The organism is Streptomyces sp. NPDC030862, assembly GCF_055571835.1.
In genome coordinates this window covers 1-43,672 of record NZ_JBVIEN010000016.1, presented here as the reverse complement: position 1 = coordinate 43,672, position 43,672 = coordinate 1, and the positions used below count along the sequence as shown (strand labels likewise).

Sequence of the window (43,672 nt, the reverse complement as noted above, 5' to 3'; positions counted from 1 at the left end):
CTCCCCCCCCCCCCCCCCCCCCCCCCCCCCCCCCCCCCCCCCCCCCCCCACCCCCCCCCCCCCCCCCCCCCCCACCACACCCCCCCCCCCCTCCTCCCCCCCCCCCCCCCCCCCCCCCCCCGCGGCTCTTGCTTGCTTCCGTGCCGGCGCGGTGCCGGCCCGTTCACGCGATCAGGCGGACTTCCGGCTGTCGCGCGGGTGCACGGCGATGTTCATGGCGCCGGAGCGCAGGACCGCCAGCCTCTCGGCCAGCACTTCCTCCAGCTCCTCGCGAGTGCGCCGCTCCATGAGCATGTCCCAGTGCGTACGCGCCGGCTTGCCCTTCTTCTCCTCGGGGCCGTCCCCGTCCACCAGAAGTGCCTGGCTTCCGCAGACCTTGCACTCCCACTCCGGCGGAATCTCCGCCTCGACCGAGAACGGCATCTCAAAACGATGCCCCTTCTCGCATGCGTACTCCACCGCCTGGCGCGGGGCCAGATCGATGCCGCGGTCGGTCTCGTAGCTGGTCACCACGAGGCGCGTGCCGCGAAGAGCTCGCTCACTCATGAATCGTGCCTCCCGGGCTTGTCGCCCACAGGACAGGTGTCGCTGTCGTCGTCATCCGGTCAACGTCCGGTCGGCGGTAAAGATTCCCGTTGCGGGTCATGCGTCGCCCAACGTGCCGCCCCTTTTTGTACCCACCAGTGCCCGGTTTGTCACATCTGGCAGAAGATGTCACCCAGCGTCTTCACTTCTTCGGCGCGCAGTAACGCTCCGCCTGGCAGGCCAAAGGCGTACACTACCGGACTTCTGTTCTGTGGCTAAATCCGATCCGGTACGGGGTTTCCCACGGCCGCCACCGCACGCCGCACGGGTACCCGCGCGAGCAGGGCGAAACCCAGCCCGAAGAAGACCACGAGCGAGATGATCGCGTCCCGATAACTGCCGGTGACCTGGTACGCGAGGCCGAAGACGAGTGGCCCCAGCCAGCTCAGCCCCCGGTCGCTCATCTCGTACGCCGAGAAGTACTCGGCCTCCTTGCCGCGCGGTACCAGGTGCGAGAAGAGCGAGCGCGACAGCGCCTGGCTGCCGCCCAGCACCAGACCGATCGCCGCCGCAAGGGCGTAGAACCAGACAGGGGCGCCGGCCGGCAGGAAGTACGCGGCCGCCAGGATCAGCGTCCACACGGCGAGCGACCCGAGGATCGTCCGCTTGGCCCCGTACACGCGTGCCAGGCGGCCCATGCCGAGGGCGCCGGCCACCGCCAGGACCTGCACCAGCAGCACCGCCGTGATCAGCGTCGTCTGGTCCAGGCCCAGCTCCTCGGAGCCGTAGATGGAGGCCTGCGATATCACCGTCTGCACGCCGTCGTTGTAGACCAGGTACGCCAGCAGGAAGGACAGCGTGAGCGGATGGCGCCGCATGTCGCGCAGCGTCCCCATCAGCTGCCGCCACCCCGACCCGACGGAGCCCTCCCCGCCGGCCGCCGCCACCTGCCGGTCGCGCAGCCGGCGCAGCGGTATCAGCGTGAAGGCACCCCACCACAGACCGGCCGACGCCAGGCAGATGCGTACCGCCTCGGACTCCGACACCCCGAAGGAGTCGTGGCCCGTGTACAGCACGAGATCGATCACGAGGACGAGCGCGCCCGACGTATAGCCGAACGCCCACCCGCGCGAGGAGACCGCGTCCCGCTCCTCCGGCTCCGCGATCTGCGGCAGATAGGCGTTGTACAGCACCATCGAGACGGCGAGCGAGGCGTTCGCCACGATCAGCAGGAACGCGCCCAGCAGATAGCGCTCCCCGTCCAGGAAGAACAGCCCCGTCGTCGCCGTCGCCCCCAGGTACGCGGCCGCCGCCAGCAGAGGCTTCTTGCGGCCCGTCCGGTCGGCCACCGCCCCGGCCAGCGGCATCACCAGCACCGCCAGGACGACCGAGACGGAGACCGCGTACGCGAAGACCGAACCCGCGCGGACCGGGATTCCGAGCGGATGGACGAAACCCTCCGCGTCCGCGGCCGCCTTGGCGACCGACGTCAGATACGGGCCGACGAACACCGTCAGCACGCTCGTCGAATAGACGGAGCACGCGAAGTCGTAGAAGTACCAGCCCCGTTGCTCACGTATCCGGTCTGCCCGGCCGGCGGTTCCGACGGTCACGGCCGCCCCCCTCGTTCGTCCCCGTGGTGAGACGGCCCGGGCCTCAGACCCACACTCCCCGGTCGGTCAGCACCGTGCGCAGCGTCTCCAGATGATCGGTCATGATGCCATCCACCCCCAGATCGAGCAGGGCGGCCATCCGTTCCGGATCGTTCACCGTCCAGACGTGCACCTGGAGACCCCGTTCGTGCGTGGCCCGGATGAACCGCCGGTCCACCACCCGCACCCCGCCCTGGCTCTCCGGCACCTGCGCCGCCACCGCGCCCCCGCGCAGCGCCGCCGGGATCCCGTACGAACGCAGCCGCAGCCCCAGCACCCCCCGCACCCCGTACGAGGTCGCCAGGCGCGGCCCCGCGAGGCGTACGGCCCTGGCCACCCGGCCCTCGTCGAAGGAGCCGACGCACACCCGGTCCCAGGCGTCCGCCCTGCGGATCAGCTCCAGCAGGGGCGACAGGGCGGCCTCCGCCTTGACGTCCACGTTCCAGCGGGCGTCCGGGAACTCCTCCAGCAGCTCCTCGAAGAGCGGCAGCGGTTCCTTGCCCGCCACTCGGGCCTGGCGGACCACGCTCCAGGGCAGTCGCGCGATCCGGCCCCGGGCGTCCGTCACGCGGTCCAGCGTCGCGTCGTGGAAGGCGACGAGCCGGCCGTCGGCGGTGGTGTGCACATCGGTCTCGAAGTAGCGGTAACCGGCCACGGCGGCACGCCGGAAGGCGGCCACCGTGTTCTCCAGCCCGTCCGCGGCCCCGCCGCGATGGGCGAACGGTATGGGCGACGGGTGGTTGAGGTAAGGATGGCGAGTCACCGCCGCAGTATGGCCCGCCGCGGTGTCCGCCGGGCGACCACCGTGCTGACACCCGTGTCCGGGACGGCGAAGACCCGCAGGAACAGCTGGGCGAGCGGCCCGATCGCCAGGGCGTACGCCACCGTGCCCACCCCCACCGAGCCACCCAGCAGGAACCCGGCGAGCACCACCCCGGCCTCGATGGCCGTACGCACCAGCCGGATCGACCGGCCCGTACGGCGGTGCAGCCCCGTCATCAGCCCGTCGCGCGGGCCGGGCCCGAGGCGGGCCGCGATGTAGAGCCCGGTCGCCACACCGTTGAGGGCGATGCCGGCCACCATCATCGGGACTTGCGCCGGCAGGCCGTGGGCGGTCGGCAGCACCGCCAGCGAGGCGTCGATGGCGACGCCGAAGACCAGGACGTTCGAGACGGTGCCGAGCCCCGGCTTCTGCCGGAGTGGGACCCACAGCAGGAGCACGACGACGCCGACGAGCATCGAGACCACGCCGATCGACAGCCCGGAGCGTTCCGCCAGGCCCTCGTGCAGCACGTTCCAGGGCTCCAGGCCCAGCCCGGCACGCACGAGCAGGGCGGAGCTCACGCCGTACAGGACCAGACCGGCGTACAGCTGGACCAGGCGCCGCGGCAGACGCCGCCCGCGCAGGTCTCTGGTTGAGGTGATGGACAAGGTGTGCCCCCGGAGTGGTGGTGGTGGACTGCCTCGTGTCACTCTGGGTGCGGGAATTGGACTCCAACCATGGCCAATTCCAGGAAGGTGGACTGAATTCCATGACCGAGTGGACCTCCGCGGTGGGTGCGGCCCAGCTCGCCCGGCAGCTGACCGCCCAGCAGCCCCGCCCCGCCGGCCCCGGCACCCGCAAGCCGCCCGCCTACCGCGCCCTCGCCGACGGCATCCGGCTGCTGGTCCTGGAAGGCCGTGTCCCGGTCGCCGCCCGCCTGCCCGCCGAGCGCGAACTTGCCCTCTCCCTCTCGGTGAGCCGCACCACCGTCGCCGCCGCGTACGAGGCGCTGCGCGCGGAGGGCTTCCTGGAGTCCCGGCGCGGTGCCGGCAGCTGGACCGCCGTGCCGGCCGGCAACCCGCTGCCCGCACGCGGCCTGGAACCGCTGCCGCCGGAGTCCCTCGGCTCCATGATCGACCTGGGCTGCGCGTCGCTCCCGGCGCCCGAGCCCTGGCTGACCCGCGCCGTGCAGGGGGCGCTGGTGGAGCTGCCGCCGTACGCCCACACGCACGGCGACTACCCGGCCGGGCTGCCCGCGCTGCGGCAGATGCTCGCCGACCGGTACACCGCGCGCGGCATCCCGACCATGCCCGAGCAGATCATGGTGACGACGGGCGCGATGGGCGCCATCGACGCGATCTGCCACCTCTTCGCCGGCCGCGGCGAGCGCATCGCCGTCGAGTCACCGTCGTACGCCAACATCCTCCAGCTGATGCGCGAGGCCGGCGTCCGGCTGGTGCCGGTCGCGATGGCGGAGGGCCTGACCGGCTGGGACATGCCCCGCTGGCGCCAGGTCTTCCGCGACGCCGGGCCCCGTCTCGCGTACGTCGTCGCCGACTTCCACAACCCCACCGGCGCCCTCGCCGACGAGGAGCAGCGCCGCCAGCTGGTGGACGCCGCCCGCTCCGCCGGGACGGTGCTCGTGGTCGACGAGACCATGACGGAGCTGTACCTGGAGGAGGGGCTGGAGATGCCCCGCCCGGTCTGTTCCTTCGACCCGGGCGGCAGCACGGTGATCACCGTGGGCTCGGCCAGCAAGGCCTTCTGGGCCGGCATGCGCATCGGCTGGGTCCGCGCGGCACCCGACGTGATCCGCTCCCTGGTCGCCGCCCGCGCCTACGCCGACCTCGGTACCCCGGTGCTGGAGCAGCTGGCCGTCACCTGGCTGATGAGCACCGGCGGCTGGGAGGAGGCGGTCGCCCTGCGCCGCGCCCAGGCGCGCGAGAACCGCGACGCGCTGGTCGCGGCGGTCCGCAGGGAGCTGCCCAGCTGGGAGTTCGACGTGCCTCTCGGCGGCCTCACCCTCTGGGTCCGCACCGGCGGCCTCTCCGGCTCCCGCCTCGCCGAGGTCGGCGAACGCGTCGGCGTCCGCGTCCCCTCGGGCCCCCGTTTCGGCGTGGACGGCGCCTTCGAGGGGTACGTACGGCTGCCCTTCACGGTCGGCGGTCCGGTCGCCGACGAGGCGGCGGCCCGCCTGGCGGCGGCCGCCCGGCTCGTCGAGTCCGGCGCCCCGGGCAGCCCCTCCGCCGAAGCGCCGCGCACCTTCGTGGCCTGACGGTCGGCGGGCCCGGCCGGGGGGCCTGACGGTCCGCGGGGCCTACCCGGTCGGGGCTCCGGCACGAGTCCGGCCCCGGTCGGGCCGCCTCAGCCCGTCGTGGTCTCCCGGGGCCTGCCCGCGAGGTGCTGCAGCCGCACCGTGTCAGCGGTGTGCTGCGGCTCCGGAAGCAGCTCCAGCACCGCCTGCCGGTGCGCCTCGCTCGTCGCGTCGTCGTACGGGTCCGGTGTCGCCGGCACCTGGAGGCGCAGGACCGGTCCGGTACCCAGCCGTGCGTACCCGCGCCCCGGCGGCACGCTCGGCGGCGGCGTGGTGTGGGGCGCGGCGCCGAGGACGGCCTCCACCTGCTCACGGGAGGCGGGGCCGAGCACGACCCGGGCGCGCGTGTGGGTGCGTACGGCCTCGCTGAGCGCGTCCACGCCGTCGAACTGCTCCGCCACGACGACGGTGACCTGCGCCGCCCTGCCGTGCCGCAGCGGCACCCCGAGCAGCTCCTGCGGGTCGGGGCGCCCGTCGGCCGCCGCCAGGTGCCCGAGGGCGGCGGGCCGGTCCACCAGGATCCACAGCGGCCGCTTGGTGTCCTCGGGGGCCGGGCGGCCCGCCTGGCGGGCCCGGTTCGCCGCGATCAGCCGCCGCTCCGTCTCGTGCGCCGCCCACTCCAGGCTGGTCAGCGCCCCGGAGAGTCCGCACTCGACGCCCAGCACCCCGGCGCGGCCGTGCAGGCAGGCGTACTCCCCGGTGCCGCTGCCGTCGACGATGACCACGTCGCCGTGGTCCAGTGCCTGAAGCGCGAGGCAGCGCAGCAGCGACGTGGTGCCGCTGCCGGGGGCGCCGACGGCGAGCAGGTGCGGCTCCGTCGAGCGGGGGCCCGTCCGCCACACCACGGGCGGCGCGTCGCGCCGCTCGTCGCCCGCGCGGACGGGCATCGTCCGCTGCACCGCGTCGTCGTCGGTGAACCCCAGCACCGTCTCGCCGGGCGCCGTCACGAAGGGCTGCGCCGCGATGGTGGTCGGCAGCGCGGGCAGCACCCTCATGAGGAGCTGGTTCTCCTCCTCGTACCACTGGAAGAAGTACTCGCGGCCGCGCCCGGACTTGGCGTGCAGCAGGTGCTCGATCCGGGCCCTCGCGGCGGCGTCCCCGTCGGGGAAGTACGCCGGGTACGCGATCCGCAGCCGCGTCGGCCGCCCGTCCGCGTCGAAGTCGAAGTCACTGAGGGCCTTGCTCCACTCCCCGCCGTGGGCGAAGAGCGGAGCGGGGTCCTCGGGGACGGAGAAGTGGGGCACCAGGGCCTCGTAGAGCGCCTTCAGCCGCTCCTTCTCCGTCTCGTCGGGCCCGGTCTTCACGACCGGGCGCTCGCGTCCGTGCCACGCCGCCGCGCCCATCACCGACACGAGCGCGAGCAGCGGCCCGTACGGCGCGAGGGCGACGACCAGGACGCAGGCCGCGGCGAGGAACAGCGCGGGACCGCGCCGGTCCTTGGGGGTCGCCGCCCACTTGGCGCGGCCCGCCGCGGCCAGCCTCCGCAGACCACGGGTGATCGTGATCAGCGGATGGAGGACGTCCGTGGCGCTGTCGGCGGCCGTTCGCGCGATCTCCCGGCTCCGTGCGATCCGGTGGCTGCCGCTGCTCAGCACGCGGCTGTTCAGCACGCGGCTGCTCAGGACGCGGCTGCTCGGAATGCGGGGGAGTGGTCGCCGGGCCACGTCGTACTCCTGAGGGCCTGAAGGGATGGGAGGGGTCGTGGGCGTCGGCGTCAGAACTTGATCCCGCCCAGCAGGCTGGCGAGGCTCGCGCCGCCCGCCGTGATGCTCGGGGCGATGGCGGTACCCGCCAGGTAGAAGCCGAAGAGGGCGCAGACGAGGGCGTGGGAGGCCTTGAGCCCGTCCTTCTTGAAGAAGAGGAAGACGATGATGCCGAGCAGGACCACGCCGGAGATGGACAGGATCATGAGTTTCTCCTGGGTGAGGGGACAGTCACCTTGAGTACTTCCAAGCTCACCGCAAGTATCAATGCGACAAAAGATGCAAATGGGTGAAATGTCGGAGTTTTCGCTGGATCGGCGTACGCCGGCCCTTGTCGCCCCCGCGCATGACCGCCTTGAGGTGATCTTTCCCACTGCCTGGCGGAGTCGCCCCACGGCCCGGGCAGTACCCTGTCGGTTCACTTGCACGGCGACCCGCCGTGCGTACTGGTTCCACCCACGTCCGCGCAGGTCAGCACGGCCGGCGCGGATACGGGTCAACGACGTGAAAGGCGGTCCGTCCGATGAGTGAGACTCCGGACCCCGAGGTGATCGAGCTGGCGTCCAGGATCTTCGACATGGCGCGGCAGGGGGACGCCAAGACACTCGCCGAGTACGTCGACCACGGCGTGTCCCCGAACCTCACCAATGACAAGGGCGACTCCCTGGTGATGCTCGCCGCCTACCACGGCCACGCCGAGGCCGTGGAGGCCCTCCTCAGCCGCGGCGCCGACCCCAACCGCGTCAACGACCGCGGTCAGACGCCCATCGCCGGCGCCGTCTTCAAGGGCGAGGACGACGTGGTGCGCGCCCTCCTCGCGGCGGGCGCGGATCCGGAAGCCGGGACTCCGTCCGCCGTGGACACCGCCCGCATGTTTGGGAAGGCACACCTGCTGGAGCTGTTCGAGTCCCGGTGAACGGGGACTGAACCCCAGGCGAGAAGGGTGCCGTAAATGTGGTCGCGGTGGCGAAATGGCTGGGTCATCATGACGTCGAGCCCACAGGGGGCCACCGACGAGAGGCAGAGGAAGATGGTCGACACCAAGCGGAAGACGACGAGCGGCTCCACATGTTGCTGCGCGGCCTAGGCACCCCACCGTTCACCGGGGACCCCCGGTTGCGTCGACAGCTTGATGTGAGGCATTTTCCATGTTCGATCCGGTCATAGCGCCGAGCGGTACGCTGCTCGGCCTGTTGCAGAGGGGCCGCGGCGACGGCACGCTGCACGCGCTCGCCGCGCCACGCGCGGAGGCCCTCGCCGCCCTCAACCACTGCGTCCTGAACGACCCCCGCCAGGACTGGCAGGTCGAGAACCGCTCCCTCTACTACGCGCGCCTCTACCTGGACCTGCACGGTGGGCTCGACGCCGTCGAAGCCCATCTCTTCAGCCACGAGGACCACCTCGACACGGACGAGTCCCGCACCGGGCTCGCCCTCGCCGTACTCGGCCACCTCGCCTCATACGGCCGTGAGGACGCCCTCGTGCTGCTGCGCGGGTACGCCGCGACCGGCGCCAACTGGACCTGGGCCCTCGACGAGCTCGCGCTGCGCGACGACGACTCCGCGCTGCGCGCCCTCGCCGAGCCCGTGCTCGCCCGCTTCCCGGCCACCCCGGAGGGCGACGCCGAGCTCGCCGCCGCCGTACGCGACGCCTTCGAGCCCCGCCCGTGGCGGCTGTGGGCCGAGGACCGGCGGGACGCCGTCGGCGCCCGGGTGCGGGCCGCCCAGGAACGCGGCTCCTTCGACCGCTGGCAGCGCCAGATGCGCCCCACGGGGCCACGCCCCGGCTGGAGCGTCCAGGCGGTCTTCGACTGGGCCCAGGAGGGCCTGGAGCGCGGCTCCGCGCTCCACGTGCCCGCCGCCCGCTGCCTGACGGCCGTGGCGGGGCCCGAGGACCGGACCCTGATCCTCGAGGCCGCCCGCAGCGGCTCGGACGGCGCCCGCTGCGCCGCCCTGCACTACCTGGCCGAGGCGCGGGACCCCGCCGTCCTGGACCTGATCGAGGCCGCCGCGGGCGACGGCTCCCGTACCGTCGCCGACGCCGCCGTCGCCGCCTTCGAGCGGATGTGCGGAGAGGCGGCCGTCGACCGGGCACGCGGCTGGGTGCACCGGCCCGACGCGCTCGGCAGCTCGGCGGCCGGCGTGCTCGCCTCCCGGGGCGGCCCCCAGGACGCCGCCCTGGTGCTCGGCGCCCTGCGCGAGGCCGTACGGACCCACGGCCCGGACGCGCTCGCGCTCTACCCGCTCGTCGACGGGGCCGGCCGGCTCGGCATCGCCTGCGCCGCACCCGTCCTGCGCCACATCTACCGGGAGACCGCGGCCTCCCAGCTGCGCGGCCGCACGGCTCGCGCCCTCGCCGCGACCGATCCCTCCTTCGCCACCGGCTTCGCCGTCGAGTGCCTGTGGGACTGCGAGGAGACCACCAGGGAGATCGCCGCCCTGCACGCCGAGACCGGGGACGTACGCGTCGCCGAACGGCTGCGCCACCTCGCCGCCGACCCGGCGGAGGAGGACGAGGTGCAACTGGCCGTACGCAGCAGGATCGGTCCGGACACACCGACCGGCTGAGGCCGCCGCGCCGACCGGCCGTGCCGCCCCACCGCGCCGACCGGCCGTGCTGCCCCGCCGTGCCGACCGGCCGTGCCGCCCCGCCGTGCCGACCGGCCGTGCTGCCCCCCCGCGCCGACCCCGGCGGCTGATCCCGCCACGGGGAAACGCCCGCGTGGCGCCGTCCTCACCGAGAATGGGGAGATGAGCGGGCGCTGGGAGTTCTGGATCGACCGGGGCGGCACCTTCACCGACATCGTGGCCCGGCGCCCCGACGGGCGCCTGGTCACGCGCAAGCTGCTCTCGCACGACCCCGAGCGCCACCGGGACGCCGCCGTCGCCGGGATCCGGCTGCTGCTCGGGCTCCGCCCGGGCGAACCCGTACCGGCGGACCGCGTCCACTCCGTCAAGATGGGCACCACGGTCGCCACCAACGCCCTCCTGGAGCGGCGCGGGGAACCCACCGTCCTCCTCATCACCGAGGGCTTCCGCGACGCCCTGCGCATCGCCTACCAGAACCGGCCGCGGATCTTCGACCGGCACATCGTGCTTCCCGAGGCCGTGTACGACCGTGTCATCGAGGTCCCCGAGCGGGTCGACTCCCACGGCGCCGTCGTACGCCCCCTGGACCTCGCGCCCGTGCGCGAGGAGCTGGAGCGGGCCCGCGCGGACGGGCTGCGCAGCGCCGCGGTGGTGCTGATGCACGGCTACCGCCACCCCGGCCACGAGGTGCGGACGGCCGAGGCGGCGCGCGAGGCGGGCTTCGCGCAGGTCAGCTGCTCGCACGAGGTCAGCCCGCTGATCAAGCTGGTGCCACGCGGCGACACGACCGTCGTCGACGCCTACCTCTCGCCGATCCTGCGCCGGTACGTCGACGAGGTCGCCGCCGAGCTCGCCGGCGTACGGCTGATGTTCATGCAGTCCAACGGCGGGCTGCGGGAGGCCGCGCACTTCCGCGGCAAGGACGCCGTACTGTCCGGACCGGCGGGCGGCGTCGTCGGGATGGCCCGCACGTCCGAACAGGCCGGTTTCGGAGAGGTCATCGGCTTCGACATGGGCGGCACCTCCACCGACGTGTCGCACTACGCGGGCGCCTTCGAGCGGGAGCTCGGCACCCAGGTGGCCGGGGTGCGGATGCGGGCGCCGATGATGAGCATCCACACCGTCGCCGCGGGCGGCGGCTCGGTCCTCCACTTCGACGGCCGGCGCTACCGGGTCGGCCCCGACTCGGCCGGCGCCGTCCCCGGTCCCGCCTGCTACCGGCGCGGCGGCCCGCTCACCGTGACGGACGCCAACGTCATGCTGGGGCGGGTGCAGCCGGACCACTTCCCGGCGGTCTTCGGGCCGGACGGGGACCAGCCGCTCGACGCCCACGTGGTGCGGACACGCTTCACCGAACTGGCCGAGGACGTACGCCACCACACCGGAGTCGCGCGGACGCCCGAGGAGGTCGCGGCCGGCTTCCTGGAGATCGCCGTCCTCAACATGGCCAACGCCGTGAAGAAGATCTCCGTCCAGCGCGGCCACGACATCACCCGCTACGCCCTGACCAGCTTCGGCGGGGCGGGCGGACAGCACGCCTGCGCGGTCGCCGACGCCCTCGGCGTCGACACCGTCCTCGTCCCTCCGCTGGCCGGGGTCCTCTCGGCGTACGGCATCGGCCTCGCCGACGCCACCGCCATGCGCGAGCGCTCCGTCGAAGCCGGACTGGGCGAGGCCGCCCACGCGCGCGTGCACGAGCTCTGCGCCGAGCTCGCCGGACACACCCGGGAGGAACTACGCGCCGACGGGCTGCCCGACAGCGCGATCGGCACGCACGCGCGCGTGCTGGTGCGGTACGCGGGCACCGATGCGAGCCTGCCCGTACCGCTCGGCTCCGTCGACGCCGTACGGGAGGCGTTCACGGCGGCGCACCGCGCGCGGTACGGGTTCGCCATGGACAAGCCGCTGGTGGTGGAGGCCGTCTCGGTGGAGGCGGTCGGACGGGCCGGTCCGCACGGCCCCGTGGCCGCCGAAAGGGCCGTCCGTACGGGCCCCGGCCCGCTGGCGCCGTGCGCGACGGTGCGGACGTTCGTGAACGGCGAGCCCCGGGACACCCCGCTGTACCGGCGCGAGGACCTGCGGCCCTCCGACACCGTGGCCGGCCCCGCCGTCATCGCCGAGGCCGACGCCACGACCGTCGTCGACGACGGCTGGCAGGGCTCCGCGACCGGCACCGGCCACCTGCTGCTGACCCGCGCCCGCCCCCGGCCGAGCCGTACGGCCGTCGGCACGGACGTCGACCCCGTCCTGCTGGAGGTCTTCAACAACCTCTTCATGGCGATCGCCGAGCAGATGGGCGTACGCCTGGAGAACACCGCCCACTCCGTCAACATCAAGGAGCGGCTCGACTTCTCCTGTGCCCTCTTCGACGCCGGCGGCAACCTCATCGCCAACGCCCCGCACATCCCCGTCCACCTCGGTTCGATGGGCGAGTCCATCAAGGAGGTGCTGCGGCGCAATCGGGGCACCCTGCGACCCGGCGACGTGTACGCCATCAACGACCCGTACCACGGCGGTACGCACCTGCCCGACGTGACCGTCGTGACGCCCGTCTTCGGGCCGGACGGGACTCTGCGCTTCCTGGTGGCCTCCCGGGGCCACCACGCCGAGATCGGCGGCATCACGCCCGGCTCCATGCCCGCCTTCAGCCGCACGGTCCACGAGGAGGGCGTCCTCTTCGACAACTGGCTGCTCGTGCGGGACGGACGCCTCCGGGAGGACGAGACCCGGCGGCTGCTCACCGAGGCGCCGTACCCCTCCCGGGACCCCGACACCAACCTCGCCGACCTGCGCGCCCAGATCGCAGCCAACGAGAAGGGCATCGAGGAACTGGAGCGCATGGTCGACCAGTTCGGCCTCGACGTCGTCCACGCCTACATGCGGCACGTACGCGACAACGCCGCTGAGTCCGTACGGCGCATCGTCGCCCTGCTGCGCGACGGCTCCTGCCGCTACGAGACGGACGGCGGGGCCGTCATCCAGGTCGCGGTCCGCGTCGACCGCGAACGGCGCCGCGCGGTCCTGGAGTTCACCGGCACGTCCCCGCAGCAGCCCGGCAACACCAACGCGCCCACCTCTGTGGTCATGGCGGCGGTGCTGTACGTCTTCCGGACGCTGGTCGAGGACGACATCCCGCTCAACAGCGGCTGCCTGGAACCCCTGGAGGTGCGCGTCCCCGACGGCTGCATGCTGGCGCCCGCCTACCCGGCGGCGACGGTGGCCGGCAATGTCGAGACCTCGCAGGCGGTGACGGGGGCGCTGTACGCGGCGCTCGGCGTCCAGGCGGAGGGCTCCGGCACCATGAACAACGTCACCTTCGGCAACGACCGCGTGCAGTACTACGAGACGGTGGCGAGCGGCTCGGGCGCGGGCGACGGCTTCGACGGGGCCGACGCCGTCCAGACCCACATGACCAACTCCCGGCTCACCGACCCCGAGGTCCTGGAGTGGCGCCACCCCGTCCGGGTCGACGGCTTCGCCGTACGGGCGGGCAGCGGCGGGCGCGGCCGGTGGCGCGGCGGCGACGGCGTCGTGCGCCGCATCCGGTTCCTGGAGCCCATGACGGTGGCGCTGCTGACCGGACACCGCAGGGTGCCGCCGTACGGCATGGCGGGCGGCGAGCCGGGCGCCCTCGGCGAGAACGCCCTGGAGCGCGCCGACGGCACCGTGGAGCGGCTCGGCGGGGTCGACGTGGTGGACGTCCGTCCCGGTGACGTCCTGGTCGTCTCGACACCCGGGGGCGGCGGCTACGGGACACCCCCGGACTGAACCACGAACCGCACCGGCGTCCCCGGCACCGCCTGCGCCGCGGCCGCCAGGTCCCGCTCCCGGACCACCGCGACCACCGGATAGCCGCCGGTCGTGGGGTGGTCGGCGAGGAACACCACGGGCCGCCCGTCCGGCGGTACCTGGACCGCGCCCAAGACCATGCCCTCGCTGGGCAGTTCACCGGCGACGGCCCGCTCCAGGGGCGGCCCCTCGGTGCGCAGCCCGATCCGGTTGCTCGCGGGGGACACGCGGTACGTCCGCGTGGCGAGGGTGCGGAGCGCCGCGTCCGTGAACCAGTCGTGGCGCGGGCCCAGGCGCACCCGTAGGACCAGCTCCCGGGGCGGGCCCGGCCAGGGCGCGGTGTCGTACAGGGCTGCGGCCCCGGACGGCGCCCGGCCCAGTGGCAGCACGGCCCCGTCCCGCAGCGGTGCGGGGCCCAGCCCCGAGAGCAGGTCCGTGGAGCGGCTGCCCAGCACCGGCTCGGCGGCCACACCGCCGGCGAACGCCACGTAGGAGCGCAGACCGCGCACCGCCGCGCCCACCTCCAGCACGGCACCCGCGGGCACGCGTACCGCCGCACCCCAGGCCACCGGCCGCCCGTCCACGGTCACCGGGCACGGAGCGCCACCCACCGCGACGGTCACCGCGCACCGCGGCCGCACCGCACAGCCGTTGACGGTCGTCTCCAGCACCGCCGCGCCCACCGGATTGCCGACCAGCCGGTTGACGAGCCCGCTCGCATACGGATCGAGGGCTCCCGAGCGCGGCACGCCCAGGTGGGCGTGGCCGAACCGTCCCTCGTCCTGCACGGTGGTCAGCGCCCCGGCCCGTACGACCGCGAAGGCACGGTCGGTCATCTGCCCTCCAGGCGGTCGCGGGTGCCGGGCTCGGAGACGAACCGCACCCGGGTGCCCGGCGCCAGCAGCGCCGCCGGCTCGCGCGCCGGGTCCCACAGCACCAGGTCCGTCGTCCCGATCAGCTGCCACCCGCCCGGCGAGGAGCGCGGGTAGACGCCGGTGTACGCGCCCGCCAGCGCCACCGAGCCGGGCGGGACGGAGGTACGGGGGGTGGAGCGGCGCGGCACCTCGTACCGCGCGGGGAGGCCGGTCAGATAGCCGAAGCCCGGTGCGAAGCCGCAGAACGCCACCCGGTACTCCACCCCGGAATGGATCCTCGCCACCTCCTCCGCCTCCACGCCCCACAGCGCCGCCACCACAGCCAGGTCCGGACCGTCGTACCGGACGGGGATCTCCAGAACCGGGTCCACGCGCGCGTGCAGTGGCTCCATCTCCCACCGGGTGACCTGCTCCGCGAGGCGTCCGGGGTCTTCCACCCCGTCGAGCAGCACGGTCCGCGCCGCGGGCACGATCTCCCGTACGGCGGGGAGCGAGCCGGACGCACGGCGGCGCAGCACCTCGGCGTGGAAGGCCTGCGCCTCCTCACCGCTGCCGAGCTCGACCAGCAGGGCCCGTTCACCCACGGCCAGCGCCCTGATCGTCGACCTCATACCCGGCACCATGCCCGGCGTCCTCATACGAACGCCTCCACCCGCACACCCGAGTCCTCCAGACGGGAACGGACCTCTCGGGCCAGCTCCACCGCGCCCGGCGTGTCCCCGTGCAGGCACAGGGAACGGGCGCGGACGGCGACCGGCCGGCCGCACCGGGAGGTGACCTCTCCGAGCGTGGCCATGGATACGGACCGCTCCACCACGGCCGCCGGATCGGTGATCACGGCCCCCTCCTCGCGCCGCGGCACGAGCGTCCCCGCGGCGGTGTACGCCCGGTCCGCGAACGCCTCCGCGACGACGGGCAACCCCGCATTGCCCGCCGTCTCGTGCAGCCGCGAGCCCGGCAGACCGAGCACGGGCAACCGCTCGCCGGTCAGCAGCACCCCGTCGACCACCGCCCGGGCCTGTTCCTCGTCGTGGACCACACGGTTGTAGAGCGCGCCGTGCGGTTTGACGTACGACACGCGAGTCCCGGCCGCTCTGGCGAACACCTCCAGGGCGCCGATCTGGTAGGCCACTTCGGCGGCCAGCTCGTCGGCGGGCACGTCCATGGAGCGCCGCCCGAAGCCGGCCAGGTCACGGTAGGAGACCTGGGCACCGATCCGGACCCCCCGCTCGGCCGCCAGCGCGCAGACGCGCCGCATGGTGACCGGGTCGCCGGCGTGGAAGCCGCAGGCGACGTTGGCGCTGGTGACGACGGACAGGAGCTGTTCGTCGTCCGTGAGGCGCCAGCGGCCGAAACCCTCGCCCAGGTCGGCGTTGAGGTCGATCGAGGACCAGGTCATGGTGATGTCTCCTTGGAGTGCGTCAGGCGAGCTCGCGGCCCCGGGTCTCCGGCAGCCCGAGCAGGGCCAGCACGGCGATGCCGTACCCGACCGCGCCGAAGACCAGCGCCCCGCCCACGCCCCAGCTGTCGGCGAGGAAGCCGACCAGCGTCGGGAAGAAGGCGCCGACCGCGCGGCCGGTGTTGTACGTGAACCCCTGCCCGGTGCCGCGCACCGCCGTCGGATACAGCTCCGCCAGGAACGAGCCGAACCCGCTGAAGATGGCCGACATGCAGAAGCCGAGCGGGAAGCCGAGCACGAGCAGCAGTCCGTCGGCGCCGGACGGGATGTTGGTGTAGGCGAGGATGCACAGCGCGGACAGGAAGGCGAAGATCACGATGTTGCGCTTCCGGCCGAGCCGGTCCGTGAGGTAACCCCCCGTCAGGTAGCCGATGAAGGCTCCGGATATGAGGAAGGTCAGATAGCCGCCGGTGCCGATGACCGTCAGACCCCGGTCGTCCTTGAGGTACGTCGGGACCCAGGTGGCGAGGGTGTAGTAGCCGCCCTGGACACCGGTGGACAGCAGCATCGCGAACAGCGTCGTCCGCAGCAGCCCCGGGCGGAAGATCGCGGTGAAGGAACCGCGCTCGCGGCTCGCCGCACGCACCTGGGCGACGTGGGGCGCGTCCTCGACGTTCCTGCGGACCCAGATGACCAGGAGGGCCGGCAGCGCGCCCGTCCAGAACATCACGCGCCACGCGGTGTCCGCGTCGAGGAAGTGGAAGACCAGCGTGTAGACGATGACCGCGAGCGCCCAGCCGGCCGCCCACGCGCTCTGGATGCCGCCCAGCGTGCGGCCGCGGTGCTTCGCGGAGGCGTATTCGGCGACCAGGATGGCGCCCACCGCCCACTCGCCGCCGAAGCCGACGCCCTGGAGGGCGCGGAAGACGAGCAGCGTCTCGTAGTTCGGCGCGAAGCCGCACAGGACGGTGAAGAGCGCGTACGTGACGACCGTGATCATCAGCGCCTTCACCCGGCCGATCCGGTCGGCGAGGATCCCGGCGAGCACGCCGCCGACCGCCGAGACGACGAGGGTGACGGTGGTGAGCAGTCCGGTCTGACCGCTGGTGAGGCTGAAGTAGGCGGATATGGCCACCATGCTCAGCGGCAGCGTGAAGAAGTCGTAGGAGTCCAGGGCGTATCCGCCGAACGCGCCGCCGAAGGCGCGTCGGCCGCGCGGCCCGAGGGCGCGCAGCCAGGCGAACGCACCCTCGTCCTCGGGCTGTTCGCCCTGGGTGGTCTGAGGAGTCTGGGTCGTACTCATCGGCACCTCGCGTAAGAGGGGAGGAGCGGAGCCGTGCGGTCCCCACAAGGTAGGGGATTGTTGAACGATCCGACAAGGGGGTTGTCCCCCGTTCCGGCCTGAGGTTTTCCTTCTACGATGAGCGGGCCGAGGCGGCGACGGGTGCGGGACGGCGAGAAGAGGTGCGTGGTGAGTGCGACGGGCTCCGAGGCGGCCGGCGGACTGGCGGACGACCGTGCGCTGCTGGGGCGTACGAGCACGGCCGAGCGGGTCGCCGACATCCTGCGCACCCGCATCGCCGAGGGCTTCTTCAAACCCGGCGCCCGGCTCTCCGAGGACAGCATCGCCGGGGCGCTCGGGGTGTCGCGCAACACCCTGCGCGAGGCCTTCCGGCTCCTCACCCATGAACGCCTGCTCGTCCACGAGCTCAACCGCGGCGTCTTCGTGCGGGTCCTCACGGTCGACGACGTCGTGGACATCTACCGCACGCGGCGGCTCGTCGAATGCGCCGTCGTCCACGGCCTGGGCAAGCCGCCGTTCGAGCTCCACGGCCTGATCATGGCGGTCACCGGCGGGGAGCGGGACGCCCGCGAAGGCGACTGGAAGGGCGTCTCCACGGCCAACATCCACTTCCACCGCGAGCTCGTCGCCCTCGCGGGCAGCGCGCGCACCGACGAGCTGATGCGCTCGGTCCTCGCCGAACTCCGCCTCGCCTTCCACAGGGTGGACGACCCCCGCGCCCTGCACGAGCCTTATCTCATGCGAAACCGGGAGATTCTGGACGCCTTGCGTGCCGGTGAGCGGGTGAAGGCGGAACGGCTCCTCGCGGACTACCTCGACGACTCCCGCGACCGGCTGGTCGACGTCTACGCACACCTGGTCGAGCCGGACGCCGAACCCGGCGCCTGACGAGCACCGGCTCCGGCCGGGTTCCGGCGAGGTGCCCCGGGGGCGGCCGGGACGGGGGCGTCTGCGCCGTTTCGACCGTTGTCAGTCCGAGGACCTAATCTGTGCAGCGTGACTTCGCCTGTCTCGACGGATCTCGCTCCGCCCCAGCTCAGCGCGGGGCCGCGGCCTGCTCAGGGCCCGGCCGCCGACGAAGGGCTGGCGCGGCGGCTGCGTGCGCTCGCGTGCACCGCGCCGCTGCACGACCTGGACGCCCGCAAGGCGAACCTGGCGGGGGAGTACTCGGTCTACGGGATGGCGGAGATCGCGCTCGCCGCGATCGACCTCGTCACGCTCAACATGGACTTCGACACCGGCGCCGACCACGAGCAGATCGTCGCCCGGCTGTTGCCGAGGGTGGCCGCCCAGGCCCCGCAGCGGCCCGCCGCCGAGCACGAACGGGTCGCCCGCTGGGTCCTCGAGAACCTGATCAACGTCGGCAGCGTCGACCGCGGCTTCCGCGCCGTGTACGGCACCTTCGGGCCCGACGGCGTCTATGTGCGCCGGGACTACGACTTCAAGCTCATCGAGGAAGTCCCCGGCTACGGCGGCACCGTCTACCTCCGCACCACCGACGAAGCGGTCAACGTCCTCGTCGGAGCACTCGACACCGATGTCACCAGCGCCCAGATCGCCGCCGAGGTGAAGCTGGAGGTGCTCATCAGCCGCGGCCGCCTCGCCGACGCCCAGCTCGCCGCCGAGCAGGCGCGCTACCGCACCGTGCAGTACGCCGAGACCCTCCGCAAGACCCTGGAGGCCACCCGGCGCAACGTCCGCGCCGTCGACTGGCTCCAGACCGTGCCGGACATGATCGAGGAGGCGCTCGCCCACGTCGCCGATCGGTACCGCCACGAGAACGCCATCCTCACCAACATCCGCAAAGCGCGAGACGAAGCCGAGGACCAGGAGCACAAACGGCGCGCCGCCGAGCTGGTCGACATCGTCAAGGACTGCATCCGCCGCCACACCCAGCTCCAGTCCCGGCTGCTGGAGGCCGGGCCGCTGTTCCGCGCCGAACAGGACCGGCAGGCCTTCGCCACCCCCACCGCCCGCGCGGGCCTCGACCTGTACGGCCAGCTCGTCGCCCCGCTGCTGCCGCTCCCCGTCGAACAGTCCCTCCGCGTCACCGACGCCTACTTCGCGCACGGCACCGGCCTGCGCACCCCCGCCTCCGTACGCCTCGGCGACCTGGTCGACCTGCTGCTCACACCGCCGCTGGAGCGCGAGCACCTCGGCGCCGAGATGCCCGAGCCGGACCTGATCGCCACCCCGGACGACAGCCGGTTCAGCGAGGAGCAGCTCGCCGCCGCCATGGAGCTGCTCGACCTGGAGCACGACGCCCCGCGCCGGCTCTCCGGCCTCCTCGCCGACGCGCGCCGCCGCGACCCCGAACTGCCGTACCTCGTCGCGCTTCTGGCGATCCACGCGGCCAGTCCCCCGGTTGGTACGGCCTACCGGCAGGGCGAGGAGCGGCTCCTCTTCGCCGTCGACGACGGCACCGAACTGGACGATCCCGAGTTCGGCGGCGCCGACCTGATCGTCGGTACGGCCCTGCTGGACGCGGCGGGCATGGCCGCGGACCGCACGGACGCGACATGACGCGCCACCCCGCGCCGCAGCGGCGGCGGCCTCACGCCCGCACCGACCGCCCGGCCCTGCTCCGGACCGCTCCCGCGGCAGCGTCCTGTACCGACCGCCCGGCTCTGCTCGGGCCCGACCGCGCGGCAGCGCCCCGGGCCCCGCGTCCGGCAGCGCCCCGGGCCCCGCGTCCGGCTGCGCCCCGGACAGTGCCCGCCTCCACTGCCGTCGCCCGCGCCGAGCGCCGACCGAGTTCCGAGGGCCGTCTCCGTACCGCGCCCCGCCCCCGCACCCCGTACCGACCCGTCCCTAGCAAGGAGCCCCAGCCGTGAGCGACCACCACGCAGAGCACGCCGACGCGTGGAGCGAGCCCGACGCCCCGCAGGCGTCCGAGCCCGCCGCCTCCGGCACCGTCACGCCCGCCGACGCGGCCGACGCCGCCCGGCTGGTCTCCTTCGGACTCCAGCCCAAGCTGCTCCCCGCCCGCGACGCCGAGTACGCCGACCTGCTGCGCCGCTACCGCGAGGAGCCCGCCTTCGCCCGCCTCGCCGACGCCGTCGCCACCGGCCTCGGGCTCATCGTCCTGGAGGTCTCCCCGCGCGCCGGCATGGCCGTCACCGCCGGCGAGGACTCCGTCTTCGCCGTCCGCATGGGCGACTACGCCCGCCGCGCCTCCACCGACTCCGCCGACCGGTTCCTCCACGGCCTCGCCCACCTCGCCGTCGCCGCCCTGGCCTTCCCCCGCCCCGAGGACCTCGCCGACGACACCTACATCGGCCGCATCACGGTCAACGGCGTGGACGCCTTCGTCCGCCAGGCGTGCCGCCGCCTGGAGGAGCGCGCCGAGCAGCAGGGCGAGAACACCGACCCGGCCACCGACGCCCCCGGACTGGAGGCCGCCTGGCGCATCTACGCCCGGCGCAGCGCCACCGGCGCCACCAAGGACGCCCGCCGCCTCGCCGGCTCCACCACCGGCATCATCGGCAAGGCGGTCGCCTTCCTCACCGAATCCGGCTTCCTCCAGCGCACCGGCGACGAGGGCGGCGGCTCCTACCGCACCACCGCGCGCTACCAGCTCCAGGTCCGGGACATGGCGGGCAGCGCCGCCATGGCCGAGCTGCTGGAGCTGGGCGTCGTGCCGGTGAGCGACGGCTCCGCCACCCTCCTGCCGCCGCCCGACGGAGACGACCTCGACCTCGTCGCCGACGCCGGCCTGCCCTTCCACGCGTAACCCAGACCAGAAGCGAAAGTCCGCCGCCATGTACGAGCTGTCCCGGGTCCGCCTCTACTCCATCGGGCCCGCCGGTGCGCGCTACGCCGACACCGTGCTGGACCTGCGCGGAGTCGGCGCGCCCGTGCCCCACCCCGCCCCCACCCAGGCGGAGTTCTTCGAGGAGGAGCCGGTCGGCCCGCCGCGCCGCCCCGCCCCCGCGGGCGTGCTCTTCCTCGAGAACGGCGGCGGCAAGTCCGTCCTCCTCAAGCTGATCTTCTCCGTGATGCTGCCGGGCCACCGCAACACCCTCGGCGGCGCCAGCTCCGGCGTGCTGCGCAAGTTCCTGCTCGCCGACGACTGCGGCCACGTCGCCCTGGAGTGGCAGCACACCCTCACCGGTGAGCTCGTGGTCGTCGGCAAGGTCAGCGAGTGGCGCGGACGGCAGGTGTCCAACGACCCGCGCAAGTTCGCCGAGGCCTGGTACTCCTTCCGCCCCGGGCCCGGCCTCAGCCTCGACTCGCTCCCGGTCGCCGAGTCCACCGCCGTCCGCGCGCCCGCCGAAGGCGTCTCCGGCGCCCAGGGCCGCCGCCGCACCATGAAGGGCTTCCGCGACGCCCTCACCGAGGCCGGCAAGGCGTACCCGCACCTGGAGGTCTACTGGGAGGAGATCCACGACCGCTGGAACGAACACCTCGGCGACCTGGGTCTCGACCCCGAACTCTTCCGCTACCAGCGGGAGATGAACGCCGACGAGGGCGAGGCCGCCGGCCTCTTCGCGGTGAAGAAGGACTCCGACTTCACCGACCTGCTGCTGCGCGCGGTCACCGACACCCGCGACACCGACGGCCTCGCCGACCTCGTCAGCGGCTTCGGCAACAAGCTCGGCCGCCGCGCCGAACTCACCGCCGAACGCGACTTCACCGCCGGTTCCGTGGACCTCCTGGGCCGGATCGTCGAAGCCGCCGACACCCGCGCCCGCGCGCGCGACGTCCACGCCGGAGCCGAGCGCCGCACCCGTACGCTCGCCCGCCGACTCTCCGCCCGCGCCGCCGAGGAGCGCGGCCGCGCCGCCACCCTCGCCGAGCAGGTCACCGCGGCCGCCGACACCGTCACCGAGGCCGAGCAGGTCCGCGCCCGCGCCTCCCTCATCGCCGCCGAACTGGCCTACCGCCACGCCTCCCTGGCGCTCACCGCCGCCGAGAAGGGCGCCGCCGCGCAACGCCGCGAGCTGATCGACGCCCGCACCCTGCACTCCGCCTGGCAGGCCACCGAAGTGGTCCTGCGCCACCGCGCCGCCGCCGACCGCTCCACGCGTGTGTCCGCCGCCATCCGCGAGGCCGAGCGGGACGCCGCACCCGCGCTCGCCGCCCGCGCGAAGGCCGCCGCCGACCTCGTACGGGCACTGCACGCCGCCGCCGCGGACGGGGAGCGGCAGGCCGATGAGGAGGAGGAGCGCTCTGCCGCCCTCCAGGAGGCGGCCGAGACCGCCCACCGCGACGCCACCGCCGCCGCCACCGAGGCCCAGCGCGCCCGCAGCGAGGTCGGTCACCTGCGCCAGCGCCTCGCCGAGGTCGAGCAGGAGACCGCCGAGGCCGTACGCGCGGGATGGCTCGACGACACCGCCCCCGACGCCGACCCGGCGCGCGCCGCGCTCGCCGCCAGCGACGCCGAGAAGACCACCGTCGCCGCCTGGGACGAGGCCCGCGAAACCGCCCGCGCCGCAGCCGAACGCGCCCGCGAGGCCGCCGCCGCCGAGTCCCGCGCCGAACTGGCCGCCGCCCGCGCCGCCGACGCCGCCCAGGCCGCCGAGAACGCCTACCAGGCCGAGCGCCGCGCCGCCGACTCCCTCGCCGCCGAGGAACGCCTCGCCGAACTGCTGAGCCTGCCCGGGGCGACCCCGCCCGGCACCTCGGTCGTCCCGGCACCCCGCCGCGGCGACGGCGACCCGTCCGACCAGGACGCGGCATCCGACGGCACCGACGGCGCCGACGGCGCCGCGACCGGAACCCGCCCCGCCGCCCAGGGCCCCCTCACCGCCGAGGAGCTCGACCGGTACGCCGACGAGCTGCGCGACCTCCTCGACCAGGGCATCGCCACCGCCGAGCGCAAGCTCTTCGAGCTGCGCACCGCCGCCGCCGACGACTCCCGCATCCTCGGCGCCCTCGGCGACGGCGGCCTGCTGCCACCCGGCCCGGACGTCCTCGCCACCGTCGAGTTCCTCGGCGAACAGGGCATCCCCGCGCTCCCCGGCTGGCGCTACCTCGCCCAGGCCGTGGACCCGGCCGACCACGCCGCCGTCCTCGCCGCCCGGCCCGAGTTGGTCGACGGTGTCGTGATCACCGACCCCGTCTCGTACGCCCGGGCCCGCGAAGCCCTCGCCGGTGCCGCCCTGCTGCCCCGCTCCGCCGTCGCCGTGGGCACCGCGGCCGCGCTCCTCGCGCCCGTGCCGGCGCCCACGGACACGGACACGGACGTGTTCCTCGTGCCGCCGAACCCGGCCATGCACGACGAGCACGCCGCCGACGAGGAGCGCCAGGCCCTGCGCGCCCGTGCCGCCGCCCGCGATGAGGAGATCCGCGCCCTCGCCGCCCGCCTCACCCGCGACCGCTCGCTCGCCGCCCGCATCGGCTCCTGGCGCGCCGACTGCCCGCCCGGCATGCTCACCGAGCTCGCGGAAGCCGCCGCCACCGCGCGCGTGGCCGCCGAAGCGGCCGAGGCCGCGCTCGTCGAAGCCCGTACCGTACGGGCCGAGGCGGAGGAGGCGGCCGCCGACGCCGCCCGCGTACGCGACGAGCGGCAGGACGCCGCGCAGCGCGCCCGCCGCGTCGCCGACGCCCTCGCGGGCCTGGCCTTCCGGCTGCGCGAACGGGCCGGCTGGCAGGCCCGCCTGCGCGAACTGGCCGACGAGGCCGCCGAGTACGAAGCCCGCGCCCAGACCTGCCTGGAGCGGGCGCGCGCCGCAGACGAGGACCGCCGCGCCGCCCAGCGCGCCGCCGACGACGCCCACCGCACCGCCCGCGCCCTGCGCGCCGAGCGCTCCGAGATCGCCGGCGCCCCGGAGAACCTGCCGGAGGAGGACGGCGACGCCCCGCGCGTACCGTTGGCCGCCCTGCGCGAGGCGTACCGCGCCGCCTCGCAGCTGTACGAGAAGGTCGGCGTCGGCGCCGACCTGCGCGCCGAACAGGCCCGCGCCGAGAGCGACGAGTCCGCCGCCCTCGCCGAGCTCGACCGGCTCACCAACAAGGTCCGCACCCGCGCCGAACAGCTCCTCCAGAGCCCGGACGGCGCCGACGGCCCCTCCCGCCAGGCCGCCGCCGCCCGGGCCGAGTCCCTGGTGCAGATGCTGGAGACCCGCGCCTCGGAGGCCAGCGAGAAGCTCGGCCGCCTGCGCGGCGAGGCCGAACGCCTCGCCCCCGAGGACGGCGAGGCGCACACCGAGCTCCCCGAGGAGCTCATCCCCACCGACGCCGACCACGCCCAGTCCCTCCTGCGCTCCGCCACCGCCGATCTGGCCGCCCGCACGGACGAGCTCGAAGCCGCCCGCGCTTCGCACGCCCGGCTCGTCCAGGCGCACCGCGCCGCCGAGGACGCCGCCGGCGGCTTCGACGAGACGGCGGCGCTCCTGCGCGACCTCCTGCGCGACCACGCCACCGAGGAGGAGCCGGAGGCCCCCGAGCCGTACCCCGGCAGCCTGGAGGAGGCGCGGCAGTCCGCCGCCGAGGCCCGCCGCTCCCTGCGCGGCTGCTCCCAGGACCTGTCGGCCGCCGAGGCCGCCGTACGCGAGGCCTGCGACGTCCTCATCCGGCACGCCAACTCCACGCGGTACGAACAGGTCCGCACCCCGGCCCGCCAGCAGATCCGCGAACTGCCCGCCTCCGCGCTGCCCGAGCACGCCGCCAAGTGGGCCGAGGCGTTCGCGCCCCGGCTGCGCGTGCTCACCGACGAGCTGGCGCAGCTGGAGCGCAACCGCGACTCCATCGTCGACCGGCTGCGCGGACTGGTGGAGTCCGCGCTCACCACGCTCCGCTCGGCCCAGCGCCTTTCCCGGCTGCCCGAGGGGCTCGGCGAGTGGTCCGGCCAGGAGTTCCTGCGCATCCGGTTCGAGGAGCCCGACCAGGCGACGCTGACCGAGCGGCTCGGTGAGGTCATCGACGAGGCGACCCGCGCCGCCGTCAAGAAGAACTCCGACCTGCGCCGCGACGGCATGTCGCTGCTGCTGCGCGGCGTCCAGGCCGCCCTGCAGCCCAAGGGCGTGGCCGTGGAGATCCTCAAGCCCGACGCGGTGCTGCGCGCCGAGCGCGTACCGGTCGGGCAGATGGGCGACGTCTTCTCCGGCGGGCAGCTGCTCACCGCCGCCATCGCGCTCTACTGCACGATGGCCGCCCTGCGCAGCAACGACCGGGGCCGCGACAAGCACCGCCACGCGGGCACGCTCTTCCTCGACAACCCGATCGGCCGCGCCAACGCCACGTACCTGCTGGAGCTGCAGCGGGCCGTGTCGGACGCGCTCGGCGTCCAGCTGCTCTACACGACGGGCTTGTTCGACACGACCGCGCTCGCGGAGTTCCCGCTGGTCATCCGGTTGCGCAACGACGCGGACCTGCGTGCGGGGCTGAAGTACATCAGCGTCGAGGAGCACCTGCGCCCCGGGCTGCCGCAGCAGAGCCCGGCGGGGGAGGCGGCCGTGCACGGCGAGATCACGGCGACGCGCATGTTCAAGCGCACGCCGACGCCCGAGCCGGCGCCCCCCGCGGAGTAACCGCGGAACCGCCGCCGGGCCGGTGCCCGGCAGGTGCCGGGCACCGCCGCTCGGGCAGGTACCGGCGGCCGGGCAGGTACCGCCGCTCGGGCAGGCACCCCCGCCCGGGCTGGCACCGGCGCCCCGGCAGGGCGGGCTCCGGTGTGCCTCAGGCCCGGGAGAGCGTTCCCGCGCCCTGCCGCCCGCGGCCGGAAGGCGAACGGGAACCCCCGCCGGTACCGGAACCCGCACCGGCCTCCTCCCCGCCTAGCCGTATGCGTGCCGCCTCCCGCGCCGCCCGCGTCTGCACGCGCGCCGCCCGGCGGGCCATACGGCGCTCACGCCGCAGCTGACGCGCCGTGCTGCTCGGCACGGAGACGACACCATGGCGCTGGTTCCACACCTGCCGGGTGACCCACACGTCCGCCGCCGCCCACGTCGCCACCACCGTGCTGGCGATGCTGCTCAGCACCATCGGAAACGCCAGCCACGAGCCCGCCAGCGTGCACAGGAACGCCACCGTCGCCTGTATCAGGGTCAGCGAGGCGACGAGCACGGCACGCACCGCCGCCGTACGGACCGGATCGGGCAGCCTGCGCCGCGTCGCCGGTTCCTCCACCCACAGTTCCCGCCGCTCCGTCGTCATCGCAACCGCCACTCCCCACAGCCGACCGTTTCCAGGGTGGCTGCCCGTCATGAGCCGCTTTACGCCGACAGTTCCGCGCCTCCCCTGTTCGTAGACGTACGACCGGCGGCGAAGATTCCCCGCGGAACGTACAGTTCCAGCCAACCGTTACCGCCGGGCACATGTCGCCCCGCCAGGGACCATCCACCGCAGAGGGAAGTGCCAGGGCGGCGAATACCCGGAAAACCCGTGATCGACGCCCCGCCCCACGGCTGAAAATCGCCCGGACGCACCTTCGAGATGCCTGCGATGCAGTAGTAGGCTCGCGCCGTTTGTTGATGTGTTTATGTGTACACCCGCGCCGGACGGCACCCTCACCGGTCGGGTCCGAGCTGGGGGAGGCCATGCGCTTTCGCGGGAAGTCGATCCGCAGGAAGATCGTGGCGTTGCTGCTCGTGCCGCTCGTCTCCCTCACCGGGCTGTGGGGGTTCGCGACACTCCTCACCGGCCGGGAGGCCGACCAACTCCTCGACGTCGGCTACATCGTCGAAAAGGTCGGCTACCCCCTTGAGGACACCGTCCGCGTCATCCAGCAAGAACGCCGCCAGACCCTCGTCTACCTCGCCGATCCACGCGCGTCCGACGCCCTCCCCACCCTGCGCCGCGAACAGGCCGCCACCGACCGGACCATCGCCCGCATCCGGGCCAACGCCGCCGACTCCGGCGTCACCGACGCCATGCAACCCCAGGCGGCCCGTCGGCTGAGCTCGCTCCTCCAAGCCTTCGACGGCCTCTCCGGACTGCGCCGTTCCGTCGAGAACCGTGCCGTCGGCCGCATGCAGGCGCTCGAGTTCTACAACCGCCTCGTCGACCCCTGCTACACCTTCCTCCTCAACCTCCACGCCCTGGAGAACGTGGAGATGGACAAGCAGGGCCGTGCCCTCGTCGGCGTCGTGCGCGCCCGCGAGATGCTCTCCCGCGAGGACGCCCTCGTCTCCTCCGCCCTCATCAACAGGCGTATCACCCCCGAGGAGATCCGCGCCCTCACCGACCTCGTCGCCCAGCGCCGGCTCTTCTACGAGGTCAACCTGGAGCTCCTGCCCGGCTCCGAACGCGAGCTCTTCGAGCAGTACTGGCGCAGCCCCGCGACCGAACCGCTGCGCGACGCCGAAGAGGCGCTCATAGCCGCCGGCGCCACCGAGACACCCCGCACCGTCCAGGCAACCCACTGGCGGGACGCCGCCACCCCGGTCCTGGACCACCTCGCCTCGGCCAACACCGAGGCGGGCGACCGCTACCAGGACCGTGTGCAGCCGACCGCGTACAACGTCCTGCTCAAGGCGGGAATCGCCGGCGTCCTCGGCTTCCTCGCCCTGCTCGTCTCGATCATCGTCTCCGTCCGCATAGGCCGCGACCTCGTCCGCGACCTCCGGCGGCTGCGCAAGGAGGCCCAGGAGGTCTCCGGCGTACGGCTGCCGAGCGTGATGCGCCGCCTGGCCGCCGGCGAACAGGTCGACGTCGAGACCGAAGTGCCGCAGCTCGAGTACGACAGGGACGAGGTCGGCCAGGTCGGCCAGGCCCTCAACACCCTTCAGCGCGCCGCCGTCGAAGCCGCCGTCAAGCAGGCCGACATGCGCCGCGGCGTCTCCGAGGTCTTCGTCAACCTCGCCCGCCGCAACCAGGTGCTGCTGCACCGTCAGCTCACCCTCCTCGACACCATGGAGCGTCGTACGGAGGATACGGACGAGCTGGCCGACCTGTTCAAACTGGACCACCTGACCACGCGCATGCGCCGTCACGCCGAGGGCCTGGTGATCCTCTCCGGCGCCGCCCCCTCCCGCCAGTGGCGCAAGCCCGTCCAGCTGATGGACGTGGTACGGGCGGCGGTCGCCGAGGTCGAGGACTACGAACGCATCGAGGTGCGCAGGCTGCCGCGCATCGGGGTCGGCGGGCCGGCCGTCGCCGACCTCACCCACCTGGTCGCCGAACTCCTGGAGAACGCCACGGTGTTCTCCCCGCCGCACACCGCCGTCCAGGTGCACGGCGAGCCGGTGGCCAACGGCTTCACCCTCGAAATCCACGACCGCGGGCTCGGCATGGCCCCGGAGGCGCTGCTCGACGCCAACCTGCGTCTCGCCGAGACACCGGAGTTCGAACTCTCCGACACCGACCGGCTCGGCCTCTTCGTGGTGAGCCGGCTCGCCCAGCGCCAGAACGTACGGGTGTCGCTCCAGCCCTCCCCGTACGGCGGCACCACCGCGGTCGTCTTCATCCCGGCCGCGCTGCTCACCGAGGCGCCCGAAACCCAGGGCTCGGGCTTCCGGCTCGACCGCAAGGCTGGCGACCGCAAGGTCGGCGACCACAGGGCCGGCGACCGGAGGGCCGGCGACCGCAAGGCGCTGGACCGCGGGGCGGTCGACGGCCGCACCGACGAGGTGCCGCCGCGGCGCGCGCCCCTTTCCCAGGTGCCCTCCGGGCTCGACCCCTCCCTGCTGGACGGCCCCGTCGAACTGGAGCCTCCGGTCGGCGCCCTGCCCTTCGACGACGCTCTCACCGGCCCTCTTACGGGTCACCTCGGCCGCCTGGGCGACCTCGCGGACGTCGCCGACCTGGCGGACATCGACGAGACGGAGAGCGAACGGGGCGGACTCTTCCGCCCCAGGAGCCCGTTGCGCCCGGTCACCGGCCGCTCCTCCGCGGCCTCCGACGAGACGCAGCACCACCAGGCGGCCGACCACGCCCCTGAGCGCCAGGCCGACGGCCCCGTCCCGCTGCCCCGCCGCAAGCCCTCGGTCCCGACCCTGATCGCGCACCGTGGCCGGCGCCTCGACGAACGCGGCCGCGCCCACCCCGCCACGGAGGGCACCGCGGAGCAGAGCCGCGGGGCACACGGCTCCGACCCGGAGGCCACCCTGCTGCTCGGCGGCCTGCCCCGCCGCGTACGGCAGGCCAGCCTGGCCCCGCAGCTGAGGGACACCCCCGACCGGTCCGCCGACCGGTCCGCCGACCGGTCCGCCGACCGGCCCGCCGCAGGGGACGCCGAACGCGACGCCGCAAGGGACGCCGAACGCGGCGCTGGACGCGACGCCGGGCGCACCGGTGAGCGCGCCGCCCGTCACGACGCCGAGCGTGACGCTGAAGCAGTACGCACCCGCATGGCCGCCATGCAGCGCGGCTGGCAGCGCGGGCGCCGGGAGAACGCCGAGGGCGACGCCCCGCCGGCACCCCGCGCGCTCCGCGGTGAGACAGCACCACGAACGACACCGGAGGGGGACGGTCCATGACCGCACCGAACGCCGCAGCAACCACGTCGACCGGCTCACCGGGCGGGCCAGGTTCAGCAGGCCAGCTGAACTGGCTCCTCGACGAACTCGTCGACCGCGTCGGCTCCATCCGCAAGGCGCTGGTGCTCTCCAGCGACGGCCTGCCCACCGGCGCCTCCCAGGACCTCAGCCGTGAGGACAGCGAGCACATGGCGGCCGTCGCCTCCGGATTCCACAGCCTCGCCAAGGGCGTGGGCCGCCACTTCGACGCCGGGCGGGTCCGGCAGACCGTCGTCGAGCTCGACGACGCCTTCCTCTTCGTCACGGCGGCGGGCGACGGCAGCTGTCTCGCCGTCCTGGCGGACGCCGACTCCGACGTCGGCCTCGTCGCGTACGAGATGACGCTGATGGTCAAGCGGGTGGGGGCTCACCTGGGGACGGCGCCGCGGACCGGACTGACCGCAGGAGGATAACGGGGGATGCGATGAGTGACGCAGCAGGGCAGCACAGCCGGCACAGAGGCCGGACCCGCCGGGAGCCACACCACTGGTTCGACGACGAAGCGGGCCCCGTGGTCCGTCCGTACGCGATGACCCGCGGCCGTACCAGCAGCGCCACCCGCCACCGCCTCGACCTGATCGCGGTGGTCGTCCCCGAACCCGCGGCCGAGGACCCCGGCCGCGACCAGATGCTCTCCCCGGAGCATGTGGAGATCGTCGAGCGGTGCAGCGACTTCCCCCAGTCCATCGCCGAGCTCGCCGCCGGACTCGACCTCCCCGTAGGGGTGGTCCGCGTCCTGGTGGGCGACCTCGTCGAGGACGAACTCGTCCACGTAACCCGTCCCGTCCCGCCGGCAGAACTGCCGGACGTGAACATTCTGCGTGAGGTGATCAATGGCCTTCGGGCGCTCTAGCTCCCACCGCGCCAATCGGCCGGTGGTCGAGCCGGTGACACTCAAGATCCTCGTCGCGGGCGGGTTCGGAGTGGGCAAGACGACCCTCGTCGGCGCGGTCAGCGAGATCCGGCCGCTGCGCACCGAGGAGACCCTCACGGAGGCGGGCCGGCCCGTCGACGACCTGCACGGCGTCGAGTCGAAGTCCACCACCACCGTCGCCATGGACTTCGGGCGGATCACCCTCCGCGAGGACCTGGTGCTGTACCTGTTCGGTACTCCGGGACAGGACCGCTTCTGGTTCCTGTGGGACGAGCTCGCGCAGGGCGCGCTCGGCGCGGTGGTCCTGGTGGACACCCGCCGCCTGGAGGACTGCTTCGCCGCCATCGACTACTTCGAGCGGCGGGGCATCCCCTTCGCGGTGGCCGTGAACCGTTTCGAGGGCGCGCCCGGGTACCCCGCCCAGACGGTGCGGGCGGCGCTCGACCTCGACCCCGAGGTGCCGCTGCTGATGTGCGACGCGCGCGAGCGCGCGTCGGTCAAGGAGGTGCTGGTGGGGGTCGTCGAACACGCGCTGACCCTCGCCGGCCGGCAGCGCGAACCGGCGGCTCCCTGAGGACTCCGCGCCCCCGGACGGCGGGGGCGCGTCTTCCGGCGTCGGCTCAGCGCCCGGCCACCGAACGCCGTGCCACCGGGAAGTCGAAGTACGTCTCCGGGAAGGGCTCCGGCTTGTACGTGAAGTGCCACCACTCCTCGGGCAGGTTCACGAAACCCTGGGCGGCGAGCGTGCTCTTCAGCAGCTGCCGGTTCGCGCGCTGCACCCCCTGGACGCGGGGATCGTCCGTGTGGGACAGCGTGTCGAAGCAGTCGAAACCCGTGCCCATGTCGAGGGAGTTGTCGGGGAACCGCTCCTCCCGGGGCGCGTAGCAGGGCACCAGCTTCTCGCCCGGCACGTACGGCCGTGTCGGCGGGGCGGGCAGCTTCACGATCGTGAGGTCGACCGTCGAGCCGCGGCTGTGCCCGGACTTCTCGGCGATGTAACCGTCCGCGAAGAGCCGCGACTTGTCCACGAGCGGATAGAACTCCGCTTTCATCCGCTCGTCCTGGAGGTCCTTCGCCCACCGTACGAAGTGGTCCACCGCGCGCTGCGGCCGGTAGCAGTCGTACACCTTCAGGGAGTACCCCTGCCGCAACAGCCGCACCTGGGCCCGGTGCAACGCCTGCGCGGCCGGCCTGGTGAGGATGCACAGCGGCTGCCGGTACCCGTCCACCGGCTCACCGACGAAGTTGTGCGCCGTGGTGTAGCGCATCTCCTGGATGATGGTCGGATCCACGGAGCGCAGCGCCACGAACTCCTGCGGCGCCTTGGGCTCGGGCGTGGCCTGCGCGGCGGGTGCCGCCGCCACGGAGAGGAGCGCGGTGGCGGCCGCCACGAGCGCGCGGAGAGCGGTACCGAGTCGTGTCATGCCCACGGATCTACCAGCTCGGCCCGGACGGGTACAGCCCGCCTCGCCCTGAGAGCCCCTCGGCCTGAGAGCCCCTCGTTCTGAGAGCCACCTCGCCCTGAGCCCGCCTCGGCCTGAGACGCCCTGGCCCCGAGCCCGCCTTGCCGCAAGCCCCGGCCCCAGGCCCAAGCCCCCGGCCCAGCCCCCCAGCCTCGAGGCCCCGGGCCCAAGCCCCCCGCTACAGTCCGCCCTGTGAAGGACTCCCACTGCGGCGCCTGCGGCGCGCCCTACCCGTCCGCGGCCGACTGGCCCCGCACGTGCGCCTCCTGCGGCGACACCGCCTACCGGAACCCCCTGCCGGTCGCGGTCGCCCTGCTCCCCGTCACCGGCACACGCGGGACCGGCCTCGTCGTCATCACCCGCACCATCGACCCCCACCGCGGGGGCGTCGCCCTGCCCGGCGGCTTCATCGACCACGCGGAGGACTGGCGGCACGCGGTGGTACGGGAGTTGCGGGAGGAGACCGGCATCCCCGCGGCCGCCGCCGACGTCCGCCTCGCCGACGCCATGAGCTCACCCGCCGGCCACCTGCTGCTCTTCGGCCTCCTCCCGGAGCTCCCCGCCGCCGGACTGCCGCCCTCCGCCGCCACCGCCGAGACGTCGGGCCACCACGTCCTGTACGCGCCGGCGGAGCTCGCGTTCCCGCTGCACACCGCGGCCGTACGGAACTGGTTCGCCGGCCGCTACGGGACGGGGACACCCTCCGGGTGATCCCGCGCGGGGACCTGCTGAGACCTACCGGCGATCCAGCGACCGCAGCGCCGCCTCGTCCGCGCTGCGGTCGGCCGTCAGCGCCGGGTCGCTGCCCGTGTTGCCGTACTCCTGCACGGAGTAGTTGCCGTTCTGGGTGTCCACCCCGCGGTCGCCGACCGCCGAGGCGGCCGAGGCGGAAGCGCCGAGCACGGCCGCGGCGACACCGGCGGCCGCCAGCACCTGCTTGATCATGGTCCATCCCTTCGTCGAGCGGCCCGGCACCGAGCGGCCGGGCCCACCCTGCGTAACGCCGCACCCGGCGCGCGTGTGCGTGTCGTTCACCCGTTTGCCGTCACACACGGGACCCCGCCAACCCCGTAGCTCCGCCAACCTCGTCGGCCACCCGCCCGGGCCAGGGCCGTCACCCCGCCACCGCGCCCAGCCCCCGCACCCTCACCCGTCGTCCCTCCACCGGCCGCGCGCCGTCGTCCGTCACCCGCTCCACCCGGACCCCGCCGTCCACCAGCCGGCTCGTGTACCGCTCCACCTCCGCCCGCTCCCAGCCGTCACCCGGGTCGCGCACCACCAGCCCACCGCCCGTGCGCCCCGCCGCCGGCGCCCACACCTCCAGCTCCTCCGCGCCGTCCTCACCCCGTACGGGGATCACCGCCCCGCCCCGCGCGAGCACCGGGATACGCGACAGCGGCGCGTCCAGCAGCACCTGCCCCGGCCCGTCGTACGCCCGGCCGGTCGCGGTGTCGTACCAGCGCCCGCGCGGAAGCCGTACGGCCCGCCGGTCCATGCCGCGCGCCATCACCGGCGCCACGAGCAGCGCGTCGCCCAGCAGGAAGGCGTCCTCGCAGTCGCGCAGGGCACGGTCCTCCGGTGCACCCCACCACAGCGGCCGCGCGTACGGCGCCCCCGTGAGCCGCGCCAGATGGGCCAGCGTCACGAAGTACGGCCGCAGCCGTTCGCGTTCGGCCAGCGCCACGCGCGCGTACCGCAGCACCCGCGGCCCGAACTCCCACGGCTCGCGCACCCCCGCGTCGATCGCCGAGTGCGTACGGAACAGCGGCAGCCACGCGCCCAGCTGGAGCCAGCGCAGGAAAAGCTCCGGCGAAGGGATCCCATCGAACCCGCCCACATCGGGCCCCGAATACGGCACCCCGCACAGGCCCAGCCCCAGCACCAGGGAGAGCGACGCACGCAGCCCCGGCCATCCGGTCGACACATCGCCCGACCACGTCCCGCCGTACCGCTGCATGCCCGCCCAGCCGGACCGCGAGAAGAGGAACGGCCGCTCGCCGGGCCGCAGCCGCCGCAGCCCTTCGTAGCCCGCCCTGGCCATCGTCAGGCCGTACACGTTGTGCGCCTCGCGGTGGTCGCCGCCCCGCCCCTCCAGGGCGTGCCGCGCCGAACGGGGCAGCGTCCTGTCGCCGAACGCCGCGAACGACACCGGTTCGTTCATGTCGTGCCATACCCCGGAGAAGCCCTGGGCGAGCCGCTCCTCGTACAGGCCGCCCCACCACGTCCGTACGGCGGGATCGGTGAAGTCCGGGAACACGCACTCACCCGGCCACACCAGCCCCCGCACCTCGCCGCCCCGCCCGTCCCGTACGTACGCCCCCGAGGCCCCGACCGCCCGCCCGCTCTCGTACACCGCGTTGCCGCGCTCCGCCCTGACCCCCGGGTCGACGATCGACACCAGCCGTACCCCCGCCTCGCGTGCCTCCCGGGCGAGCCCGGGCAGGTCGGGGAACCGCTCCCGGTCCACCGTGAACACCTGGTGCTCCCGGTAGTGGTCGATGTCCAGGTGCAGCGCCGACAGCGGCAGATCGTGCTCCCGGTAGCCGGCCACCACGCGCCGCACCTCGCGCTCTGTGCCGAAGCCCCACCGCGCGTGCTGCGGTCCCAGCGCCCAGGACGGCGGCAGCGCGGGCGCGCCGGTCAGGGTGGTCCAGCCGTGCAGCACGCGCGCGGGGGTCCCCACCACGACCCAGCAGCGCAGCGGGCCACCGCTCATCCGCACCTCGCTCGCCCCCGGCCGGTCGTGCCCCGATCCGGCGCCCTCCTCGCCCTCCCGCAGGGTCACCAGCCCGTCCCAGGAGTTGTCGTGGAAGGCCAGATGGGTCCCCGCGTCGGACACCACCAGCTGCACCGGCATGGTGATGTAGAGCGGGTCGTCACCGGGACCGAAGCCGCCGCCCGGATCGGTGTTCCACAGCCGGTACGTGCCGTTCCGCAGCCGCGGCCCCGACGCCCGCCCGCCGAGCCCGAAGAACCGCGCGTCGGCCGGCACCTCCGAGCGCTGCACCCACCGCACGGGACCCGCCGCCACAGTGCCCGCCGGGCCCCTCCCGCCCGCCGGCTCCCACCAGCGGGGCGGCAGCTCGCGGCGCAGCATGACGCCCCCCGGCGTGCGGATCTCCACGGCGCCGTCGCGCGACACCGCCACCGTCACCCGCTCCGCCACCACCCGCCAGCCGCCGCCCGTGTCCGGCTCCAGTACGGCCCGCTGGTCCGGCTCCGGAGGGTCGCCGGCCAGCGCGTACGACGGGAGGGGCTCGGCCCCGTCCCAGCCCCAGAAGACCGTGCCGCCGGCCGTCACCCACACCCGCAGCACGGACCGGGCGAACGTGACCACGCCGCCGCCCGGCAGCGGCTCCGCCCCCTGAGCGGGCCCCGGTGTCCGCGCCCGTTCGGCTCCGCGCGGCGGCAGCCCCCAGGCGTCCGTCCGGCGCTGCCGCCACGCCGAGCGCACCGCCCGCAGGCCCCGTACCGTCGAGAAGACCTTCACCGAACGCACCAGATCACGACCGTCCATGCGGCTCACCCTGCCACCCGTCCACGCGCGGGGGAGGGCCGTTCAACTGCCGTTCACCCGTGGTGGGACCACATATTCAGCCTCGCGACCATGGGCGGGGAACCCTGGTGCGAACAACGATCACATGGCATCGTCCCTGTCAGCCGCGTCACGCGCACACCCCGCACGTGCGCGCGACCCACGCAGACCCGCGTACAGGGACGTACAGCCAGGGAGCAGCCCCATGACCTCAGAGCACGCGCAGCCCGAGCCGCTCTGGCAGCCCGATCAGGACCGTATCGCCACCGCCGCGGTCACCCGCTTCCAGGCCTGGGCCGCCGAACGGCACGGAGCCCCGGCCGACGGCGGCTACCCCGCGCTGCACCGCTGGTCCATCGAGCACCTCGACACCTTCTGGCAAGCGGTGGCGGAGTGGTTCGACATCCGCTTCTCGACGCCGTACGAGCGGGTCCTGGGCGAGCGCTCGATGCCCGGTGCCCAGTGGTTCCCCGGCGCCACCCTCAACTACGCCGAGCACGCCCTGCGCGCCGCCGCCGACCGCCCCGACGCGGCGGCCCTGCTCCACGTCGACGAGACCCAGGAGGCGACGCCCGTCAGCTGGGCGGAGCTGCGCCGGCAGGTGGGTGCCCTCGCCGCCGAGCTGCGCGCCCTCGGCGTACGCCCCGGCGACCGCGTCAGCGGCTACCTGCCCAACATCCCGCAGGCCGTCACCGCCCTCCTCGCCACGGCCGCCGTCGGCGCCGTGTGGACCTCCTGCGCCCCCGACTTCGGCGCCCGCAGCGTGCTGGACCGCTTCCAGCAGGTGGAACCGGTCGTCCTGTTCACCGTCGACGGCTACCGCTACGGCGGCAAGGAGCACGACCGCCGCGACACCGTCGCCGAGCTGCGCCGCGAACTGCCCACCCTGCGCGCCGTCGTCCACATCCCGCTCCTCGGCACGGACGCCCCCGAGGGCGCCCTCGACTGGTCCGCCCTGACGGACGGCGACGCGGAACCCGTCTTCGAGCAGGTGCCCTTCGACCACCCCCTGTGGGTCCTGTACTCCTCCGGCACCACCGGTCTGCCCAAGGCGATCGTCCAGTCCCAGGGCGGCATCCTCCTCGAGCACATCAAGCAGCTCGGCCTGCACTGCGACCTCGGCCCGGAGGACCGCTTCTTCTGGTACACCTCCACCGGCTGGATGATGTGGAACTTCCTCGTCTCCGGCCTGCTCACCGGCACCACGGTCGTCCTGTACGACGGCAGCCCCGGCTACCCGGACACCGGCGCCCAGTGGCGCATCGCCGAACTGACCGGGACCACCCTCTACGGCACGTCCGCGGCGTACGTCATGGCCTGCCGCAAGGCGGACGTCCACCCGTCCCGCGACCACGACCTGTCCCGCATCACGTGCGTCGCCACCACCGGCTCCCCGCTCCCTCCGGACGGCTTCCGCTGGCTCCACGACGAGGTCCGCGACGACCTGTGGATCGCCTCCGTCAGCGGCGGCACGGACGTGTGCAGCTGCTTCGCCGGCGCCGTCCCCACCCTCCCCGTCCACGTGGGGGAGCTCCAGGCCGCCTGCCTGGGCACCGACCTCCAGGCCTGGGACCCGCAAGGAAAGCCCGTGACCGGCGAGGTGGGTGAGCTGGTCGTCACCCAGCCCATGCCGTCCATGCCCATCCACTTCTGGAACGACCCGGACGGCAGCCGCTACCGCGACAGCTACTTCGAGATGTACCCCGGCGTCTGGCGCCACGGTGACTGGATCACGATCACGGAACGCGGCTCGGTCGTCATCCACGGCCGTTCCGACTCCACCCTCAACCGCCAGGGCGTCCGTATGGGGAGCGCCGATATCTATGAGGCGGTGGAACGCCTCCCCGAGATCCGCGAATCGATCGTCATCGGCCTGGAGGAGCCCGACGGCGGCTACTGGATGCCGCTCTTCGTCCACCTCGCCGAAGGGGCCGCCCTCGACGACGAGCTGATCGACCGCATCAAGCGGACCATCCGTACGGAGCTGTCCCCGCGCCACGTACCCGACGAGATCATCGAGGTCCCCGGCGTCCCGCACACCCTCACCGGCAAGCGCATCGAGGTCCCGGTCAAACGCCTCCTCCAGGGCACCGAGCTCTCCAAGGCCGTCAACCCCGGCTCCGTGGACAACCTCGACCTTCTGCGCTTCTACGAGGGGCTCGCGCGCACCCGCGCCGCCAAGGGCGGGAAGACGGGCTGACTCAACCCCCGTACATGGCCTCGGACTCGCCCAGTACGCCGGCGAAGTCCGAGGCCAGCCGCGCCGCGCCGGACGGCTCCAGCGTCGCCGTCGTGATCCGTACGGCGGTGGGCGCCGCGATCCGGAAGCGGGCCCCCGCGGCGACCCACCAGCCGTACGACCGCAGCCCGTTGACGACCGCCGACTCGTCGCGCACCGGCACCCACACGTTCAGGCCGCTCGCCCCGTGCGCCGCGATCCCGCGCCGCGCCAGCTCACCGAGCAGCGCCTCACGCCGCTCGGTGTAGGTCTCCTCGGCCCGCCCCACCAGCCGTGCGGCCTCCTCGTCGGCCATCAGCCGCGCCACCGTCTCCTGCAGCACGTGGCTGACCCACCCCGAGGTCAGCAGCATCCGCCCATCGTGCCGGGCCAGCGTCGTCGCGTCACACGCGAGCCCCGCCCAGCGCAGGTCGATGCCCAGATGCTTGGAGACCGTGCGCACCTGCGCCCAGCGCGGCAGCCCGGCGGCCGACAGCGTCGTGGCCGACGGTGCCCCGGAGATCTCCGCGTTGTGGTCGTCCTCGATGACCAGCACCTCGGGGAACCCTGCCAGCACCTCCACCAGCGCATCCCGCCGCTCCCGAGTGAAGTACGCGCCCCTGGGGCTCTGCCCGCGCGGACTGCACACCAGTGCCCGTACGCCCGCGCGAAGGGCGGCCCGCAGAGCCTCGGGCACCATCCCCGCGTCGTCCACCGCAACCGGAACCATCCGCAGGCCCAGCGCCGGAACCAGGTCCAGCAGGTGATGGAACCCCGGATCCTCGACCGCCACCGAATCGCCCGGCTTCAACTCCGTGGAGAGCAGCCGCGCCACACAGTCGAGGGCGCCGTGCGCGAAGGTGACGTGCTCCGCCGGAACCCCGTCCCGCGCGAACCACGCGCGCGTGAGCTCCTCCAGCGCCGCCAGCCGCGGTGACGCACGGTGCGACCCGGGCACCGGCGTCACCGGTGACGGGGGCCGGAGCTCCGGCAGGAACGCCGGGTCCGGGTGGCCGCCCGCCAGATCGCGCACCCCCTCCGGCACCCTCGGCGGCCGCCGCGACCCGACCGACGGCGCCTGCGCCACCACAGTCCCGCCCCTGCCCCTGGTCACCACGATCCCGCGCTGCCGCAGCTCCTTGTACGCCGTCGCCACGGTCCCGGGGCTGACGCCCAGATCGTCCGCGAGCCGCCGCACCGGAGGCAGCGCGGCACCCGGCCCCAGGCCTCCGTCGGCCACGGCCCGCTCGATGGACGCGGCAATCCCCTTGGCCGACGTCCCACTGATCGCATATTGTGCTGCCACGTACTCAACTATGTATCAATACATAATACGGAGTCAAGGGGGAAACGGTGAACCAGCACCGTCACCGCACCGCGCCCACCCCGCGCACGCGGAGCCGCATCCACATCCCAGGGGGCCGTGACGGCCGCCGCATGCTCGTCGTCACCCTCATCGACAAAACCGGCACCGGACTCTGGGCCACGGCCGTCGCCCTCTACTTCACCCAGGTCAGCGGCGCCTCCGTCGCCCAAGTCGGCATCCTCATCGGCGTCTCCGGCGCCATAGGCATCGCCGGCGCCCCACTCGCCGGACGCCTCGCCGACCGCTTCCCCGTCACCCGCGTCCTCATCGGCGCCCAACTCCTCCGCGCCGCCGCCCTCCTGGCCCTCCTCACCACCGACAGCTACGCCCTCCTGCTGCTCTACTCCGCCGTCGGCGCCCTCCCCGACCGGGGCTCCAACGTCCTCACCAAGCTCTACGCCGCACGCGTCGCGGGCCCCGAGCGCACCCGCTACCAGGCCGTCAACCGCACCGTGGCCAACATCGGCTGGGCCCTCGGCGGCCTCGCCGCGGCAGCCGCCCTCACCGTCGGCACCACCACCGCCTACCAGGCCCTGCTCGTCGGCAACGCCCTCTCGTACGTCGTGATCGCCGCGCTCACCCTCCGCTGCGCCGAACCCCCGTCACCCTCGCGCGTCGCCGCCGCCTCCGCCACCTCCACGCCCACCCCCGCCCCGCCCTCCAACCCGTGGCGCGACCGCACCTTCCTCCTCTACACCACCACCGAAGCCGCCCTCTACCTCGACGACGCGATCCTCCAGGTCGGCCTGCCCCTGTGGATCATCCACGCCACGGACGCCCCCGTCGGCCTCGCCCCGATGCTGCTGGTCCTCAACTCGGTACTCGTAATCGTCTTCCAGGTGCCGCTCGCCCGCTTCGGCACCACCCCCACCGCCGCCCGACGCCTGCTCACCCCGCTCGCCTGCCTCTTCATCGCGGGCTGCCTCGCCCTGGCGGCCTCCGCGACCGGCGGCACCTGGACCGCCATCGCCACGCTCACCGCGGGCGCGATCGCCCTCACCTTCGTGGAGATGCTCCACGCCGTCGTCTCCTGGGAACTCTCCGTCGCCCTCGCCCCCACCGACGCCCAGGGCGCCTACCTCGGCGTCCACGGCCTCGCCGCATCGACCCAGCGCAGCGCGGGACCGCTCCTCGTCACCGCCGTCATCGCGGCGGGCCCGCTCGCCTGGCCCCTCCTCGGTGCCGGCTATGCCGCCCTCTGCCTCGCCCAGCGCCGCCTGGTCCGCGACCGCGTGCGCGAAGCCGCGTTGTCAGACCCCTCGGTTACGGTGAGTGAGCACCGATGAACCAGGGGGATTCATGGCACACACCCGGAGCACCACCGCGATGCGGCGCGCCCTGCGCCGCGAAGTCCCGAGCACCGTCGGCCTCCTGGCGGACGAAGAGGACTTCACGGCCATGCGCCGCTACCGCACCTTCACCTTCGACGACCACGCGACCTACCTCCACCAGGTCGAAGCCCTCCTGAGGAGCCTCGCCACCCAGGGCGGCCACACCACGGTCACCCTCTTCGACCCCGAGGACTACGCCGTGTACTGCGCGCAAGCAGGCCTCGACCCCGACAGCCCCGCCAGCCGCAGCCGCTTCACCGCCGAAGTCGCCACCACCGGCGCCGGCCTCGCCTACACCGGACAACCCATCGACCGGCTCGTCCCCGCCCTCATCAACAAAGCCGTACGCCACGCCACCTGGGAGTACGCCACCATGCTCCTCGCCGACGTCGGAGAGTGCGCCCGCTGCGGCCAGGACATCGGCCGCGACGCCTTCGACCGGGCCTCCCACCTCCTGCACCGCCTCCTCCAAGAGGCCGGACCCGGCACCCACCACGTCGTCTGCAGCATCCCCGCGCGCGACGAGCAGCTCCTGGCCGTGCTCCACGCCGAGCGCCCGGACACCGGCCCCACCCTGCTCGACTCCTCCGAAGGCGCCGAGTTCACCTCCGTCCTCGCGGTCGGCATCGCCCTCCAAAGCGCCGGTGGACTGGTCCTGCGCACCACCACACCGGCCGCCCCCGACCGCGTCCACGGCTGGCGCCTCGACCGCGGCCGCCTCATCCCGCTCAGCGCCGCCGAGGTCTTCAACGCCTACTGCACCGACGCCGACACCGGCGAGCCGCTCTCCCCGGAGCCCAACGTCGACTACCTCGCCGGATTCGACATCGCCGGAGGTGACGACCTGCCGCCGCCGCACCACTGAGCGCGCAAGCGAAAGGGGCTTCCCCGCCACCGCGGGAAAGCCCCTCCACCCACCTTGCGCCTACTCGCCGGACAGGACCGCCTGCGCGGCCAGCCGCGCCTCCTCGGCGGTGTCTGCCGCCCGCGCCGCCGCGGCCGCCCGCTCGCACTGCGCCAGCGTGTGCTTCGCCAGCGTCGCGCGTACGTACGGAATCGAAGCGGCGCCCATCGACAGGGAGGTGACCCCGAGACCCGTCAGCACACAGGCCAGCAGCGGATCGGACGCGGCCTCGCCGCACACACCACAGCTCTTGCCCTCGGCCCGGGCGGCCTCCGCCGACAGCGCGACCAAGTCCAGCAGCGCCGGCTGCCACGGGTCCTGCAGCCGCGACACCGCACCCACCTGCCGGTCGGCGGCGAACGTGTACTGCGCCAGGTCGTTCGTGCCCAGCGACAGGAACTCGACCTCCTGCAGGATCGAGCGCGCCCGCAGCGCGGCGGACGGAATCTCCACCATCGCACCGAACTTCGCCCGCAGCCCCGCCTCACGGCACGCGTCCGCGAACGCCTTCGCGTCCGTACGGTCCGCCACCATCGGCGCCATGACCTCCAGGTACACCGGAAGCCCCTCGGCCGCCTTCGACAGCGCGGACAGCTGCGTCCGCAGCACCTCCGGGTGATCCAGCAGCGCCCGCAGACCCCGCACGCCGAGCGCCGGGTTCGGCTCGTCCGCCGGCGTCAGGAAGTCCAGCGGCTTGTCCGCGCCCGCGTCCAGCACCCGCACGACGACCCGGCCCTCGGGAAACGCCTCGAGCACCTTCCGGTACGCCTCGACCTGCTTGTCCTCCGACGGTGCCTGCTTGCTGTCGTCCAGGAACAGGAACTCGGTACGGAACAGACCGACACCCTCGGCACCGGCCTCCACGGCCGCCGCCACATCGGCCGGTCCGCCCACGTTCGCCAGCAACGGCACCTTGTGCCCGTCGGACGTGGCCCCCGGACCGGTCGCCGCCGACAGCGCCGCCTTGCGCTCGGCGGCCGCCCGCTCCAGCTCGGCACGCCGCTCGGCGGTCGGCTCGACGAAGATCTCACCCGTGCTGCCGTCCACCGCGATCACGGTGCCCTCCGCCAGCTCCCCGGCACCCGGCAGCGCCACCACGGCGGGCACACCGAGCGCCCGCGCCAGAATCGCGCTGTGGCTGGTCGGCCCGCCCTCCTCGGTGACGAAGCCCAGGACCAGCGACGGGTCCAGCAGCGCCGTGTCCGCCGGAGCCAGATCCCGCGCGATCAGCACGTACGGCTCGTCACTGTCCGGAACACCCGGCATCGGCACACCCAGCAGCCGCGCCACGATCCGGTTCCGCACGTCATCGAGGTCCGCGACCCGCCCCGCCAGGTACTCCCCGGCCCCGGCGAGCAGCGCCCGGTACGCGGCGAACGCGTCGTACACCGCACGCTCGGCCGTGCTGCCCACGGCGACACGACGGTCGACGTCGGCCATCAGCTCCGGGTCCTGGGCCATCATGGCCTGCGCCTCGAGCACGTGCTGGGCCTCACCGCCGGCCAGATTGCCGCGCGCGATCAGATCCGCCGCGACCGCTTCCACGGCCTGGCGAGCACGCCCCTGCTCGCGCTCCGCCTCATCGGCCGGAATCTGCTTGGCCGGCGGCTCCAGGACTGCCGTGCCCATGTGCCGAACCTCGCCGATCGCCACACCGTGGCTGACGCCGACGCCTCGCAGCGTTGTCTCCATTACACCTGTCTCCGATTGAGTGGCGGCCCGCCGCCACCACGTTTGAATGTCCGACCCGTCGCCGTCCCGGGGGACAGCGGCACGCTCACTGCCAGGTGAAGAGAGACTCTCCGGCTTCCACGTCGCCCTTCTCACGGAGCTCACCGAGGGAGTCGGCGGTGGCTTCCAGGGCCACGATCGGACAGATCGCGGACTTGCCGGCCTCCTCGACGGCCGCAGGGTTCCACCGCACGACGGCCTGCCCGCGCGACACGGTGTCGCCCTTGCTCACAAGGAGCTCGAAGCCCTCGCCGTTCAGCTGCACGGTGTCGATGCCCAGGTGCGTCAGCACCCCGTGCCCCTCCGAGTCCACGACGACGAACGCGTGCGGGTGGAGGGAGACGACCACGCCGTCGACGGGGGAGAGCGCCTCGGAAGGCTCACGCACGGGATCGATGGCGGTACCGGGCCCGACCATCGCCCCGGAGAACACGGGGTCCGGCACAGCGGCGAGTCCGATGGCCCGGCCGGCGAGCGGCGACGTCACGATGGTCATGGGGAGCCTCCCAGGGGGCGGAGATTCTGTGTCGCCGTCACTGCCTGTCCCGGACGGCGTACTGTCAGAAGCGTATGTCATGAGATGTCCCGGTTCCGCCCGAGAAGCCCATGTTCATGGCCCTCGGGAGCACCGGAGCGATTTGCCTCAACTACCGGCTGCAGGTAGGGTCGTACACCTGCCTGACCCCGACACGACAGTGAGTCGCAGGTCATCGGCAGCACCTATCAAGCCGAGATCCTAACTGGTCTACACCAGTGGTCTACACCTCTGCACCGATCGCCTCCGAGCAGTGGTCAGAGGGGCGGAGAAAGCCTGATAGTGTTTGAACCCGCCGGAAAGGGAAGCGCGAAAGCGAAGAACGGCCCGGCAGCCCGCTCCAGCGGGTGGCGGAAACGGAAAACGGATCTGCTAAGCTGGAAACACGAAAGACCGAAGGGAA

At 73.7% G+C, this 43,672-nt stretch carries 34 protein-coding genes; 16 read left to right on the top strand and 18 right to left on the bottom strand.

Annotated features, from left to right (window positions below; genetic code table 11):
* Window positions 1–171: 171 nt before the first annotated feature.
* The 4 genes from ACZ42X_RS31655 to yczE form a co-directional block, all read right to left on the bottom strand.
* A complete protein-coding gene (locus ACZ42X_RS31655; protein WP_026278069.1) occupies window positions 172–546 on the bottom strand; it encodes an RNA polymerase-binding protein RbpA in 375 nt (124 codons plus the stop codon).
* Window positions 547–800: 254 nt separating this feature from the next.
* Window positions 801–2,138, bottom strand: coding sequence for an MFS transporter (locus ACZ42X_RS31650; protein WP_468297365.1), 1,338 nt, complete (start codon window positions 2,136–2,138; stop codon window positions 801–803).
* A 43-nt stretch (window positions 2,139–2,181) separates the two neighbouring features.
* The gene (locus tag ACZ42X_RS31645; protein ID WP_468297362.1) at window positions 2,182–2,940 is read right to left on the bottom strand and encodes a glycerophosphodiester phosphodiesterase family protein; all 759 of its coding nucleotides are present in this window, start codon (window positions 2,938–2,940) and stop codon (window positions 2,182–2,184) included.
* A complete protein-coding gene (yczE, locus tag ACZ42X_RS31640) occupies window positions 2,937–3,608 on the bottom strand; it encodes a membrane protein YczE (protein ID WP_468297359.1) in 672 nt (223 codons plus the stop codon). The genes ACZ42X_RS31645 and yczE overlap by 4 nt, the downstream gene beginning before the upstream one ends.
* Before the next feature lie 101 nt (window positions 3,609–3,709).
* Here yczE and ACZ42X_RS31635 point away from each other — a divergent pair, with 101 nt between their 5' ends.
* Window positions 3,710–5,215 (top strand): SCO1417 family PLP biosynthesis transcription factor, encoded by a 1,506-nt coding sequence (locus ACZ42X_RS31635; protein ID WP_468297356.1) that lies wholly within the window; start codon window positions 3,710–3,712, stop codon window positions 5,213–5,215.
* A gap of 89 nt (window positions 5,216–5,304) precedes the next feature.
* On the opposite strand, the gene ACZ42X_RS31630 is transcribed toward ACZ42X_RS31635, so the two are convergent.
* Together ACZ42X_RS31630 and ACZ42X_RS31625 are read right to left on the bottom strand one after the other, a co-directional pair.
* Window positions 5,305–6,918 (bottom strand): hypothetical protein, encoded by a 1,614-nt coding sequence (locus ACZ42X_RS31630; protein ID WP_468297353.1) that lies wholly within the window; start codon window positions 6,916–6,918, stop codon window positions 5,305–5,307.
* Between the two features lie 50 nt (window positions 6,919–6,968).
* A complete protein-coding gene (locus ACZ42X_RS31625) occupies window positions 6,969–7,163 on the bottom strand; it encodes a hypothetical protein (protein WP_017949565.1) in 195 nt (64 codons plus the stop codon).
* A 317-nt stretch (window positions 7,164–7,480) separates the two neighbouring features.
* Between ACZ42X_RS31625 and ACZ42X_RS31620 the strand changes: the two genes are divergently transcribed.
* The 3 genes from ACZ42X_RS31620 (at window position 7,481) to ACZ42X_RS31610 (ending at window position 13,313) form a co-directional block, all read left to right on the top strand.
* On the top strand, window positions 7,481–7,873 hold the full coding sequence (locus ACZ42X_RS31620) for an ankyrin repeat domain-containing protein (RefSeq protein WP_361429733.1): 393 nt from the start codon (window positions 7,481–7,483) through the stop codon (window positions 7,871–7,873).
* A 232-nt stretch (window positions 7,874–8,105) separates the two neighbouring features.
* Window positions 8,106–9,524, top strand: a complete 1,419-nt coding sequence (locus ACZ42X_RS31615) for a HEAT repeat domain-containing protein (RefSeq protein WP_468297350.1) — start codon at window positions 8,106–8,108, stop codon at window positions 9,522–9,524.
* A 183-nt stretch (window positions 9,525–9,707) separates the two neighbouring features.
* Entirely contained in the window at window positions 9,708–13,313 is a 3,606-nt protein-coding gene (locus ACZ42X_RS31610) for a hydantoinase B/oxoprolinase family protein (RefSeq protein ID WP_468297346.1), read from the top strand.
* On the opposite strand, the gene ACZ42X_RS31605 is transcribed toward ACZ42X_RS31610, so the two are convergent.
* The 4 genes from ACZ42X_RS31605 to ACZ42X_RS31590 are packed head-to-tail and all read right to left on the bottom strand — an operon-like array spanning window position 13,292 to window position 16,911.
* Window positions 13,292–14,170, bottom strand: coding sequence for a 5-oxoprolinase subunit C family protein (locus ACZ42X_RS31605; protein ID WP_468297342.1), 879 nt, complete (start codon window positions 14,168–14,170; stop codon window positions 13,292–13,294). The two genes, ACZ42X_RS31610 and ACZ42X_RS31605, sit on opposite strands and share 22 nt — an antisense overlap.
* Window positions 14,167–14,820, bottom strand: coding sequence for a 5-oxoprolinase subunit PxpB (pxpB, locus tag ACZ42X_RS31600; protein WP_468297339.1), 654 nt, complete (start codon window positions 14,818–14,820; stop codon window positions 14,167–14,169). Before pxpB ends, ACZ42X_RS31605 begins: the two co-directional genes overlap by 4 nt.
* Before the next feature lie 23 nt (window positions 14,821–14,843).
* Entirely contained in the window at window positions 14,844–15,608 is a 765-nt protein-coding gene (locus tag ACZ42X_RS31595; RefSeq protein WP_468297337.1) for a LamB/YcsF family protein, read from the bottom strand.
* A 22-nt stretch (window positions 15,609–15,630) separates the two neighbouring features.
* Window positions 15,631–16,911 (bottom strand): MFS transporter, encoded by a 1,281-nt coding sequence (locus tag ACZ42X_RS31590; RefSeq protein ID WP_468297334.1) that lies wholly within the window; start codon window positions 16,909–16,911, stop codon window positions 15,631–15,633.
* A 168-nt stretch (window positions 16,912–17,079) separates the two neighbouring features.
* Here ACZ42X_RS31590 and ACZ42X_RS31585 point away from each other — a divergent pair, with 168 nt between their 5' ends.
* The 4 genes from ACZ42X_RS31585 to ACZ42X_RS31570 all read left to right on the top strand — a co-directional run bounded on the left by ACZ42X_RS31585 (window position 17,080) and on the right by ACZ42X_RS31570 (window position 25,385).
* Window positions 17,080–17,799: a GntR family transcriptional regulator gene (locus ACZ42X_RS31585; protein WP_468297473.1), complete on the top strand. Its 720-nt coding sequence runs from the start codon at window positions 17,080–17,082 to the stop codon at window positions 17,797–17,799.
* Between the two features lie 108 nt (window positions 17,800–17,907).
* Window positions 17,908–19,434 carry a hypothetical protein gene (locus tag ACZ42X_RS31580; RefSeq protein ID WP_468297331.1) on the top strand — a complete coding sequence of 509 codons (1,527 nt, stop codon included), beginning with the start codon at window positions 17,908–17,910 and terminating at the stop codon, window positions 19,432–19,434.
* 307 nt (window positions 19,435–19,741) lie between these two features.
* Window positions 19,742–20,644: a hypothetical protein gene (locus tag ACZ42X_RS31575; RefSeq protein ID WP_355367993.1), complete on the top strand. Its 903-nt coding sequence runs from the start codon at window positions 19,742–19,744 to the stop codon at window positions 20,642–20,644.
* Window positions 20,645–20,672: 28 nt separating this feature from the next.
* The gene (locus tag ACZ42X_RS31570) at window positions 20,673–25,385 is read left to right on the top strand and encodes a hypothetical protein (RefSeq protein WP_468297328.1); all 4,713 of its coding nucleotides are present in this window, start codon (window positions 20,673–20,675) and stop codon (window positions 25,383–25,385) included.
* Between the two features lie 148 nt (window positions 25,386–25,533).
* On the opposite strand, the gene ACZ42X_RS31565 is transcribed toward ACZ42X_RS31570, so the two are convergent.
* Complete coding sequence (locus ACZ42X_RS31565; protein ID WP_468297325.1) at window positions 25,534–26,010, bottom strand: hypothetical protein; 477 nt, start codon at window positions 26,008–26,010, stop codon at window positions 25,534–25,536.
* A gap of 383 nt (window positions 26,011–26,393) precedes the next feature.
* On the opposite strand from ACZ42X_RS31565, the gene ACZ42X_RS31560 reads away from it, so the two are divergent.
* The 4 genes from ACZ42X_RS31560 to ACZ42X_RS31545 are packed head-to-tail and all read left to right on the top strand — an operon-like array spanning window position 26,394 to window position 30,760.
* Window positions 26,394–29,273, top strand: a complete 2,880-nt coding sequence (locus ACZ42X_RS31560) for a sensor histidine kinase (RefSeq protein WP_468297322.1) — start codon at window positions 26,394–26,396, stop codon at window positions 29,271–29,273.
* A complete protein-coding gene (locus ACZ42X_RS31555; protein WP_468297319.1) occupies window positions 29,270–29,725 on the top strand; it encodes a roadblock/LC7 domain-containing protein in 456 nt (151 codons plus the stop codon). Before ACZ42X_RS31560 ends, ACZ42X_RS31555 begins: the two co-directional genes overlap by 4 nt.
* Window positions 29,726–29,736: 11 nt before the next feature.
* Window positions 29,737–30,165: a DUF742 domain-containing protein gene (locus ACZ42X_RS31550; RefSeq protein ID WP_361429709.1), complete on the top strand. Its 429-nt coding sequence runs from the start codon at window positions 29,737–29,739 to the stop codon at window positions 30,163–30,165.
* Window positions 30,146–30,760 (top strand): GTP-binding protein, encoded by a 615-nt coding sequence (locus ACZ42X_RS31545; RefSeq protein WP_468297316.1) that lies wholly within the window; start codon window positions 30,146–30,148, stop codon window positions 30,758–30,760. Before ACZ42X_RS31550 ends, ACZ42X_RS31545 begins: the two co-directional genes overlap by 20 nt.
* A 46-nt stretch (window positions 30,761–30,806) precedes the next feature.
* Here ACZ42X_RS31545 and ACZ42X_RS31540 read toward each other — a convergent pair whose 3' ends face one another.
* Window positions 30,807–31,610, bottom strand: a complete 804-nt coding sequence (locus ACZ42X_RS31540; RefSeq protein WP_468297314.1) for a M15 family metallopeptidase — start codon at window positions 31,608–31,610, stop codon at window positions 30,807–30,809.
* Between the two features lie 231 nt (window positions 31,611–31,841).
* Here ACZ42X_RS31540 and ACZ42X_RS31535 point away from each other — a divergent pair, with 231 nt between their 5' ends.
* Window positions 31,842–32,360, top strand: a complete 519-nt coding sequence (locus ACZ42X_RS31535; protein WP_468297311.1) for an NUDIX domain-containing protein — start codon at window positions 31,842–31,844, stop codon at window positions 32,358–32,360.
* Between the two features lie 24 nt (window positions 32,361–32,384).
* Here ACZ42X_RS31535 and ACZ42X_RS31530 read toward each other — a convergent pair whose 3' ends face one another.
* Together ACZ42X_RS31530 and ACZ42X_RS31525 are read right to left on the bottom strand one after the other, a co-directional pair.
* The gene (locus tag ACZ42X_RS31530) at window positions 32,385–32,594 is read right to left on the bottom strand and encodes a hypothetical protein (RefSeq protein ID WP_468297308.1); all 210 of its coding nucleotides are present in this window, start codon (window positions 32,592–32,594) and stop codon (window positions 32,385–32,387) included.
* Between the two features lie 169 nt (window positions 32,595–32,763).
* Window positions 32,764–35,166, bottom strand: a complete 2,403-nt coding sequence (locus ACZ42X_RS31525; RefSeq protein ID WP_468297305.1) for a glycoside hydrolase family 31 protein — start codon at window positions 35,164–35,166, stop codon at window positions 32,764–32,766.
* A gap of 223 nt (window positions 35,167–35,389) precedes the next feature.
* Between ACZ42X_RS31525 and ACZ42X_RS31520 the strand changes: the two genes are divergently transcribed.
* On the top strand, window positions 35,390–37,384 hold the full coding sequence (locus tag ACZ42X_RS31520; protein WP_468297302.1) for an acetoacetate--CoA ligase: 1,995 nt from the start codon (window positions 35,390–35,392) through the stop codon (window positions 37,382–37,384).
* A 1-nt stretch (window position 37,385) separates the two neighbouring features.
* Here ACZ42X_RS31520 and ACZ42X_RS31515 read toward each other — a convergent pair whose 3' ends face one another.
* Window positions 37,386–38,708 carry an aminotransferase class I/II-fold pyridoxal phosphate-dependent enzyme gene (locus tag ACZ42X_RS31515; RefSeq protein ID WP_468297300.1) on the bottom strand — a complete coding sequence of 441 codons (1,323 nt, stop codon included), beginning with the start codon at window positions 38,706–38,708 and terminating at the stop codon, window positions 37,386–37,388.
* Between the two features lie 47 nt (window positions 38,709–38,755).
* Between ACZ42X_RS31515 and ACZ42X_RS31510 the strand changes: the two genes are divergently transcribed.
* Together ACZ42X_RS31510 and ACZ42X_RS31505 are read left to right on the top strand one after the other, a co-directional pair.
* Window positions 38,756–40,054, top strand: coding sequence for an MFS transporter (locus tag ACZ42X_RS31510; protein WP_468297297.1), 1,299 nt, complete (start codon window positions 38,756–38,758; stop codon window positions 40,052–40,054).
* 13 nt (window positions 40,055–40,067) lie between these two features.
* Window positions 40,068–40,964, top strand: a complete 897-nt coding sequence (locus ACZ42X_RS31505) for a hypothetical protein (RefSeq protein WP_468297294.1) — start codon at window positions 40,068–40,070, stop codon at window positions 40,962–40,964.
* A gap of 60 nt (window positions 40,965–41,024) precedes the next feature.
* Here ACZ42X_RS31505 and ptsP read toward each other — a convergent pair whose 3' ends face one another.
* The 3 genes from ptsP to ACZ42X_RS31490 form a co-directional block, all read right to left on the bottom strand.
* Window positions 41,025–42,695: a phosphoenolpyruvate--protein phosphotransferase gene (gene ptsP / locus ACZ42X_RS31500; RefSeq protein ID WP_468297291.1), complete on the bottom strand. Its 1,671-nt coding sequence runs from the start codon at window positions 42,693–42,695 to the stop codon at window positions 41,025–41,027.
* Window positions 42,696–42,780: 85 nt separating this feature from the next.
* On the bottom strand, window positions 42,781–43,230 hold the full coding sequence (locus tag ACZ42X_RS31495; RefSeq protein ID WP_361429687.1) for a PTS sugar transporter subunit IIA: 450 nt from the start codon (window positions 43,228–43,230) through the stop codon (window positions 42,781–42,783).
* Window positions 43,231–43,492: 262 nt separating this feature from the next.
* The coding region (locus tag ACZ42X_RS31490; protein WP_468297288.1) for a hypothetical protein at window positions 43,493–43,672 on the bottom strand (180 nt) is incomplete at its 5' end.

Bases quoted from the DNA above. Each gene is read 5' to 3' on its own strand.
- pxpB (WP_468297339.1), bottom strand. From the start codon at position 14,820: ATGAGGTCGACGATCAGGGCGCTGGCCGTGGGTGAACGGGCCCTGCTG.
- ACZ42X_RS31610 (WP_468297346.1), top strand. From the start codon at position 9,708: ATGAGCGGGCGCTGGGAGTTCTGGATCGACCGGGGCGGCACCTTCACC.
- ACZ42X_RS31555 (WP_468297319.1), top strand. From the start codon at position 29,270: ATGACCGCACCGAACGCCGCAGCAACCACGTCGACCGGCTCACCGGGC.
- ACZ42X_RS31530 (WP_468297308.1), bottom strand. From the start codon at position 32,594: ATGATCAAGCAGGTGCTGGCGGCCGCCGGTGTCGCCGCGGCCGTGCTC.
- ACZ42X_RS31615 (WP_468297350.1), top strand. From the start codon at position 8,106: ATGTTCGATCCGGTCATAGCGCCGAGCGGTACGCTGCTCGGCCTGTTG.
- ACZ42X_RS31560 (WP_468297322.1), top strand. From the start codon at position 26,394: ATGCGCTTTCGCGGGAAGTCGATCCGCAGGAAGATCGTGGCGTTGCTG.
- ACZ42X_RS31495 (WP_361429687.1), bottom strand. From the start codon at position 43,230: ATGACCATCGTGACGTCGCCGCTCGCCGGCCGGGCCATCGGACTCGCC.
- ACZ42X_RS31520 (WP_468297302.1), top strand. From the start codon at position 35,390: ATGACCTCAGAGCACGCGCAGCCCGAGCCGCTCTGGCAGCCCGATCAG.
- ACZ42X_RS31525 (WP_468297305.1), bottom strand. From the start codon at position 35,166: ATGGACGGTCGTGATCTGGTGCGTTCGGTGAAGGTCTTCTCGACGGTA.
- ACZ42X_RS31635 (WP_468297356.1), top strand. From the start codon at position 3,710: ATGACCGAGTGGACCTCCGCGGTGGGTGCGGCCCAGCTCGCCCGGCAG.
- ACZ42X_RS31505 (WP_468297294.1), top strand. From the start codon at position 40,068: ATGGCACACACCCGGAGCACCACCGCGATGCGGCGCGCCCTGCGCCGC.
- ACZ42X_RS31595 (WP_468297337.1), bottom strand. From the start codon at position 15,608: ATGACCTGGTCCTCGATCGACCTCAACGCCGACCTGGGCGAGGGTTTC.
- ACZ42X_RS31590 (WP_468297334.1), bottom strand. From the start codon at position 16,911: ATGAGTACGACCCAGACTCCTCAGACCACCCAGGGCGAACAGCCCGAG.
- ptsP (WP_468297291.1), bottom strand. From the start codon at position 42,695: ATGGAGACAACGCTGCGAGGCGTCGGCGTCAGCCACGGTGTGGCGATC.
- ACZ42X_RS31540 (WP_468297314.1), bottom strand. From the start codon at position 31,610: ATGACACGACTCGGTACCGCTCTCCGCGCGCTCGTGGCGGCCGCCACC.
- ACZ42X_RS31620 (WP_361429733.1), top strand. From the start codon at position 7,481: ATGAGTGAGACTCCGGACCCCGAGGTGATCGAGCTGGCGTCCAGGATC.
- ACZ42X_RS31570 (WP_468297328.1), top strand. From the start codon at position 20,673: ATGTACGAGCTGTCCCGGGTCCGCCTCTACTCCATCGGGCCCGCCGGT.
- ACZ42X_RS31625 (WP_017949565.1), bottom strand. From the start codon at position 7,163: ATGATCCTGTCCATCTCCGGCGTGGTCCTGCTCGGCATCATCGTCTTC.
- ACZ42X_RS31565 (WP_468297325.1), bottom strand. From the start codon at position 26,010: ATGACGACGGAGCGGCGGGAACTGTGGGTGGAGGAACCGGCGACGCGG.
- ACZ42X_RS31605 (WP_468297342.1), bottom strand. From the start codon at position 14,170: ATGACCGACCGTGCCTTCGCGGTCGTACGGGCCGGGGCGCTGACCACC.
- ACZ42X_RS31545 (WP_468297316.1), top strand. From the start codon at position 30,146: ATGGCCTTCGGGCGCTCTAGCTCCCACCGCGCCAATCGGCCGGTGGTC.
- ACZ42X_RS31550 (WP_361429709.1), top strand. From the start codon at position 29,737: ATGAGTGACGCAGCAGGGCAGCACAGCCGGCACAGAGGCCGGACCCGC.
- ACZ42X_RS31655 (WP_026278069.1), bottom strand. From the start codon at position 546: ATGAGTGAGCGAGCTCTTCGCGGCACGCGCCTCGTGGTGACCAGCTAC.